Below are 57,671 nucleotides of genomic sequence, written 5' to 3' on the forward strand. Positions count from 1 at the left end.
GGGGGAATCTTTGCGACCCATAACAACCTAAGCTTAGATTGAGTTGCTATCTTTCGCCAGTACACTTACGCTGATAAGTATTATACTGAGGGAACTCTTTATACAACACTAAGTCCTAGTGCATCAGCTAACGCTTGCTTGCGTATATTGTTTGCGGCATTGGTATCACGGTTATGCTGTGTTTGACAGCTAGGACACGTCCAATGCCTGACTGACAACGGCAGACTGTCTAATTTGTGATGACAATGCGAGCAAATTTTAGAACTGGCAAAGAACCGATTTACTTTTAGAATGTTTTTGCCATACTAATTTGCCTTGTAAGTAAGCAAGGTAACAAATTGCCCTAAGCCCACATCATGAATCGCTTTGGCAAGTTTTCGGTTTTTTACCATGTTTTTGACACCCAAATCTTCAAGTGCATAGCTTGTTGCTTGGTTTTCACAGATGAGGCTATGCGTGATTTTGTGGTGTATGTCTAAACGCTGGTTGCGTACTTTTTCATGAATACGAGCGGCGGCTAACTTTTGCTTTTGATGGTTTTTACTTTGTTTTTGTTTGCGAGCAAAGATTTTTTGTTGTATCGCAAGTCTTTGACTGGCTTTGGCTAAATGTTTTGGGTTATCAAATTTGCTGCCGTCTGATAAGTTAAGTAAGTGGCTGATGCCTAAGTCAATACCAACAGTTAGGCTAGGCTCTATTGTGGTGGGTGTTGGTACAACTTCATTGTTTTCTACTAAAATACTTGCATGGTATTTGCCTGTGGCTGTCTTAGTGATGGTAACTGTTTTGATATTGCCAACAAATTCACGGCTAAATACGGTTTTGATGCCTTTGGTTTTGGGTAGGTTGATGATGCCTTGTTTAAAATTTATGGTGCAATGTTGGGGACATTGATAACTTCGCTGTGGGATTTTTTTAGATTTAAAGCGTGGAAACTTGGTACGACTTTTGAAGAAATTGGTAAAGGCGGTATAGACATTTAGCAAGGCATTTAGTAACGATTGGCTATTAACTTCGTTTAGCCATGCAAACTTGCCTGTTTTCTTTTTCTTGACGAGCTGACTTTGGATTTGGGTACGAGATAACGACTTGCCAAACATGGCATAGTAGCGTTGTTGCAATGCCAATGCCCAATTATAAACAAAACGAACACAACCAAAGTGTTGTTCAAACGCTATGGCTTGTTGTTGGTTTGGATAAATTCTGTATTTGTAGGCTTTGAGCATGGCTTGTTAGTTGAGTGAATGTAGTTATAATTTAGCGTAAACCCTACTTAGTGTCAATCTTAGTGTCAATCATGTGCATTTACTGCTTGATATGCACCCCAATATCATGCCAAGTAAGTTTATCAATAATCTAAAAACAGTGACTAGCCGACTAATGAGAAAGGAATTTGCAAAGCATTTAGCTTACTTTTACTGGAAACCTGTACTTTGGACTAGGGCGTATTGTTTGCTAACGACTGGTGGTGCTACCGTTGATACCATTAGACAGTATATCGAAAAACAAGAACGCCCTGATTAGGGCATCAGTGCTTACATCTCCACCTAAATCAAAGATTATGGGTGGAGATGTAAGCACGATAAGTTAAATCATCACTAACAATGGCTCACACTCAAAGCGATCTGTTGGATCTTGGTTAATCTTTCGGGGTGATGACGACAGCTTTGGTGATGGTCGCCACGACTTTTTGATGACCATCGACGATGTCAATGTCGTATTCTCGGATAAGTTCACCAGTTTTGGTCAGCTCAATGATTTCAAGGATTTCGCTGGTGTCTACTCGAATGCGTGCTGTCACTGCTGAGCCTGCTTGCGCAAAAAATTCAATGTGAGCGGATTTGTCTTTGATGGTATAATCCTTACCCAAGCGATGCGCCAAGATCACCTTTATAAATGGTTCAGCCATCATCATCAGACTGCCAGTAAACTGCTTATCATCAAAATAGCGATTCAGGCGAGTCAGTGGCATCACGATGACACAAAGCCCATTATCCAAATCCATCGTCTGCACACGAATGCCCGCCCCAACAAACGGTGCAAAGGCATTCATACGCTTTTTGATGAGATAAGGCAGTAGCTGTGGATAGGTGCTTTTTTTGCCTTGTTTGATAAGTTTATCCAATTTTGATTTGGTATGAGCAAACATAAACACACTCCCCGACTTGAAAAAGCCATTTTGCCACAGATATATTTGAAAAGAAAGTCAAATACATGATATGACACGAGCAATTCATCCAAGAATGACCATAACTATCTTAGAAAACGAAACACCTGCACAAAGACGCCAACGGCTCAAAACCTTGGTACAAACCCTGCCCAATCGACCAGGCGTCTATAAAATGCTCAACAAATCAGGCGAGATTTTGTATGTGGGTAAAGCAAAATCGCTCAAAAATCGCGTGAATAGCTATTTTGCTAAGACCATCGAGCACCCCAGAACTCAAGCCTTGGTGCAGCGTATCCACGATGTCGAAATCATCATCACGCGCGGCGAAACTGAGGCGCTTTTGCTTGAGCAAAATCTCATCAAAAATCATCGACCGCCTTATAATGTCCTGCTCAGAGATGACAAATCCTACCTGTATATCTATGTCAGTACAGATAAATTTCCTAGGCTGTCAATTGGGCGGGGTAAGGGCAAGCACGTCCAAGGGCGGTTTTTTGGTCCTTATCCATCGGCACGTAGTGCCAAAGAGTCGCTGCAGCTGATGCAAAGGCTATTTATGCTCAGAAGCTGTACGAACAGTTTTTTTAAGCTTAGAAAACGCCCTTGCCTAGAATACCAAATCAAACGGTGCAAAGCGCCCTGCGTCGGCATGGTCTCCGCTGAAGAGTATCAGTCCGATGTGCGCGCAGCTTTGGTGTTTTTACAAGGCTATTCTAATGAAGTGCAAGCCATTTTGGTTGAAAAAATGGAGGCAGCGGCGGCTGAGCTCAACTTTGAGCAGGCGGCATTTTATCGCGATAGACTTACTATGATCAGCGAGCTACAAGCCAGACAGGCAGTGTTTCGCCTAAAAGGCGAGGCGGATGTCTTTGCCATCGCGGTACGCTCTGGCGTGGTGGCGGTGTATGTTCTGACAGTGCGTGGCGGTCAAGTCTTGGGCGGTAAAAATTATTTTCCTGATGACATCGAGCCTGATATCAAGACTGACGCTGAGCGTCTCAAAGAATTTTTATTTTCATTTTATTTTCAGGTGAGTGATGATCTGCCTGATGAGATCATCACATCTGTCGCTATCGAGGATGCGCCTGTATTGGCAGATATTTTACAAGCACAGTTTGATAAGCGCACGACGATTAAACACAGGGTGACTACGCATCGTGATGACTGGCTTTCCATCGCCAATTTAAATGCCAGTAACGCTCTGACCACCAAACTCAAAGACGGGCAAGAGCTTGGCTCGCGCTTTGATCGGCTTAAAGAGATTTTAAAGCCCATTACCGAGGATGCCATCGATCGCATCGAGTGTTTTGACATCAGTCACACCATGGGCGAGGCAGCCATCGGCTCTTGTGTTGTCTTTGATCAAGGCGGACCTAGAAAGCGTGACTATCGCCAATACGCCATCCATGACATCACCGCAGGCGATGACTATGCTGCCATGCGCCAAGTTCTAACGCGCCGATATTCTAAGCATCCTTTGCCTGATTTATTATTGATCGACGGCGGCAAAGGGCAGCTGAACATCGCCATAGAAGTACTGACCGAGCTTGGCAAATTAAATGACACCTTGCTTGTCAGTGTCGCCAAAGGTGAGGGACGAAAAGCAGGCTTGGAAGTGCTGCATTTTGTGAATCACGAACCACTGGATTTGCCCGCTGATAGTAAAGCGCTGCATCTTATTATGCAAATCCGCGACGAGGCGCACCGATTCGCCATCACCGCTCACCGTAAAAAAAGGGACAAAAAGCGCTCAGGTTCGGTGCTTGAGGTCATCCCTGGTCTTGGGCAGGTGCGCAGACGCGATTTATTGAATCATTTTGGGGGCATACAGCAGCTACTTGGCGCATCCCAAGATGAAATCGCCCAAGTCAAAGGCATCGGTACGGTGCTTGCTGGCACGATTTATAAGGCGCTGCATGAATAATATATAAATAATAAAAAGCCGCTAAGTCATCAAAGCGGCTTTTTATTAAGTCAAATGAATTCAAATATCAATCAATCGGCGGTGTGTAAGTGCCATTTTTGATGTCATCACCGATTCTATCTGCTTCGGTCAGTACTTGACCCAATAACGCTTTGACATTATCCAATGTGGCAATGGGGCTTAATGTGGTCATCTTTAATGACTGAACATTTTGACGGCTGTCAATGACTCGCGTTACGCCGATATTGGCTTCTCCGCGGGCAAACAGTTCATCGGCAACGTTTTGATTAAGGCTGTCAATAAACTCATCGGGATAATCTGTTGGCACAACACGAAACAGCACAGATGCAAACTGTGGCTCAACTAATAGCTCCAAGCCATCGGTAGCACGAATATACTCCGCCACTTCACGGGTGAGTTTGACACCATGGTCAATCATTGAGCCGTACAGCTCTTCACCCAATGCCTCAACCGTAAACCACAGCTTTAAGGCATCAAAACGGCGAGTGGTTTGTAGGGATTTAGACACCAGATTTGGCACGCCATGCTCTTCATCATAGGCAGAATTTAGATATTCAGCTTCATAGTGCATAAAGCGGTAATTTGTCTCATCTTTTAGCAAGAAAGCCCCACAAGAGATGCTTTGAAAATAATGCTTATGAAAATCAAGCGTGACCGAGTCGGTCAGCTCAATGCCATCAAGCATATCCCGATAGTCGTTAGACAACAGCAAAGCACCGCCCCACGCAGCATCCACGTGTAGCCACGCCCCAAATCTATCACACAGCTTGCGAATGACTTTGATGTCATCAATCGCCCCTGCATCTGTCGTGCCTGCGGTTACCACCACGCACGCCACAAGATTACCCTGATTTTGTAAATCGGTCATGATGTTTTCAAGTGTGGCGGTATCCATTTGGGCATGGTCATTGACAGGTACAGTAACCACGGATTGAAAGCCCATGCCCATCATCGCCATGTTTTTTTGTACGCTAAAATGAGCATTTTCTGAACAAATGACCTTGACCTTTTGCATGGCATCAGGGGGGATACCATCACGCTGTGCCGACCACGGTTTGCCGTCTTTATCGGTATAATGTTTGGCAATGCACCAATCACGAGCCAAAAGCACGCCCATCAGGTTAGACTGCGTACCGCCTGATGTGAACACGCCTGCCTGCCCTGCCCCATAGCCCACTTTTTGGCGTAACCAGTCAATGAGCTGAACTTCCATCAGTGAGCCTGCTGGCGACTGGTCCCATGAGTCCATTGATTGGTTGGTGGCGTTAATGAGTATCTCGGCGATTTGTGATGTTACCATGGTTGGGCAATGCAAATGGGCAAGCGAATGCGGATGATGCACTTTTAGGCTGTTGTTTAAAAACAGATTTATCGCACGCTCTAACGCCCCATCAATGCCTAAGCCGTCTTTGGTTGGGTTAAAAGCAATCTGTGAACGCAGCTCGCTGATGCTGCCACCTGTATACATTTTATCATCTTGTAGCCATGATTTTACCGCTTGGACGGCTTGATTCATTGCACTTTCGTAGTCGGCGATGGACTTATCGTCATTGCAAAATAGGGCTTGACGATGTTTGGATAGATTTGGCATAAGGTGATTTCCTAAAAGTAAAGAATTTTCCTATTTTAACATATTTACATTGTTTAATATTATTTTAGGTTAATTCATTGATCTTTTGTACCACTTGATAATCCACTTCATCATTTATTTCAAAAAATCGTTTTGCACACGCAATTTTAAACCGCTCTTCCCACTTCAATTTATCAACCGCCACCCCATCTTGAATGGATTTATCGCCTGTATTTTTGGTTTCAGCAATAAAATAAACCTGCTCACCATTCTTTTTTATAATCACCGCCCAATCTGGGTTGTAATTACCAATCGGCGTTGGGATTTTAAATTTTTTGGGTAATTTAAAATAAAATGCCACTTGCTCATCATAATTTTCACAATCTGTTGCAAATTGATGTTCGGTGGTTGAATCCAAATCTAGCACGCCATTATAAATGGTTTTATCCTTTTTACTCACATCAAAAGTGTATTGATTGGTATAAATTTGATAAGTCTTAAATAGACTTTGTTCGTACACTTCATCCAATTTTTGATAACAAATACCATTTTTCATCAAATCGTACAATTCATCATTGATAATCTCTGTTACAGTTTCAATAAAGCGTTGTGGATTACTCTTAACTTCATCAATTCTGCCAGATTGCTGTAAAATCTGTGCCAATGTATTGCGAGTTAAACCTGTTTTTTGTTGCAATACTTTTAAAATATCAGGTATCACAAACTTCGTTTGAATATGTTCACTTTGAGAAAAAATCTCTTGTGTTTCTATGCCTGTTTCACTGCTTTGCACCAGCCTTGCTTTTTTAATTTCAATTTTTGGTGTGTCAATTTTTGGCATGACATGGATTTTTTGACTGGCATTGTTAATCAATTCATCGCTATCAAATTGTACACGGTAGCTGGTTTTGTGGCGAATACGCTCCCAAATTCGTAAAAATAATGGGTCGGTAAACGCATCAAAACGATAAGTTACCGTGCGTTCATTTTTGGCATTTTTAAGATGGGATTTTTCAAATTTAATGCCACAATCATCAATATATTCTTGTTGCAAACTGTTAGCAAATTGCTCATAACTTTCATTAGGAATCACGGTCAAAATATTAACCTGTTCATCATAAATTCGTTCGCCTTTTTGATTCACAGGCAAACGAAGTCCACGCCCAATTTCTTGGCGTTTTTTGATTTGTGAAGTTGTTTCATTTAAAGTACAAATCTGAAAAACATTGGGATTATCCCAACCTTCTTTTAATGCCGAATGGCTAAAAATAAATCGCACAGGCTCATCAAAAGATAACAACCGCTCTTTATCTTTCATAATCAGCTCATAGGCATCATTATCATCTTTGGTAGTACCATTGCTGTTTTTAGCATTGCCTTTTTTGTCTTGGCTAAAATAGCCATTATGTACGCCACTAGCTGATTGTTTGGTTTCTAATTCGTACAGTTCTTCAAACCATTTATAAAATTTCCCCAATTCACCTTGTGCATTGGTGCGATAATTTTCTACCTTGTCAATAAAAAACAGTGATAATACTTTTATACCGTCTTTATTTAACTCCTTTTCACGCTTTAAATGCTCTTTAATAGTATAATGAATCTGCTGTTTCATTATTTCATCTCTAAGACAATCCATATTTACACCAGCATCAATTTCTATACCATTAGAGAATTTAATCATTTGATTTTCTAAATCAATACCTGTAATTATAAATCCTTGATAATTGGGGTTTTGCTTTGATTTTTCATATAAATCATCACCCAGTTTAACAGTAATTGCTTTGCGTTTTAATTGCTGTTTTTCGTTAATATCAAGTATTATTTTGGCTTTCAAACCGCTTTTGTTTGTGATTTCTTTTAGTTCAATAAAGGCATTATTTTTATCTTGTGATATCACCGAATTAACGACAATTTGTTTTACCAAATTTTGCTCAAATGCTTGTACAGGATTTAGGCTATATACTTTATTGATAATTTCTTTATGTGTTGCCGAATACCCAACCGTAAATAATGGATTTAAATTATCAATGGCATTTTTGCGTTTATCGCTACTGATGTTTTGTGGCTCATCAATAATAATGATTGGGTTTGTTGCTTGGATTAACTCCATTAACACGCCACTTTCTCGCTGTTGATTGATGATGTTGCTTTCTTTTTCAAAAGATTGAATATTCATCACTAAAATTTCAATATGTGTGCTTGTCGCAAAATGTTTTAATGCATTGGTTTTTTGACCGCTATATTCATCATAATGATAAATTGGCGAATCAAATTCATCTTTAAAATAGTCTTTTGTGCTATTTAAAGTCTGTAATACCCCTTCACGAATGGCGACACTTGGCACAACAATGATAAATTTTCGCCAGCCATAGCGTTGATAAAGCTCAAAAATGGTATTTAAATAAACAAAAGTTTTGCCCGTTCCTGTTTCCATTTCTACACTAAAATACAAATTATCCAATTGATCGGATAAAGAAAGCTGATTTTGTGTTTGGATATTTTTTAAATTATTAAAAATATCATCTTTGGATAAAGATAATTCATTGGCAATCACACGCATACTATCTTTATCGGACAAGCTAAAATCATCTTGATGATGCGTGATTTCGCCTTGAAATAAATCCACGATACTATCAATCGCCTGTTTTTGATAATCCAGATGTTCGTATTTGAGCTGCATTCTTATTTCCCCTGATTAAATACTTTCAAAATTTAGTCCAGCATCTTTAAATTGCAAAATTATATTGGATTTTTCGCTGTCATCTAAAAATGCCTTATCCAATACAACGGTTTTGGCAGGTTTTTTGACAATGATAGCATGAAACTCATCTTGGGATAATGAGTTTAGCACAATGGCGTACGATTTATTTTCACAAGTTAGCCAATAAACGCCATTATCAAATTTAATATCCGCTGTTAATTTTAATCCCATTTTTAATAACAATTCATAGACAATATCCATTTCATTAACATTGTCTTTTAGGGGGTCAATATACATTTCTAATTGCTTGGCAATATCATCATCAATTTGCCACGCTTTAAAATTACTGTCCGTTAATTTAAATACTTTAAATCCTGTATCTATATTTTTATCAGGGTTTTCGGCTTTGATTTTTGCCCCTGCACGGCGAATGCGTTCTTTTGATATTTCGGCGATATTTTTAAATCCTGCTTTGCGGGCTTCGCTTTTTTCATCAGTGAGTTCTGGCAGTTGTACCATAATAAATTGACGATTGCCATTATCTTCCGCATTTAATTGCATTACGGCGTGGGCGGTAGTTGCCGAACCTGCAAAAAAGTCTAGGATTATTGAGTTTTTATCCGAATTTAGGCTAATAATTCTTTTTAATAGTTTTGTTCCCTTTGGATCATTAAATATCCCCTTGCCAATAATTTCTGAAAATTCTTCATTATTTCCGTGAGAGTGTCCAACATCTTCGTAACTCCATAAAGTTCCACAAGTTACTCCCTGCCTTACCTCACTCAAATAAGTTTTTCTATCAACTCCGCCATTTTTATTAAAGTACAAAGCTTCTTGATAATACAGCTCCATTAATTTATCCTTTGAATATCTTGGATACCGTCCTATTGGTGCAGTCCATTTAATACCATTTGGAAATTCTATTTCATAAATGTTATTTAATGATCCACTTCTAGCGTGAATTGGTGTTGGTTTCCACGCTCCGTTTGGGTCATTATCTCTATTCTTATAACTTTTATTTTGCTTTTCTGTTCTTGGCAATAAATTTAATTCAAAAATATCCCTATTTTTGCAAAAACATACAATATGTTCGTGCTGATAAGAAACATCAGTGTCATTTGATACAGTATATTTATTATTCCAAATAAAATCCGCAACAAAATTCTCTCCCCCAAAAATCTCATCACATAATAATTTTAATTGAGCCTGTTCATTATCATCAATACTGATAAATATCACGCCATCATCAGAAAGCAAGGTATGAGCTAAATGCAATCGTGGTAACATCATATTAAGCCAATTAGAATGATAATGCCCATTGTCTTTACTGTTCTTTTTAAAAGATTTTAATAATTGCCCATTCATATCTCTATCGCCTGTGGCAATTTCATAGTCTTTTTTGGATTGACTAAAATCATCATGATAAATAAAATCATTGCCAGTATTATACGGTGGGTCAATGTAAATCATTTTGATTTTACCTGCATAGGATTTTTGTAATATTTTTAGAACTTCTAAATTATCACTTTCAATAAAAATATTTTGTGTGGCATCAAAATCCACGCTCTCGGCAGGACAAGCGGTTAATGTATTGTTTGTGGGGCGTTGTAGGGCTTGATAGGCGGTTGATTTTCCTGCCCAATTTAAGCCATAGCGTTCGTTTTGGGCAGGGTGGTCGCCCAGTAGGGTTTTGAGTTTTTCTAGGTCTAGGGTATTTTCGGAAAATATTTCGGGAAGAATTTGACGAAGTTTGGCTAATTTTTCACCAAAAAAGTCGGTATTATGGGCAGTTTTTAAGCTATTGGTTGGTTGGTTGGTTGGTTGGTTGGTTGGTTGGTTGGTTGGTTGGTTGGTTGGTTGGTTGGTTGGTTGGTTCATTTTGTAAAATTCCATTCAGAGTGTCAAGTAAAATTTTTTTATTTTAACAAATTTTTTGATAAACATAAAACCAGTTTGTCTTATAAAAAAAAGACGCGCTATTGGCACGCCTTTATTTTTATGATAATCAACGATTAGCCACGCACTGCTTTCACCGCTTCGCCCACCGCCTTTTTAAAGCGAGTGATGACTTCAATACACTCCTCTTGAGTGATTGTAATTGGGCAAAGTAGGCGCACGACCGTACCGCCACGACCACCGCGCTCTAAAAGTAGCTTATTATCAAAGCACGCTTTTTGGATGGCGGCAGCAAGCTCGCCATCAGCAGGATAAGAGCCCATGTGATCGGCAGGCTGACGCTCATCCACGATCTCAACGCCCGTCATCAAACCGCGTCCACGCACATGACCGATACAAGGGTACTGTTCCGCTGCTTTTCTCAATTCACCGCGCAAAAACTCACCTTGAATGCGTGCATTGTCCGCCAAGTTGTTTTCGGTGATTTGGGTTAATACATTATAGCCTGCTGCCATGGCAAGCTGATTGCCACGGAATGTGCCTGTGTGTCCTGCTGGCGACCATGCGTCAAACTTTTTGTTAATAGCAAGTACAGCAAGGGGTAGACCGCCGCCCACCGCCTTACTCATCACCACCACATCAGGGATAATCTCAGCATGCTCAAAGGCGAACATCTTACCAGAGCGAGCAAAGCCTGCCTGCACTTCGTCCAAAATCAGCACAATGTCATGCTTGGTGGTGACTTCACGGATTTTTTGAAGCCATTTTTTGGGAGCAGGGACAACACCGCCCTCACCTTGAATGGCTTCTAGGATAACAGCAGCAGGTTTGACCACGCCAGACTCTACATCTTCAATAAAGTTCTCAAAATAATAAGTCAAAGCATCCACGCCAGCTTCACCGCCTAAGCCCAAAGGACAGCGATACTCATGCGGATAAGGCATAAACTGCACGCCCGCCATGAGATTACCGACTTTTTCTTTGGCGGATAAATTACCCGTCATCGCAAGCGACCCATGTGTCATCCCATGATAGCCACCGCTAAAGGCAATCACATTATCGCGACCTGTATAAGTTTTGGCAAGCTTAATCGCCGCCTCGGTGCCATCTGCCCCTGTCGGACCACAAAACTGTAGAACAAAATCTTTGGGGAAAAACGACAGCAGTTTTTCGGTAAAAGCATCTTTGATGGGTGTGGTGATATCAAGAGTATGCAGCGGCAACCCACTGTCTAGCACATCTTTGATGGCGTTAATGGTCGCAGGGTGATTGTGACCCAGTGCCAAAGTACCAGCACCTGCCAAACAGTCAAGATATTCATTACCCTCCACGTCTGTCACCCAGCAGCCTTGAGCTTTGGCGATGGCTAGGGGTAGCTTGCGGGGGTAGCTTCTGACATTAGACTCCATCTCATTTTGGCGAGTTAAGTAGTAGTCATTGGTTGCATTTTGTGGGGGAATTACAGGGGTGTGAACGCTCATATCGGATTACCATCTCAGATAAGGGTTGAAGAAAAAAGCACAGATGCTTAACGAAAAAAACCTATACTGCTTGTATAGGTTCTAAGATTTATCAGACCGCTCCATAAAGAACTGCCTAAATAAAAATGGCAGACAAACTCATGCGCACACCGCGTCATCAGTTTGATATTGGGTTATCTGTTTTTGATAAAACAGCAAACTTACTATCAGATTTGTCTTTGATTTATTATCTTAAAACCTTTTTTGAAATTTACCATGATTTAATGAAAGTTTATTGACAATGGTAAATTAAATTTATTACGCTGTTAAGTTCTTATGAGCCGATCGATAAGATACCTTTCGGCTCAGCAGGTATCATACACGCTTATTGAAAAATGTAAAGACTTTTTGTCTAAAATTTGATCATAACTTTGGTCAAATCAGCCTAAGTTTACAGCACCGATCCATAATCCTGCCAAAAGCTTGATCAAAGCACAAGGATAAATTGAGCCAAGATTCACCGATATATACAAGATAATTCGCCACGCTGAGTGATTGTTTGGTACAATATTGGAATTTTATTAGCCATTTTTGAAAACCAGATACATCGTGAATCAAGCAGACACCCTTAGAAATACCAAAATTCCAACCACCGATCCGCAAGCTGGATTGAAGCTTACGGAGATCTTTTATTCACTTCAAGGTGAAGCGCTGACTGCAGGGCTGCCGACCATTTTTATTCGCTTGACAGGCTGTCCACTACGCTGCACCTATTGTGATACCACTTATTCATTTTCAGGCGGTGAGCGCTGGGGGCTTGATGATATCATGGCGCACATTGCCCAATATCCTTGCAAACGCGTCTGCGTGACAGGCGGTGAACCGCTGGCTCAGCCGAATGCCATCGCGCTGATGCAGCGCCTGCTTGAGGCAGGCTATGAGATCAGTCTTGAGACGGCTGGTGCTTTATCTGTGGCTGAAGTGCCGCGCTCGGTTTCCAAAGTCATGGATCTAAAGACGCCTTCGTCAGGTGAAGCCGATAAAAATCTTTGGGAAAACTTGGCACATCTCACTTCTCATGATCAGATTAAAATTGTCATCGCCGATCGTGCCGACTACGACTGGGCAAAACAAATGATCGAACACCATGCGCTACATGAGCGGGTTGGTACAGTTTGGTTGTCGCCTATGTTTAATATTGATGAAACTACCAGTCAAGCACCCACCATCGCAACCAACCTGGCTGAGTGGATCTTGGCAGACGCTTTGCCAGTGCGACTGGGGCTACAGCTGCACAAGATCATTTGGGCAGACGCCAAAGGCAAATAGCTTATCCATTATCACAGTGGATTCACTCAATGACAAAGGCAGCTTTGATACACCAAAAACTGCCAGCGCATCACAGTGATAACACATCAATCAGGAAACATCCATGCCAAAGCTGATCATTTTAGGTGTGATTGCTGATGCTTTTTTTAGCTCAACATTTGTGCTTAATGAACTGATGGCAAGCCAAGGCGGTCATTGGTTTTGGTCGGCAAGTTTACGCTATGTATTTATTTGTTTGATCATTAGCATCTTGGTGGTGATCACAAGTGGTGTGCGCACTTTGATGGCGCTGTGCCGATTATTTTTAGATCATTGGCGCTTTTTTAGTATCGCAGGCGGTATTGGTTTTGGTGGGTTTTATGCGCTGCTGTGCTTTGGTGCAGATTATGCGCCTGGTTGGGTCCGCCACATTTCAATTCACTGCTGTGGCAAGCTTGATCATCCTTGGATTACTGGGTGAGCGTTTGGGCGCTGCCACCATTGGTACAAGCCTGCTGATTTTTCTTGGTATCATATTAACCAATATCGGCGAGGGGCTGCATTCGCCAAGTAGCACGCCCTTGTCAGTGCTATTATTATATGGAGCATTACCTGCTTTGGCGGCTGGGTTTTGTTTTCCTATCGGCAATCAAATGCTTTGGTACGCCACTAGAACGCCTAGCGATCATGCGTGGCGGCGACACATTCCCCATCTGACGCAGGCGCTGATCGCAAGCCCCTTACATAAAGTGTGGCTTTTGTCGGTGGGCTCGCTGCCGTTTTGGGTAATATTGGCTTTATGGGTGCAGCCACCCACACTAAGCATCTCCCAAGCCTTTAATGCGCTTTTGGTTGCACTGTTTGCTGGCGTGATTGCTACCAGTGTTTTTCTGCTGGCACGCTCCCAAGCGAATAATAGTGGTCAAGTTGCTGCAGTCGATGCCACGCAAGCTACCGAAGTTATTTTTTCACTCATCGGTGGTATGATACTGCTAGGTACGCCGATGCCGCCCATACTAAGCTAGGCTGGGATTTTGATGGTGACAGTAGGACTTGTGTTATTTTCAAGGATGCAGCAGCAATGACATTTTTAGGCAATTTTAATACCGAGATACTGATTTATCTGCTGGATATGATCGGCATCATCGCTTGTGCCATCGCCGCAACCACTTTGGCGATGTATAAGCGTTTTGATTTATTTGGCGGTATTTTGGTGTCAATGGTCAATGCCATCGGCGGCGGCACCATTCGTGATGTCATGCTTGGTCGCCATCCACTGTTTTGGATGACAGATTTGACTTATGTCGTGGTCATCACCATCACATCCATCTTATGCCAGATGTTTTTTCATCGCCATCAGCACATTGATGGCGCACTGAAATTTTTTGATGCCATCGGTCTTGCCGCCTTTAGCGTGATTGGCTTGACGGTGGCGCTGTCGTTTGACGCCCATCCACTGATTGCGGTGATGATGGCGGTGATGACAAGCATCGCAGGCGGCATCATGCGTGATATGATTTGTAATGAAATCCCCTTGGTGCTTCAAAAAGAAATCTACATCAGCGCCAGCATCATAGGCTCTGTATTATATCTGGTTTTGGATCATCTGACGGTAGCGGATTGGATTAAGCAAAGCTTAACACTGGCGACCATTTTTGGGGTGCGCATGATGGCACTAAGATTTGATTGGCATTTGCCATCCATTCAATTAAATAAAGACAAATAACACTTATCCCATCAACGCCGCTGTGCTAATCACCGCCAAATCTTTAATAATCAGCTGCAAACTTTGGCTGCCTTGCCATTCATTAATATCCAAAGTATATAAAATATGCACGCCAAACGCTCGATAATCCCAGTCATCCGCCCGATAATTGAACCAAATCGCATCAATTGGATATTGCACACCTGCCATCTTTAGGGTGAGTTTTAGGTGCTTATCTTTTAAGATGCGCTGATTGATGACTTCAAATTCGCCATCAAATACAGGTGGCACAAAGCCATTACCCCAAACACTGATACTTTTAAGCTTATCTGCAAAATTTAGACTGAACTCTTCAGGCAAAAGCGCGCCATCGGTGAACTTTTCTTCATAAAATAACGCCTCATCAAAGCCTGCCAGCTCATCTTGGAATGCTTGTGCAAAGCGTTCAAAATTTGCTTTTTTGAGCGTCAAGCCTGCCGCCATCGCATGACCACCAAAGTGCTTGATCAAGCCAGGATGAGCGACCGCCACACTTTCGATGACATCGCGAATATGTACGCCAGCGATAGAACGAGCGGAGCCTTTGATGTCATTTTCATCGCCCAAAGCGTCGGGATCTGCGGGCGCAAATACAATGCTTGGACGATACAATTTTTCTTTTAGGCGACCTGCAACAATACCAATCACGCCCTGATGCCAGTCATCTTGATACAGCACAACTCCCCTGGGCGGCGCATCTTCAAAAAGTGGCAAAGATTCTATGATGGCGACCGCATCATCTTTCATGGTCATCTCAACGCTGCGGCGCGCATAATTGAGCTTATTTAGCTCAATCGCCAATCGGTGCGCCTCTCCCCAGTCGTCAGTGAGTAAGCACTCAACGCCGATACGCATATTATCCATGCGCCCAGCAGCATTAATCCTAGGCGCGATGGCAAAGCCAAAGTCTTCACTGGTGATCATCTGAGCCTGCCTGCCTGCCTGCTCTAAAATGGCTAAAATGCCGATCACGCACTGACCTTGACGGATGCGATTGAGCCCATGAGTGACCAAAATGCGATTATTTTTATCCAGCACCCCAAGATCGGCAACGGTGCCAAGCGCGACCAAATCCAGATACTGAGCGACACTTGCGCTCATCTTACCAAGCTGACGCCGATGCTTGGCAAGCCTGCCCATCACATAAAACGCCACACCCACACCAACGAGCCATTTGCTATCAAAGTCGCAGCCCAGCTGATTGGGATTGACCACTGCATCAGCAGGCGGAGAAGGCTTGGTCGTTAAGTGATGATCGGTGATGACAACCTTAATCCCCATCTGATGAGCGGTAGCCACGCCATCATGGCTTGAGATGCCATTATCCACCGTGATGATTAAGTTTGGGCGATACAATGCAGCACCATGCTCAACAATTTGCGGTGTCAGTCCATAGCCGAACTTAAAGCGATCAGGCACCAAAAAATCCACCAAAGCGCCCATTTGGCGTAGCACACGCACCATCAAAGCGGTACTGGTAGCGCCATCACAATCAAAATCACCAATGATCAAAATTTGATCACGCCGATCAATCGCCTCATCGATGAGCGCTATGGCGTCATCAATCCCCATCAGATCTGCCGCCGCAAGCAGCTGAGAGATATCGGTATCCATTTGGCTAAAATCATGCACACCCCTAGCCTGTAGAACGCGTGCAAGCGCCAAAGAGCCAACCTGATGATAAAGCTGCCCATCGACAGGTTCAGTCAGCCTTGGAGTTAAATTAAGATGCGCCATTAGCCTGCCTTGGTCAATGACTTTGGCAAGCTGAAAGTCACATTTTCTTCGATACCCGACAGCTCCGTGGGCGCATCAGCCCCCCACTGCTGTAAGGTGTCAAGCACTTCTTGAATGAGTATCTCAGGTGCTGATGCCCCTGCGGTCACGCCAACTGACCCAACCCCATCAAACCACGATCGATCCATCTGACCGGCATTATCGATCAAATACGCTCGTCTGCCCATGCGTTCGGCAAGCTCGCGCAGACGGTTTGAGTTGGAGGAATTTGGACTGCCCACCACCAACACCACATCGCACTCATTAGAAAGCATCTTGACAGCATCTTGGCGGTTTTGGGTGGCGTAACAAATATCATCTTTTCTGGGGGCATTGATGGCAGGAAATCGGTCTTTGAGTGCATCAATGACATTGGCAGTATCATCCATTGATAGCGTTGTTTGTGTGACAAATGCCAATGACTTATCACGCTCAAAGTCAAGCTTAGCCACATCTTCAACATCTTCAACCAAATGAATGCGTCCACCAAAACTGGTATCAAAACGCCCCATTGTCCCTTCTACCTCGGGGTGTCCTGCATGCCCAATAAGAATGGCGTCCATGCCCCCTTTGGCAAATTTACCCACCTCAATATGCACTTTGGTAACCAAAGGGCAAGTCGCATCAAATACCGTCAAATCACGGCGTTTTGCTTCATCTTCAACCGCCTTTGAAACCCCATGTGCCGAAAAAATGACAATCGCCCCATCAGGTACTTCATCAAGCTCTTCAACAAAAACCGCACCTCGGCGTGCCAAATCCTCAACCACAAATTTATTATGAACAACTTCATGACGGACATAAATGGGCGGATTAAAACGGCGTAACGCTTCATTGACAATCGCAATCGCTCTGTCCACACCTGCACAAAATCCACGAGGATTGGCTAATAATATTTTCATTGTGTTACTCGGTATTTCCCAAAATATCTGCCCATTTTAGCAAATTTTAGCCAATAAACCTAGCCGTTACCCCAAATACATTCGCTGATAAGCTGCCCATCAAAGCGATTATTTTATCCCAAAAATATGCTAAAATAGGGTAATTTATCACTTACAAGGTCATATCATGGCAGGCACACTCTTTATCATCACCGCTGCATCAGGCACAGGCAAAACCTCACTGGTCAAAGAACTGCTCAGCTGCACAGACAACCTAAGCGTCAGTATCTCGCATACCACACGCCATCCCCGTTTGGGCGAAATTAACGGTACACACTATCATTTTATTGATCATGCAAGCTTTCAGTCATTAATTCAAGCATCTGAATTTTTAGAATATGCCCAAGTATTTGACCATTATTATGGCACATCAAAACAAGCCGTCATAGATTTATTAGCCCAAGGGATTGATGTCATCTTGGAAATTGATTGGCAAGGTGCATTACAGGTCAAAGCACAATTTGACCAAGCGGTGATGATTTTTATTCTACCGCCAACCCGCCAAGCATTGGCAGAGCGTCTGTCAAACCGTGGTCAAGACAGCCAAGAGGTCATCAAAAAACGCTTAGCAGGCTCACTGGATGAAATACGCCAATACGATCAATTTGATTATGTGGTGATTAATGATCGCTTTGAGATGGCGTTAGATGATTTACAAACGATTATTAAGAGCCACCGCCTGACGCTACAGGCACAGCAGGCTCGCCATGCTGCTTTGATTGCTGCATTATTTGATGATACGCCAACCTATCCATGAATTGATAAAAATCATCAAAAGACACTTAAAAAACCCAAAAAAACTTGATATAATACAAAATTCACCATTTAGTTTAAGAGAATATCCATGGCACGAGTAACCATCGAAGACTGTCTAGAAAATGTCGATAATCGTTTTGAGTTGATTTTGGTGGCAAGCAAGCGCGCCCGCCAACTTGCCAATGGTAAAGTTGAGCCAACGGTCGCCGTTGATAACGACAAGCCAACCGTACTTGCATTGCGTGAAATCTCAGCAGGCAATGTCGGTCGCGCCATCTTGGATGAGCCTGATGAGGACTTATTCCCAAAGTCAAATCAATCCTACGAAATCACGCCTGAGCAGCTGGGCAATACCCTATAATCTGCTTAAATTCCCAAAGCCATGTTTTATTCATGGCTTTTTTTATTTTATATTTTTTAAACTGATGATCGGTGGTGCCATGCACTGTATTATTGATTAATAAAAATCTTAAAATTAATCAATTCAATGGTAAAGATATTGACAACACCCCTACAAAGTGCTTTATTATAGAGCTGAAATTAAGGGATCAAAACCCAAATAAGCCAAGTTATTTTTTTAGCCATTAATCAAAGTTAATTTGTACGAGCCATCTATGCTAGAAAGCTATCATCTACATAATATTCCTACCACTCTTAGCCACCCGCTTGTGGATGAAGCTCGTGACAGTCTGATGCGCGCCGTCGCCTATCTTAAGCCTGATGAGCGCGCCGATGTTTTGCGTGCCTGCCATTTTGGTGATGTCGCACACATCAATGATAAGCGAAAATCTGGCGAGCCTTATATCACTCATCCGATCGCAGTGGCAGAGATTTTGGCAGGCTTTCGCTTAGACCGCGATACCATTGTCGCTGCCATTTTACACGATACTGTCGAAGATACCGAAGTTACCGATGAGATGGTCTCACAAGAATTTGGTCAAATGGTCGCTCAGCTTGTTGATGGCGTGACTAAGCTTAAATCCTCAGGGATGAGTAAGCAGCAAAGTCAAGCCGCCACTTTTCATAAGATCTTAACAGCCACCTTATCCGATCCGCGCGTTCTCATCATCAAGCTGTCTGACCGTCTGCACAATATGTCCACGCTCGATGCTGTCAGCGAAGAAAAACAAAAAAGAACCGCTCAAGAAACGCTGGATTTTTATATTCCTTTTGCGCGCCTGATGGGACTAAATAACATCGCTGATTATATTGAGCTGTTATGCTATCGCAATTTAAACCCCGATATGTATAACAAATTTACGGATAAATTATTACAGCATGGCTTGGGGCGTAATTTTCAAAAAACCGAAATTAGCACTTATCTACAAAGCTTACTGTCGCACCTCAACCTAGATGGTAATGTCCAAGTGCTCGACAATCGCACCTCAATGTATCGACAGTTTTTCAAAAATCGTAGTCAAATCAGCCGACTGATTCGTCAGTATGATTTTGAAGTCATCTTAAAAGATATTGAAGCTTGCGACACACTGGCCACTTATCTGATCCAAAAATACCAAATTGGCAATCGCCAAATCCATGATAATATCCGCAAACCTTTAGCAGGTGGCAATCAGTCTTTGACCTTATTTTATGACCGTGATTATAATCACATTAAAATCACGCTGATGACTCGCCGTATGCAAGAGGCTGCTCGGCTGGGTATCATCAGTAATGACCGAACTGGCGTCAGTCAGTCAGTCATTCAAGCCAGTCTGCGCAATATGCAGGATCTGGCAAATGCCAGCGAGACCGAAGGTGATGATTCGCACATCGCCATCATCGAAGAGCTGATCAGCTATCTGCACGAGCGAAAAATTGTCTGCTACAGCCCCAAAGGGCGCGCCTACGAACTGCCACGTGGCTCAACGGCGCTAGATTTTGCTTATGCAGTCGGACCTGCCATCGGAAACATTGCTACGGGTGCTGATATTAATCATAAGCATGGCAAGCTTGGTCTGGTGCTCGCCGATGGAGATACCGTCAGTATCGACACCGACAAAAACGCCACCCCGCGCGCCGAATGGCTCGGCTTTGTCGCAACCAACAAAGCCCGCACAGAAATTTTAAAATTCTTAAAGCGACTACCTGAAGATCAAAAGATCCATTATGGTAAGCAGGCGCTTGATCGCGCTTTGAACACTTACGGCAAAAGCATCACCGATTTGAACGATGATGACTGGGCTGACATTCTAAAATGGCGTGGTATCAATACGCCTGATGAGCTATTTATGCAATTATCAACAGGCGTGCTATTACCACAGCTTGTGGTTTCTCGTTTATTTAGTGAAGAGATTGATACTGCCGATGACCATGAAATTACTCGCTCTAAGCATCTCTTGGCAGGCATCAAGGGCGTGGAGGTGGATTTTGCACGCTGCTGCAATCCGATTTATGGCGATACCATTGTTGGGCATTTATCTCGCCAAGGTTTGGTTGTACATCGTCATAAGTGCTATTCTTTACAAGCAATACGCACCGATACACCTTACCAAATCATTCACCTAGATTGGAAGTCTGACCAGTCTTTACAAAATCAACCTGATGCACTGCGATTCCCTGCCATGCTGCGTATTTATGCCAGTTTAAACGAAGAGCAAATCAGCCAAGTCATTTATGAAATGCGTGCGCTAAATATCGGTGTTGAGCAAACACACATCAAAACAGATACCAAGTCAGACCAAAGCAGTAAAGTCGGTACAACAACGCTGCACATTGTGGTACGCTCACGCTCTCATTTGGCAGAGGGCATCGAAAAATTACGCACATTGCTTGGCTATCCAAATATCATGCGACTGTATCAGTGATGATTGTGCCACCTAAAACGCTTGAATTTTGATGGCAAAATGGTCTATTATAATAGACATAATATATAATAGACATAATAATAGTCACTTCAGTCAAAATAAGGATATCTTATGTGCTGTAAAATCGACCTTAATAGCCAAAAAGACGCTGCACATTTTCTTGGTAAAGTTGAACCGACCCTATTACCAAAAACGGTGGACAATATCGCACCTTCGAACACCGTCTATACTGGCGAAGCGATGAGCCTATTTGATAAACTTGTTGCCTATTTTCGCACCAAACACATCTAATTTGTATTTATTTTGGGATGTTTAAATATCATGAGCAAACAAATCATTCATACAGACGACGCACCTGCCGCTGTTGGCACCTATTCTCAAGCGGTCAGGGTTGGCGATACCGTCTATATCTCTGGACAATTGGGTCTTGACCCAAAAACCATGACACTCAAAGAAGGCTTTAAAGCACAAGCCGAGCAGGCGATGGATAATTTACAAGCCATCGCTGAAGCGGCAGGTGGCAGCTTGGCTGATGCGGTCAAATTTAATGTCTCGCTGACAGATTTGTCGGATTTTGCGACACTCAACGAGGTATTTAATGCTCGCTTGAGCGCACCTTATCCTGCTCGTGCTGCTGTTCAAGTTGCCGCACTGCCTAAAGGTGGCGTGGTTGAGATTGAAGCCATCTTATATTTGTCATAAGCGGTATGTCAGTCTTTGGTCAACAAGCCTTTGGATATCCAAGGGCTTTGTATTTTAGCACCCAAAAGTGCCGTCCCATCTGAAATAAGCACCAAATTTTATATTCAGTATTAATTCAGTATTAATTCATTCATAATTAATTTACTTAAAAAATGAATTAAATTGTTTAAAAATTCATTGATATTATATAAGGTCATCTATGTCTAAAACGCCACAATCTGCCATCATTCCCGACCATTGCCGTGCTGGCATCTTTATGGAGGGTGATTTTATCACCAATAACACAGCAACCATCGCAGACGCCTGCCGCCAAGCTTTGCACGCTTTAAATGAGCTACAAGCCAAATTTACGGGCGAATCTTTAGGTCTGACCATTGGTTTTGGTGCGCAGGCTTGGCAACGCTTTGGCTACACCAAAGAAGGCGGCCAAATCAAACCATTTCGCCCATTGGGTAATGGTCTGGCACCTGCCACGCAGCATGATGTAATGTTTCATATTCAGTCAATGCGTCATGATATCAATTTTAGCCTAGCAAAAGAATTGGTAGCGATATTTAAGGATATCATCCAAATTCAATCAGAAACACATGGCTTTCGCTGGGTAGAAAATCGTGGCTTAGAAGGCTTTGTAGATGGCACTGAAAACCCCCAAGATGATGCCGTAAGTGGCGTGGCTGCCATCGCTGATGGTGATGATGCTGGCGGCAGCTATGTGCTTTTACAAAAATACCGCCACGACTTGAATAAATGGGATAAGTTGCCTGTGTGCGACCAAGAAAATTCTATTGGTCGCTCAAAAGTTGATAATATTGAATTTGATAAAGCCAAACGCTTATCAGATTCTCATTTGGGCCGCACCAATCTTAAGGAAGATGGTAAGACTTTGGAGGTGGTACGCAGAAGTCTGCCTTTTGGTACAGTGACTGGCGAGCATGGCTTAATGTATATCGCTTATGCAGCACGGCTATGGAATATTGAAGCTCAGCTACTTAGTATGTTTGGTGAGACCGATGGCAAGATTGATTTGCTGCTTAAACATGTCAGTACGGCGGTTTCGGGTGCTTATTATTACGCACCTTCGGTTGAGCGCTTAGAAAATCTATAATTTGCCAATCATGACTAAAGACCCACAGCAGACGCCAAAATTAGTTGCCCAAGTGGCACTGGCAGTACCTGTGGCTGATTTTTTTGATTATACTTGTCCCAGTGATTTACTTCTGCCAGAGATTGGTGCTAGGGTATTGGTGCCGTTTGGTCGTAGGTCAATGGTAGGGGTGGTGGTTGGGCTGATTTTGGCAAGCCAAAGTCAAGTTCCACCCAATAAACTCAAGCCCATCAAGCAAGTCCTGGACGAGCGCGCCATCCTTGACGATGAATTATTAAAACTCGCTCGCTGGCTGTCTTCTTATTATCATCACCCCTTGGGCGATGTCTATTGTGTGATGCTGCCGACACTCATCAACCAAGGCAAGCCCATACACGCCAAGCAGCGATATTACAAAGCCATCTGTGATGATACCGCCATCGATAAGTTGCCAAAAACTGCCAAAAAACAACGACAAATTTTAACACATCTGATGGCATATCCAGCAGGTCTTGAGACCGACACACTCAGCCAAATCGGTGCAACACGCTCTGCACTTGATGGTCTTATCAATAAAGGTCTTATCATCACTGATGAGCATATACCGCCTAACAAACAGCCGCCACCAGTACAACTCAAAGAACCTAAGCTTGATGCCAATGACGAACAACAGATTGCCTTGGATGCCATTAAGACTGCCAGTGATTTGGGGCAGTATCAAGGGTTTTTGTTGGATGGCGTAACAGGTTCGGGTAAAACGGAAGTCTATCTACAAGCCATGCACCATGTGCTAGACCAAAGCAAACAGGTGCTGATACTCGTGCCTGAAATTGGGCTAACGCCCCAAACCAAGGGCAGATTTGCCTCACGGTTTTCTGCCAATATCTGTGTATTGCACTCCAAGATGAATGACACCGAACGCCTTCAAGGTTGGCAAGCGTGCCGTTTGGGTCACGCACAAATCATCATCGGTACACGCTCAAGCATCTTATATCCTTTTGCAAATCTTGGTATGATCATCATTGATGAAGCACACGATGCGTCATATAAGCAACAAGACCATCTTCGCTATCATGCCTGCGATGTGGCGATGATGCGTGCTTTATTTGCCAAGATTCCAATCATTTTAGGAACTGCCACACCAAGTCTTGAACAGCTCAAACTCATCCAAGATGGCAAATTAACACCGCTCACCCTAAAAAATCGTGCAGGCGACGCTCAGGCGGTCTGCATGCATTTGGTGGATATGCGATTGGGTCGCTATCATGCTCAGCATCTCGATGGGACAATCAGCGACACTGCCTTTGTACCCGCGACAATTCAGGCAATGCGTCATTGCTTAGCCAAAGGTGAACAGGTGCTTGTGTTCTTAAATCGCCGAGGCTATGCACCGATCTTGATTTGCCGAAGTTGTGGTCATCAAGCCAATTGCCCCAATTGCGATGCACATTTGACCGTTCACAAAAAAAGCGTACAGCCCATGCATGGTGAACTACGCTGCCATCACTGTGGCTATCGTACGCCCATACCAATGGCCTGCCCTGAATGCCACAGCCCTAATATGGACAGTTTTGGTGCAGGCACAACCCGCCTAGTCGAGCAGCTGCACGCATTATTTGCCAATCCACAAGTCAGCCGCACAACTTATCCGATTTATCAGATCGATAAAGATACCATGCAAAAAAAAGATGCATGGACTCAGATGACAAAAAACATCAATACTGGCAACCCTGCGATCTTAGTGGGGACACAAATGATTGCCAAAGGTCATCATTTTGAAAATGTTACGCTTGTGGTCATTGCCAATGCTGATTTGGGATTTTTATCGGCTGATTTTCGCTCACCTGAGCATACCGCACAGCGTATCATACAGGTAGCAGGTCGAGCAGGTCGTGCCAAAAAGCCAGGCAAAGTCCTAATCCAAACCTTACAGCCTGATAACGCCCTGCTCATTCAGCTTGTGCGTCAAGGTTATCACGCCTTTGCCCACGAGCTATTACACGAACGATCACAGTTGGGGCTGCCGCCTTTTAGCCATGCCGTACTCATTCGTGCCGAAAGTTTGCACCATCAGCGAGCCAAAGACGCCATCATTGCTGCCAAAGGATTGATACCAGCCAATCATCCGTTTGCCATCAATGCACCCATCGACGCACCCATGACCAAAAAAAATAATCGCTATCAGGTGCATATGCTCATCTTGGCAAAAACTCGCCCACCATTGCATGAATTTTTACAGACATGGTGGCCATCAGTACAGTCACTACCAAGCAGTAAAGCGGTACGCATGAGTATTGACATTGATCCAATGGGTTGGTGATTGCAAACTTTTGTACAATCAAACGACCCAAGCCAAGCAAACAATCGCCAATAAATGCAAAGGATAAAAAAGATAGAAAAAATATCGGCCGCCCAGCCTGCGCCCCTGCTGACCTGTATGATAATAAATCAGCGGTAACGCAAAAAACATACCCACATTCATCCACCCAAGACCGACCGTCAACGCCCACCCATAAATCAGATAATGTGCCAAAGGGACGCTTAGGGCATAAGCGATCAGTTGTAAGATTTTGTCATGTTTAAAAATCTCAAACACCATCACCCACATCACCATCGCCGCCCCATACTCCCCAATCTCTGCAATCATCGCCATCACCAGCACACCAATCACCCTAAGCGTCACAGGTATACTCATATGCCAGATCATTAATGCCGCCAAGCTGGCAGCTAAGCTAAACAGTACATTACCCCAAAGCACTTGTGTCAATGAATCGACACTACCAATGGTATATTGAAACGCCATAAAAATCGGCTGCGAGAGAACAGCAAAAGCCAAAAGACGCCCCAAGTACGCCCATTGATTGTGTGTATGATACAGCCCCATCACCAAAAAATACGCCATCATCGGTGCAACCAAACGCCCCACCGTGTGCATTATCTCAGCGGTCATACTGTAAGTTGCCACAAACACCCAACCGATGTGGTCAATGAGCATGGCAATCAGCGTGATGAGTTTTAGGTGAAAAGTTGTCAGCTGCAGCTGATTGGTAACAGTATCATCTGCCATATTCGGTTCATTGTTCACTGATTTGATATTGGTCATACAAGGTTAATGATTAGCCAATGCAGCGTTTTGGGGTTTGTTTTTTTGATAAAGAAGTTTGGCATCGCCATACCAATCCATGTTGGGTAGGCGTACTATATATTGTCAAAGTTCGCCCTTTTAGATAGCTAAGTGGATAAGATGCCTTTAAAACGGTCGCAACGACAGCACATTTGGTATTAATACCGTCTGCTTGTGTCACCACTTGGATATCAGCACGATGATGCGTGCTGGTCACAGGTAAATTGACTGGGCATTGACCTGTGTTCGCCATAATTACATCCACACGCTTAACCACCGCATTGGCTTCGCTATAGACATCAAACAAAAGCTTTTGCTCAGCTTGTTTGATATACATCGGTACAAACTGCCCGACGATGATTGATAAAATCATCCAAAACATCGCAAATGCCACCGACAAACCAAGCAAGCTTACGCCACCTTCACGCCTAAGATGCTGTTTTTGTGCAGCTTCATCTCGAGGGTATAGCTCTAGAGCATCTGCAATCTCTCGGCGAGCCGTACGATAATAATACGCATCCGCCCAGCGTGCCACCATGCTCGACCAAAACAGCCAAACCCCCAAGCCAATCAAAATACGCACAGGCCACTGCATGCCATCTGCCAAAAATCCAATCAATGTATATTCTGCCACTGCTAAGATGATGACAATATTAACCTTAATAAATGACCAGCCTGCCACACAATACACCACGCAATCTAAGTAACGCTTACGATACAGCAGCCAGCCAAATGTCATAAAAAATGCCGCCCAATGCCATTTTGCGTGTAACCGACCCACTCGATCAAACTCAGCAAATCGTCTCAAATAGTACGCTTGGGAGCGATGACCAATAAACCATCGATCCAATCGGGTGCGTTCATCATCACTCAAATGACTTTGATAAAATGGTGGTGGCGTTGTATCTTCTAAAAAAGGTAGGCGAAACATGGCAACTCTTTGGCTAAATGCGATGAACAGCGACTAAAAAACCAAGCTGTTAGCTTGTGGTTGGGTCAGTTATTCTTTATAATGACCGTTTTTAATATTAGCTATTGTACGCCCTTTTATGACAAATTCAACACCCCAAGATGCCCAAAATGTCTTGGCAGACGCTCAATCTTTACAAGCCATTGACAAAGAAGAAATCAGCACCCGCCTCACCAAATTGGCACAAACACCCGAGCAGTTTCGTAAAATTAATACCTTTATGAAGCGTCGTTCACACATGAGCCAATATCATGAACACGCCTTATTAGACGCTCATTTTCGGTATCTTTATGTCAATCCAACCGATGAGCTTGGCAAGCTTGGCGATGTCTCAGCAATCAGAGATTTACGAGTTTTATTTACAGATACGCCCAATGGCAGTGATGCGTCTTTGGTGCTTGAAATTGGCTTTGGCATGGGCGATAGCTTATTTGAGATGGCTAAAAATGCCCCTGAAACCAATTTTGTTGGCGTTGAAGTTCATGAACCTGGTATTGGGCGTTTGGTGGCGTTGGCAGATGAAGCAAAACTTCACAACCTAAAAATCATCAATGGCGATGCTGTGGCGTTACTTGATAATCTACCCCCGCAACATTTGGACACCGTTCAGTTGTATTTTCCTGACCCTTGGCAAAAAAAACGACATTATAAACGCCGCTTTGTGACGCATGACCGTATGGCAAAAGTCGCTCGTGTGCTAAAATCTGGGGGTAAGTTTCATGCGGCAACCGACTGGGAGCATTATGCGTTTTGGATGCTTGAGGTGTTGGATGGTATGCCTGAATTTATCAACAGTTGTGAAAAGGGTAACTTTACGCCACGCCCTGACTTTCGCCCTTTGACCAAATTTGAAAAGCGTGGCATCACTCATGGTCATGGCGTTTGGGATTTGATTTATCTAAAAGCCTAAAAAGTGGGGCAATCAAACGATCGTAATTTGGTGGCTAAGTTTTGGCTGTTTTATGCTGATAACTGTGGCGGTATTGGGGTGCGTTATTCCATGTGTTTTATTCAATCGCATTTTATTCAATCACATGAGTATCCTTGATCATCTCGCCACGCAAGCAAAGCCGCCACATCGTTGGTAATGCCTGTCTTTAGGGCATCAACACCATCATAATGCCGTTCACCATGCAAAAAATGCGTAAACACCACCCAAAGCGTCACGCCATATAATTCACCGTTAAAATCAGGTAAGTGCACCTCAAGTCGCCACTGTTTGCCGCCCACACTGGGGCGTAATCCAATGCTAACGGCACCAAATAAACTGTCCTGTTTTAGACCCATCACACCGCCTTGACCCAGCGATGCCCAATCCAAACGCACGCCATTTTGATAGGCGATGACATCGGCAGCAAAAATGCCATGCAGTGCAGGCTTTAGACGCCCCAAAGACACATTTGCTGTTGGGAAATCCAATGTTCGCCCAATCTTATCACCATGCTCGACCACGCCAGTTATGCCATAAGAGCGACCCAACATAGATTTGGCAGCGTTTAAATCACCGACCGCCAAAGCTTGACGCACCAAAGATGAGCTGATGCGTACGCCATTTTGGGTGATGCTGGGCAAATTATCTACGCTAAATCCTGCAGCTTGCAAAAATGCTTTGTCGCCAACACGATCTTGACCAAAACGAAAATCATCACCAAGCACAAGATGGCTCACATTCAAGCTGCGTAAAAGATCGACAAACGCCGCCGCTGATAATGAACGAAACGCATCATCAAAACTTGCCACAATCAGATATTGAACGCCCAATTGCATAATTTGCTCTGCTTTTTCGGTCAAATTGGTCAATCGAGCTGGTGGATTATCAGGCGAAAAATATTCTCTAGGCTGTGGCTCAAATACCATCACCGCTGATGACAGACCCATCGCTTTGGCATCATCAGCCAGTGCTGATAATAACGCTTGATGACCCAAATGAACGCCGTCATAATTACCGATGGTCAAGGCAAGTGGTGGCAGTGTCGGTAAATGATGACTGTCTAAAAAAATGATTTGCATGAAAAATATATCGCCTATTGCTTGCTTGCCATCGCATCAATGACTGGTACAGCCAACTTTTCTGCTGCAAGCTCATTTGCTGTCTTCGCTTCAGGCGACAGACCTTTTAATAACGCCAAGTTTTTGACATCTTGACGCTGACGAACAGCTAAGCTGACAGGCACCATGCGAGCAAACTCAAATAACTGTAGCCACATCTCCTCACCGCCCTCTAGACTTTCTTCGTCATCCAAGCGAATGGCGGCAATCTCCATCAAAGTACCAATCAGCTCGTTTTCATCTGCACTCAATGTCACGCCCGCCACACCAATACCAGTAATATAACCGCCCGCCCAGTCTTTGAGTGCCAAAACACGCTCATACAACTCATGCTCATCATCAGGTACTAAGGGTTCATAGCCATATGCGTCATCTTTATCTTTGAGTGCAAAGCTGACATCTTCGGCATAGTCAGTCAATAGCTCAAGTGCCGATTCACTAGGTATCCCAAAGCTCATTTCTTCTAATAAGCGTACCCAACCATCGGTATCAGGTGCATGACACACAGTCATGATACCAGTCATGATGCCGTGCAACTCGCTGATCGATATGTCTGTCCAGTCGCCAAATGCTGACGCCCAATCATCCCAACCTGATAAATAATCTGTTGCCATAGTTTGCCTTTATTCGTGTGTTTTTGACATCAGTTAACCCTTAAGGATCATCAAACCTTTGTCAAAAATTGTTAAAATTTACCTTTAAATAATCGCTCAAAAAAACAGAGTATTATAGCACAGACATGCCAGTTTATGTGCTTGTTTTGATTAAACCATGATGTTATCTAAAAACTTTTTAATATCACAATGACCAACTTTTATGTAATTTTTACAAAAAATTTGACAACACAATCCAAAGCCATGCTAAGATAAGCTCAGCTAAATTTTGTTTGATCAACTTAGGATATCTTATGTTAGCTCAATTACAAGCCTTAGAGCAGACGATCATCGCCATGAAAAAGCAATATGCGGTCACTGCGACAGAACTTGCCAATCTCAAACAACGCATCGCCAATGACGACAGCGCCAAACAAATCGAAACACTACAAGACAAGCTCAATCAAGCACTGACTGATATTGAGAATTATAATGACCGCGTGGATGATCTACAACAAACCCAAAATGCGCTAGAGCAGCAAGTTGATGAGCTTTATCAAGCCAATCAAGCGTTAATCACCCAAAATCAAGATCTAAAAGATAAAAACGCCTTAGCCATCTCACGCGCTGAAGTGATTCGTGATTGGCTGTCAAAAATCGATCGCTCCAACTAAAGACGCGCCATTCAACAGTTTTGCTAAGGAATCATTATGAGTCAAGACACCCAAAATTCACCATCATCGGCCATCATCGCCAAAGAAGAATTTCGCCCAATTGATATCAGTATCGCCGGCACGCCGCATCGGATTGTCTGCCCAGTGGACGAAATTAAAAACCTAGAACATGGGGCTGAATACATCAACCACAAAATCCGTGATCTGCGCCGTGAAATCAAGCACAAAACACCGACCAATGAAGAGTTTTTGGTGCTGGTTTGCTTGGAGCTTTATGATGAAGTCCAAGCCCTAAAAACCCAAATCGCTGATGCTGATGACGAAAAAGCCAAAGTCGCTGCCATGATAGAAAAAATCAATCAACAAGCACGCTCGATGCTTTGAGTCAAACACATCAAAAACGGTAGCATAAAAACTACCGTTTTTTATGCTACCTTAAAAGCTATCAATCGTTAATCATTGGTAGATTTTCTTTTGGATGAGTATCGGCATAAGATTTGAGATGGTCAGCATTACAAAAAAACCGTTCATTAGGCTGCTTTTTGTTCAATAAAATACCACGATAGGTTGCCAACACATGCCCACAGTAGTGGCAATGTCGCACGCTTGTATCATCACCTTCTTTGGGGAAGAACGCTTTGGGTGGCTTAGGGTACATGAATTTCAAAAACAGCCACATGACCACACTGATGATGATAATATTTAAAATAAAAGCAAACATAAACTCTCGATTCATCGCAAATTTTTAGAAACCTAAGATTACTATACCACAAAGTTTAGGGGTTTATGCTATACTATTTGCAGGTTTGTCAACGATTTTGATAAGCCAGAATGTTTGGCGTATTTGCCACTTTTACAAAATTTGTTTATGAAATTTGCGACGACAGTGAGGTCATTGCATTTTTTATGACATCAATTTAAACGCACTTGGTATGATGCCCAATGCTCACAAATTTCAAGGATATTACAAATGTCAAAAGCTAAAACCGATGCCGTCAACGGCACACAAACCAGTTTTCATACCGCAGATGCCACGACAGGTCAAATGACTTTTGCGATCATTCAGACCAATTTTTGGGTGGGGGATATCGCAGGTAATGTCAAAAAAATGCACGCTTTAACCCTAGACGCCAAAGCTCGCGGTGCGGATATTGTCATCTTTCCTGAGCTTGCTTTGGTGGGTTATCCGCCTGAAGATTTGCTTTTGCGCCCAACCTTAGGTGAGCGCGTCCGTGAAGCGATGGCAAAACTTGCCGAAATTGAAGGCATTGTGGTGATTTTGGGCTATCCACACATTGATCATCATGGCACATTCAATTCAGCCGCCATCTTGCAAGGCGGCAGCCAAAAAGGCTTTTATCATAAGCAGCGCCTACCAAACTACGGCATCTTTGATGAGCGTCGCTATTTCCAAAAAGGTCGCAATCAAGTCTTGTTTGATTATAAAGGCGCGACGATTGGTCTTTTGATTTGTGAAGATATTTGGCATGATGAGCCCATTCAAGCGCTAAAACAAGAAGGCGCTGATTTGGTGGTGGTGATCAATGCTTCGCCATTTGAAATCGGTAAGCAAACCGCCCGAAAAGAGCTTTTAACCAAACAGTCTTCCGCCCATAATCTGCCCATCATTTATGTCAATACCGTCGGTGCCCAAGATGATATCGTCTTTGATGGCGGTTCTTTGATCATGCAATCAGACGGCAGTGTCGCACATGAAGGCGTCAGATTCTTAAATCAGCTGATGATGGCGCAGTTTGATACCCAAACTAAGACTTTTGATACACAAACCAAAGCACCGCTTGTGCTGTCTGAAGAGTCTGAGATGTATCAAGCGCTTGTGGTGGGTCTGCGCGATTATGTCAATCGCTCAGGCTTTAAAGGGGTGATTGTTGGCCTATCAGGTGGTATTGATAGCGCGCTCACGCTTTGTATTGCGGTTGATGCGTTGGGTTCTGATCGGGTGTATGCCGTGATGATGCCCTATGAATATACCGCTCAAATCAGCCTAGAAGATGCCGAAGCCCAAGCCGCTCGCTTAAATGTGTCTTATACCGTCTGCCCCATTCATGATGCTGTGGCAGGCTTACGCTCAGCCTTAGCGCCACTGCTTGCCAATAGCGAGCCTGATGTGACCGAAGAAAACTTACAAGCGCGCGCCCGTGGCACTATCTTGATGGCACTGTCTAATAAATTTGGGCATATGGTCATCTCAACAGGTAATAAGTCTGAAAATGCTGTCGGCTACTCAACGCTTTACGGCGATATGGTGGGCGGATTTGATGTCTTAAAAGATGTGTATAAAACCGATGTCTATCGCTTGGCAAATTATCGCAATCGCTTGGAGGATAATCCTGTTATCCCTGAACGAGTGATTACTCGCCCGCCCAGTGCTGAGCTGCGTCCTGACCAAAAAGATCAAGACAGCTTAGGCGATTATGAAACGCTTGATAACATCCTAAGAATGTATATTGATGAAGATTTGGGCTATAAAGCCATTGTGGCAGCAGGTTTTGAACCCCAAATGGTCGAAAAAATCTTAGGCATGGTGGATCGCTCTGAATATAAACGCCGCCAAGGTGCCATCGGTACCAAGATCACCAAAAAATCATTTGGTCGCGAACGCCGATACCCACTGGTCAATGGTTGGTCAATCAAAGGCTAATCAGCACTTTTAAAACGCTCACACCAGTGGGCGTTTTTTAATGGCGCTACATTTACTGATATGATCGCTCACCAAAAATCGCCGTCCCAACACGCACCATCGTCGATCCATGCGCCACAGCTTCTGCCATATCACCGCTCATGCCCATGCTGATGCTATCCCAGTTTGGCAAGTCAAAACGCCTTGCCATCGCATCAAATAGTGCTTTTGTGCGGGTAAACGCATCTACGGTTTGCTGACTTGGAATGACCATCACGCCACGCAAGTTTAGGTTTTTGTAGTTGATGATTTGTTCTATGAGCGTGGGCAGTTCAGTTGGTTTACAGCCTGATTTACTGCTTTCATCATCAATATTGACTTGGATCAAGACATTGAGCGGCTTCATACCTGCGCGCTGCTCATTGAGACGCTTGGCGATGACCTCGCGCTCCAAGGTGTGCACCCAGTCAAAATACTTGGCAATGTCTCGCGTTTTATTTCTTTGGATGCTGCCAATATAGTGCCATGTGATCGGCAAATCAGGCAGCGCCGTGATTTTACCAAGCGCCTCTTGCAGATAATTTTCACCAAAATCTTCTTGACCTGCACGGTACAGCGCCTCAATCATCGAAGCAGGCTTTGTCTTTGACACCGCAAGTAGTGCCGCTGAACGGTGTTCGTCGTTTGTTTCGGCAGCCTTGGCATTAGCCACAGCTAGCGCATCACTCACTGCTTGATAATTAGCCAATAATTGCGCTTCATCAAAATCGGTCACGGTCTGCATAATCTACCCTTTATCATATGGCTGTATTTCATCAAATTATTGTAACACTAAGAAGATCACTTGTGAAATCCGCCTGAATTTGATTTAATGTGGCAAATGTTTGGAGTCAAGATCCCCATGCTCAATCTTAAAGATCTGTTGGTTTTTGCACACAATCAAGGCGCATCAGATTTACATTTATCCGCCCAACAGCCCGTTATGCTGCGTATTGATGGCAATCTTTTGCCCATGGACATCACGCCCATTGATACAGATAGTATCATGCAGATGCTACGCCTTGTGATGGATGACACAGATTATCGCCAATGGCAACACAATCTTGAACATGATTTTGTACTTTCACTTGATGGCATCGCTCGCTTTCGGGTGAATGTATTTTTTCAGGCACACGGTGCGGCGGCTGTTTTTCGGGTGATTCAAGCCAAAGTGCCCACACTTAGGCGGTTAATTGATGATGATCGAATTTATGACAGCCTGCGACAAATCACGACACTGCGCGCAGGCTTAGTGCTTGTTACAGGCGCGACAGGCTCGGGTAAATCAACGACACTTGCCAGTTTCATCGACCACATCAACCAACACCAAAAAAAGCACATTATCACCATTGAAGACCCCATTGAATATGAGCATGTCTCCAAGCTTTCTCTGATTAATCAAAGGCAAGTCGGTAAAGATACCCGAAGCTTTCAAAATGCCCTACGCTCAGCATTGCGTGAAGATCCTGATGTGATCTTGGTCGGTGAGCTGCGCGATCTTGAGACCATTCGCTTGGCGCTGACAGCTGCCGAAACTGGGCATTTGGTACTAGCAACCTTGCACACGGTCAACGCCCCAAAGAGTATTGATCGTATCATTGAGGTTTTTGATGCTGCTGAAAAGCACATGATTCGCACGATGCTCGCTGACTCACTAAAGGCAGTGATCGCCCAACGGCTATTGCCTGCCCAAGGTGGCGGTCGTGTGGCAGCGTTTGAGATTCTCACTCACACGCCTGCGGTTGCCAATCTTATTCGCGAAAATAAAATCTCGCAGCTGCCTTCTGTCATCCAGACCAGCTCAGCCCAAGGCATGATCAGTCTGAGTCATCATCTATCACGCCTGGTCTCATCTGGTAAAATCAGCCCAGATACCGCCAATCATCATGCCCAAGAGCGGCTATTTTAAGCCTTGATTTAAAAAATGCCCAATATCATCTATTGGGCATTTTGGATCACACCGCATACGGGGCTTGGCTTATTTATTTTCGCTGTTTGCCTTTAGGCACTCTGGACTGTCACAGACGCCATACAGCACCAAAGAATGACCTGATAGCTTAAAATTATGCGCCTGAGCCACCTTAAACTGCTCTTCTTCGATGACCGAATTATGAAATTCAACAATTTTACCACACACATCACAGACCAAATGATCGTGATGTTCATCTTGGACAATCTCAAAGACTGATAAATTATTCTCAAAATTATGTCGCTTAACGATGCCTGCTTGCTCAAACTGGGTCAAAACACGATACACTGTTGCCAAACCCACATCTTCGCCCTGCGCTGCTAACGCACGATAGACATCTTCAGCACTCATATGATGATGTTCAGCATTTTCAAGCAGCTCTAAGATTTTGATACGAGGCAAAGTAACCTTTAAGCCAGCTTTACGCAAATCTTTATTTGTAAAAGCCATATATTATCCATCCTAACTTGATGATATTAAATCATATAAATTAATTAATAATGTATCATAAAATCGCCCTGCTTGCACCCCAAAATCATCACCATACGCCAAAAGCTTATGATTTATTTATCCAATCATCAAAACTTATCATCATCATAAAAACCGCCCAAATAGCAAAAGATACTTGCATAATGATAAGCCTTTGGTTTAATATGATCACACTTCATCACCATATGGGAATCATAATGCAAAAGATGACTTACAAAGCTGTCAGCTTAGGTTTGGTTGCGGTGCTTGCTCTGACTGGCTGCAGTGCCTTTCGGGTCTATACGATCGATCTACCCCAAGGCACGCCGCTATCTGCCGCCCAAGCCAATCAAATACAAGTGGGCATGAATGCCAACCAAGTGCTATATTTACTTGGCTCGCCTGCCTTGCGTGATACGCTGGCACCAAACCGCTGGGATTATATTTATGACTATACCGCAGGCACTGATGGCAAACGCCAAAAAAAATCTGACATTAAAAACGCATCGCAATACTTGAGCATTCATTTTAATAACCAAGGCATCGTTACACGCATTGACGGTCGTGACAGCTTACCTGATACTCGCCATTGATGCTGGTGTGGTCGTAACCAATTCATAAGCCGCTTATACATCCACTAAGCGGCTTTATTAAGTTTTTGTTTAATAAAACTAAAAATAACTGGCAAGATGCTAAAAATAATAATACCAAAAATCACATAAGTGAAATTATCTTTAATGGCAGGCTGATTCCCAAAAAAATAACCCAGCAGCACAAATGACACAATCCATAAAAATCCACCGATGATATTATAGCTTAAAAAATAGCGATAATTCATGCTGCCCGCTCCTGCCACAAATGGCGCAAAGGTACGAGCAAACGGGATAAAGCGTGCAAGAATAATCGTCTTTTTACCATGTGTTGCAAAAAATTTTTGTGTATTAACCAAGTGCTGATGATTGATCCAGCGGGAATTTGTGACAAATACTTTAGGTCCGATATATTTACCGATATGATAATTGAGCGTATCACCCAACACCGCAGCCAAAGACAGCAGTATGATCAATAAGATCGGATTTATCGCACCTGTCACAGCGGCCAACGCACCTGTAGCAAATAACAGGCTATCTCCAGGTAAAAACGGCATCACCACAAGCCCAGTTTCAACAAAAATAATCAAAAATAAGATGCCATAAATCCACATGCCATAATCTTGTAAAAATACTGCCAAATGCTGATCGATGGTCAAAATAAAGTCCATCAGCTGCATAATCATATTCATAATTCCCTACTTTTTATTCAAACTTTTTACTCAAAACAGTGCCTATATTATCAAAAAAAATAATCTTTATAAAAATTTTGTATTGCTTAAATGTTTGATACACAGACATAGATGAGATATCCAAAAAACCAAAGTCATCACATTGGTCATTTAGACAACATGAATGTTGTTTGATATTATGATAAAATGTTACTCATATAAAATTTCAAATTTCATGTCAATGTAAACGATATAAACAAATGGCTTTATTATGCTAGAGATTCGCCACCTACAGATGATGCACGCCCTAAAACGCCATGGGTCGCTTGCCACTACCGCCGATGAGATGAACCTAACGGCCTCAGCCATCAGTCATCAGCTCAAAGAGCTTGAAAACTATTATGACATTACGATGGTCAATCGGCGTACTCGCCCCATCAGCTTCACGCCAGCAGGCTTGATGGTGCTTGAGTTGGCAGAGAGTATTTTACCACAGGTAGCACGCACCCAATCCGATATTAAACGCCTCGCACATGGTCAAGCAGGTAGGCTGCGTTTGGCGAGCGAATGCCATAGCTGTTTTGATTGGCTGATGCCGATTTTAAACACCTATCGTGGGCAATATGCTGATGTTGAGCTTGATTTTTCAACAGGATTTGACCCTGAGCCACACCAAATGCTGGTAGATGGTGAGATTGATTTACTCATCACCTCAAGCGATTTACCCATTGATGGTATCAGCTATTTACCGCTATTTACTTATGAAAGCCGATTGGTGGTCGCACCAACTCACCCTTTGGCAAGCCAAGCAGTCATTGCCCCCCAAGATTTGTGCGACCAAACACTGATTGCCTATCCTGTTGAAGAAAGCCATTTGGACATCATCGCCCAATTTTTGACGCCCAATGGGGTAGCACCTGCCAATATCCGCACAACTGAGCTGACCGCCATGCTCATTCAGCTGGTCGCCTCCGAACACGGCGTTGCCGCTCTGCCTGATTGGGTAATTTTAGAATACGAACGCAAAGGCTGGGTGGTCTCACGCCCTCTAGGCGTCGGTGTGCATTGCCAGCTGTATGCCGCTACTCGTAGCTCCGATGCCCAGCTTCATTTTATGCAGGGGTTTTTAAACTTATTAAAAGATATCCAAAAACCCTAAACCGCTTATTGACATTTGTCAATCACTTGACAAGCTTTTATCCATCACTCACAACCAAAAGCCACAAAAACCCATAAAAAAGCAGCCAGTAAACTGACTGCTTTTTTTTGGTGATGATAGACAATTAGAACTCGTAATTTACACCGATGTTATAAGAGCCTTTTTATCGCCACTGGTATTAATTGCCGCACCAGCTTTAAACGCCAGATTTGGATTAACACGATAGCCAGCACCGATAGCAACCGCAGATTTTGAACCATAGCCACCAAGTGCAGCGGTAGCGTTAAACTTACCAACGCTATAAGGCTGGAATAGACCACTTAGGGCAGCTTGGGCAGCCATACCGTTTTCAACTTTGCTATCTAAAGCCGTGATACGACCATCAAAAGCATTTACCTTAGTATCCAAGGCACTGATACGACCGTCAAAACCATTGACTTTGGTGTCTAATTCAGTTACACGACCGTCAAAACCATTGACTTTATCGTTTAAGCTATTCAGTGCTTGGGCATCTGCCTTACCACCCAATTTTGCTTCGATGGCTTGTTGATTTTCATCGATTTTTTTGGTGTTCTGGGCAAGTGTGGTTTTGTTATTTGCAATGTCTAATTGCACACCTTGAAGCTTAGCATCAGCATCGGCTTTGTTTTTAGCGATTAATGTGTCTTGTGCTTTATCTTTTTCAATCAAAGTGTTTTGATTTTCGGTGAGCGTTTTAAAGCTTGCATCAGCATCGGCTTTGTTTTTGGTGATGTCAGCTTGATTTTTATCAACGCTTGTTTTTAACTCTGATAATTTTTGCAAATCTGCCTTGCCACCCAATTTTTCTTCGATGGCTTGTTTATTGTCATCGATTTTTTTGGTGTGCTCGGCAAGTGTGGTTTTGTTATTTGCAATGTCTGTTTGCACACTTTGAAACTTAGTATCAGCATCAGCTTTGTTCTTAACAATAGCATCTTTATTCGTTTTGATATTACTTTCGTTATCTTCTATCGATCCTGCATGGGCTTGGAAAAGTGTTCCTAAATTGGTGATTTTGCTACTGTTTGCCTCAATCTTAACTTTATTTTCTTCGACATCAGCTTTGTTTTTGGCAATATTATCAGTATTCTTAGTACTGTTTGTGATCAAGTTTTCAAGAGTTTCATTTTGCTGTTTATTATGATCATGTATCTCGTCTATAATGTTTGTAACTTCTTGATCATATTTATAAAGATCATCAATATCCTTTTGAATGCCTTGTGCATACGCACTTTTTTCAACATCTTCTTCGGTGGCGATTCTAGTAGTCACAGAGCGAACTTTTTTAGTTTGACCATTACTATCTATTACATTATCTACTTGAGTAATAGGATTACCATTGTCATCAACAGGAATAAATGGCTGACCTGCTTTAAAGCCTTTGAGTCGTTGGTTTGTCATGAACTGATCAAATAACATACTGCTAGGTAGTGTCTTATCCGAGTCAGAATAAAACTTCATAGAGATATCATTGGTGGTCTGATTTTCAACAAAAAAAGTATCACCGAAGACCATCTTACCTTGGTTAGCTTCACCAATACTTGAAATATCGTACTCAACTGTTTGTGCATTCGCAGTAGATGCTGCACCCAAGCCAACAATCATGGCACTGGTTACAGCGATTTTTAGGGGGAGAAGTTTCATGGTTTTCATTTGGCACTCTCTTTTGGTAGTTAAGTCTCATATCAGTCATCACGGTGAAACAACTGATGCCTAAAAAAGCAGATAAATGATGTCATCGGGGCAGGTAGAAAGTATCAGCGGATAGATGAAAATATAGATAAAAACCCAAACAAAATTTTATCTATCTATCTATCTATCTATCTATCGCTTTTGCTGGTATAAATGGAAAATCCCTATCATATCCATTTATAGGTTATAGTATAGCAAGGCTTTATCAAAGTATCAACACCAAATTAACCAAATTACATAAACAATACTTAAGCCTTATTTTAATCACCACCCTGATATGGCATTTTGGCATATACCAATAGATAGTTGATATGATTGATTTGGCTATCTATGACCAGATACGCCAAGCGTCGTCATATCCCAGCGGGGAATACAGCGAACCGCCAAGTCATCCGACTGCCCAAAGCTTAGCCGACAAAAGCCTGCATAAGCGATCATCGCACCATTATCCGTGCATAGCTCGGTAGGGGCATAATACACCGACGCATCGATTTGGCGGAGCGTCTTGGTCAGCGTGCGGCGTAGTGTCTGATTGGCAGAGACGCCCCCTGCGACCACCAGCTGGCGAATACCAGTCATCTGTAGTGCTTTGGTGCATTTTTTGACCAAAGTATCCACCACCGCATACTCAAAGCTTGCGGCGATGTCTGCTCGTGTGGCGGGGTCGCTTTGGGCGTTTGGCGTGTCTTTGATGAGATTATGAATGGCGGTTTTCATGCCACTGAACGAAAAATCCAGCCCCTTATGCTGCATGGGTCTTGGCAGTTCATAGGCGTGTGGGTTACCGTTTTTGGCTAATTTTTCGATATTTGGGCCACCGGGATAGGGCAGTTTGAGCATTTTGGCCGTTTTATCAAAGCATTCACCCACCGCATCATCGATAGACTCGCCCAATATCTGATACATGCCCACACCATCAGCACGCACCAGCATGGTATGACCGCCCGACACCAGCAGGCACACAAATGGAAAGCTTGGGGGGTTATCACTGGCTAATAACGGTGCTAACAGATGCCCCTCCATATGATGCACCCCAACCGCTGGCACGCCCAGCCCATACGCCAGTGTCCGCCCAAATAGTGCCCCCGTCATCAACGCCCCAATCAGCCCTGGGCCTTTGGTATACGCCACCGCATCAATGTCGGATTTGGTGATATTTGCCTGATCCAACATCTCATTAAATAACGGCACAAGCTTACGAATGTGGTCTCGACTGGCAAGCTCAGGCACGACACCGCCATAGGTGGCATGTAGATTAATTTGGCTATACAAAACCTGAGACAACACGCCGCCCCTGCCGCCATTCATCGTACTATCATAGATGGCAAGCCCTGTTTCATCACAAGATGTCTCCAATCCCAATACTTTCATTACGCATTCTCGATGATCATTATGTTGCTTACTATTTTATGTTGCTTACTATTATAGCACAGATCCGCCCAAATATCGGCAGATGCCATCAAGGCAAAGCTTCGGCTACGTTGATAGACGCCCGTTATTTTTCATCACGCCAAACCCTTGAAAAGCTGCCAAAAAGTGAAAGTATTATTAATGAGTTTATTTTAGGAATATCGTATGATTTTTGGCATTACTGCCGCCAAATATTAGCTTTTGTGATTGATTTTTATGATTATTTTTTTAATTTATGGAAAATTACATTCCATCATGATTTGATATTTGAGTTTGTGCCTATAAAGTAGTACATTTGTAGTCTATTAGAAGTGTTTATCAGACCAAATGGCGCGCAAATTGCATTTTAGATATCTCTCTTAAAATGTGTGTCCGCCATGAAAAACAAGGCTTTGAGCATTTTAACCAAAATATTCTTGTTATAATCTGGGATTGAGCGCTCAAACAAACTTTATGCACAAAACAGCATTTTTATTCAAAATATTAAAATTATCTGATGATCTAATAATTTTTTATGATGAATAGGCTGCTGCAGCCACTTTTGCAAGTAGGCAAAACAAGGAAAGTATGGCATAATACCGCCGATTTTAACCAAACCCGACATTGACAACCAGGAGTCTATATGAGCAAATCTACCATTGTCTATACTCACACCGATGAAGCCCCAGCATTAGCCACCTATTCTTTACTTCCTATCGTTCGTGCTTTTGGTGCAACCGCTGGCGTGGATTTTGTGACCAGTGATATTTCTTTGGCAGGTCGTATTTTGGCAAGCTTTCCAGAGTATTTGACCGAAGAACAGCGAATTACTGACGCATTGGCTGAGCTGGCTGAGCTGGTGACCAAGCCTGAAGCCAACATTATCAAACTGCCTAACATTTCAGCATCCATGCCCCAACTGCTTGCCGCCATCCAAGAGCTTCAAGACCAAGGCTACAAGCTACCAGACTACCCAACCAATCCACAGACCGACGAAGAAAAAGACATCCAAAAGCGCTACGATAAAATCAAAGGCAGTGCGGTCAATCCTGTGCTGCGAGAAGGTAACTCTGACCGCCGCGCACCCAAAGCCGTTAAAAACTTTGCCAAAAAATATCCACACAGCATGGGCGCATGGAGCAAGGATAGTAAATCACACGTCGCGACGATGGACGGCGGTGATTTCTTTGCTAATGAGCAATCCAAAACTGTGGCGGATGCCACGACAGTCTCTTTTGTGTTTACAGACACCCAAGGCAACCAAAGTCAGCTGCGCAAACCATTGGCACTAAAAGCAGGTGAAATCATCGACGCCACTATGATGAGCAAAAAAGCCTTGCTTGCATTCTTAGAAGAACAAATCAAAGATGCCAAAGACAAAGAAGTGCTCTTTTCGCTACACATGAAAGCCACGATGATGAAAGTCTCTGACCCCATCATCTTTGGTCATGCGGTGCGTGCATTCTTTGCACCTGTGTTCGAACAATACGGCGATAAGCTGGCAGCTGCTGGCGTCGATGTCAATAACGGCTTTGGCAATCTGCTAGCCAATCTTGACAAGCTTGATGCCGAAACACGCGCAGGTGTTGAAGAAGCCATTTCACAAGCTTACGCCGCCAATCCAGACATCGCCATGGTCGACAGCGACAAAGGTATCACCAATTTACATGTGCCAAGTGATGTGATTGTCGACGCCTCTATGCCAGCGATGATTCGTAACTCAGGTCGCATGTGGGATAAAAATGGCAACGCCAAAGACACCAAAGCAGTCATTCCTGATAGCAGCTATGCCCATGTATATCAAGCGGTGATTGATTTTTGTCGTGAAAATGGCGCATTTGACCCAACCACGATGGGCAGCGTGCCGAATGTCGGATTGATGGCTCAAAAAGCTGAAGAATACGGCTCACATGATAAGACTTTTGAAATCAAAAATGATGGTAAAGTGGAAATCATTGACGAAAATGGCAATGTGCTTAGCTCTCATACAGTAGAAGCTGGCGATATTTGGCGCGCTTGCCAAACCAAAGACGCCCCTGTCAAAGACTGGGTGGGCTTAGCCGTCAATCGTGCTCGCTTGAGTAGCACGCCTGCGATTTTTTGGCTGGATAAAAACCGTGCCCACGATGCTGAACTGATCAAAAAGGTCAATCAATACCTTGGCGATCTAGACACCGAAGGCTTGGACATCCAAATCCTTGCACCTGCCGATGCTTGCTTGGCAAGTCTTAAGCGCATGAAAGAAGGCTTGGATACCATTTCTGTGACAGGTAATGTGCTGCGTGACTATAACACAGACTTATTCCCAATCTTAGAGCTGGGTACTTCTGCTAAGATGCTATCAATTGTGCCTTTGATGAATGGCGGCGGCATGTTTGAAACAGGCGCAGGCGGTTCAGCACCAAAACATGTACAGCAGTTTATTGAAGAAAATCATTTGCGTTGGGACAGCTTGGGCGAGTTCTTGGCGTTGGCGGTGTCATTTGAGCATTTGGCGCAGACCACTGACAATGCCAAAGCACAAGTACTTGCCGAAGCGCTTGATCGCGCGACCGAAAAACTACTACTCAATGACAAATCACCAAAACGCAAAGTCGGTGAGCTTGACAATCGTGGCAGTCATTTTTATTTAGCGATGTATTGGGCGCAAGAATTGGCATCACAAGACAGCGACGCCATGATTGCAGAGAAATTTGCACCTGTGGCAAAAGCCCTAAGCGAAAATGAAGCAAAAATCCTTGATGAACTGAATCAAGTTCAAGGGCAATCTGTTGATATCGGTGGCTATTATGCACCTGACTTTGATCAGGCTTCAGCGGCAATGCGTCCAAGCCAAACGCTCAATCAAGCACTTGAGCTACTTAAATAAAAGTAAGCCTAAAAAATATCCCAAACCTTTGGGATATTTTTTTGGGTTCATCAGGTTAATAGTCATAGATTAAATAGATTAAATAGATTGTGATGGCATTAAAAAATCCCCATATTGCATGGGGATTTTTAGGCGTTTGGCAACTTAGCCAATCGGCAATCCGATTAGTAACGAGTAATCAAAGCAATAGGCTCTTTTTCGTTCATTTGCTCACGAGGTACAAAGACGACCTCACCACCATTATGATCAACCAATTCAATGATTTCTGCCACCGCATCATCATTTACGCCATCATCAGTTGCATCTTCGGCAACCAGTAAGGTTGCATTTTGTTCATCGATGGTTGCAGGTACGCTATAACCTTGGCGAACAAGTAAGGTAACCGCATTACCCTCAACGGCAGAACGATAGATTTGTTGTAGATCTGTACGAACCATTTTTTCGTTACGAGCTTTTTCAAGTTCACCTTGGGCAGTTTCGTAACGAGTTTTACGCTGATTTTCAACCAACTCTTGAACGCCATCGATAATCTCTTGAGCATTGCCATCTTTAAGATGTGCTAAGTTATCAACCTTGCCCAAAATGATTGATGGGTTATCGCACACTTGCTCATAAAAGCCCAAAGTGCGTGAATCACCCACCAAAATGACAGGTAATGGCGATGCGTTGTAGATACGCTGTAAGCTTTTATCCACACGATTCATAAACTCTTTTAGATAGCTGTGGTCATCTGATGAGCCTGTACGGTCTGATTTACTGCCTGTTGGTAATGTGGTATTTTTGATGGGGAATGCCAACTCATCATGGACTTCTTGGCGTGGACTGTCGCCCACCACTTCTTTAATCAAAGTGCCGTTCGTGCCAACCAATAGGCGAGCGTTTTCGCTGGTAACAACCAGCACATAATAATTCACCGCCTCTGACAAATCACGCATCAAATCACGAGTAGCGAACTTATTCCCCAAAATCACACGCTCTTTGGCATCAAAAGGCAGACGAAGTACAGTCGCTTCTGACTCAGTTGCAAAAATTGCCAGCGTATCTAGATTATAGTTGTGATCAAGCTCATCTGTCTGAGCGGTAATATTCGCCAAGATGGCATCAGCGGTGCGTTTGTCATGCTCTTCACTGATACGGTCTTCGGCAACTTTGAGCTGATTTTTTAGAGCAATGGTATCTTGTTCATTTTCAGGGTGAGTGCGATGTGTTTTTACAAAAATACTTACCGCAGGATTGGCTTGGGTTTGTTTGAGCTGTTTTAGTGTTGCTTTCATTGTGATGTTCTCCTATTTGATAAAAGCTTAAATTAAACAAATTAAACTAAATATATCCATAAAATATCTTAATATCAGATGATTTTTAGTATAACAACTTTTTAAAATCAATTCAAAGTCAAGCCTGCTTGATTTTGTGAGATTTTTACCATCGGTGCGTTATTTTATGTTATTTTATGTTATCTAATCCTCTAATCTAATCTTTAGCCCAGCCCAACAGGCGTTACCGTCAATCGCCCAAGCCCAGTCTGATAGATACTTGATATATTGAGATGCTTTATATATATTGTTTGACAAGTTCCGCCATCATTTGAATATGCAGCTCATCGGTGTTTAGTGCTGGAATATAGTCATACGCTCGCCCTCCTGCCTCTAAAAAATTATCCCTATTTTCAACCGCAAGCTCCTCAAGTGTCTCAAGACAATCAGCAGAAAATGCTGGGCTGATGACTTGTACCGAAAACCTAGCCGCCCCCCATTCAGCAAGCAGCTCATCGGTATAAGGTTTTAGCCACTCTTGGGCGCCAAAACGAGACTGAAAACTCATCGCCCAATCATTGATGGACAGCCCCAAGCGATCCGCCAAAAGAACGGCGGTTGTACGGCATTGTTCAGGGTACGGATCGCCCTTATCGGCATAAGGCTTGGGGATACCATGAAAACTCATCAAAAGCTTATCAGCGCGCCCATGCTCCGCCCAATAGCGCTCGACAGACTGCGCCAATGCTTCGATATAATCAGGATGATCGTGGTAGTCCTTGATAAAGTTTAGCTCAGGTACATTTCTGGTGTTTAATAGTAGCTTGGCAATTTTATCAAAGGCGGCAGCCGTTGAAGTGGCTGAATACTGCGGAAAAAGCGGCAAAACAATAAAAGACTCCACGCCCTGCGACATCAAATCCGTCATCACCGATTTGGCAGAAGGATTGCCATAAGTGGTTGCAGGATAAACAGGTATATCAATGCCTTGCTGGGCAAGAATATCCTGCAGGTCTTTAGCTTGATTTTTGAGTATCACCAATAACGGTGAGCCGCCGTCCATCCACACACTTTGATACGCATGGGCGACACGCTTAGGTCTGGTCGTCAGCACAAAGCAATTTAAAATCACCTGCCAAATCACTTTGGGGATTTCGATCACGCGCGTATCGCTCAAAAATTCACGCAAATAACGACGCACCGCGTCTGGCGTTGGGGCATCTGGCGTACCCAAATTAACCAGAAGTATGGCTGTTTTTTTCATAAGGTAAAACAAATTAAACAAAGTTTGATTTTATCATTTTTTTAATAAAAAATCTCAGCCAAACTTAGGATTTATCATTAACTTTATCGATCATAGCTTTTGGATGTTTTGGTTTGTGCGCTTGTCTGATCGGGTTATGCTGTCTTTGTGATTGGGTTTTTACCAGCTTTATGATGACGCACAAGCTGTCTAATCAGTTGGTTGTTTTGCTCAAATGTCCGACACTTTTTTCAAATCATCAAATGTGTCTTAACCGCCAATTTTTCTGAGGTACTCAATGATTCTTCATATGAGCGGCTAATGAGCGGCTAATGAGCGGCTAATGAGCGGCTAATCAGCTCTGTTGTTTTTTGGCAATTTGCCATAAATTTTATCATAAATTTAAGCACTTTATTAAAATCTTGGAGCAACTAACAGTCTAGCCATTTGATCGACAAACAGGTCTGCAGTCTCAATCTAGCACGATGCATGAGCACATAATAATATAATTCTGACGGCTGATGTTTAATTCTTGGCAGATAACCTCTGTGTCAAGCTCAATATACTCTTTCAGCAAAAACGCGCGAGCCTACTCTTTGGGCAAATTATCCAAACACAACTCAAGCACCGCCCAAAAATCATCTTGCTCTACACAGTCAGCAGGATTTACCAAGGTTTGGCTTAGTGCTTGAATTCGGCTATCAGCGTGCCAATGCCCATTGACATCAAACAAATATTCAAGCAATGAAGCATCATCTTGCTCATCATTTGAAAAGTCGCACAAAGGTATGTATTTTTGGGTTTGGCGAATATGATCACTGATCTTATTTTTTAAGATGGCAAACATCCAACTTTTTAATGCCGATCTGCCCTGAAAGCTGTCGGCGTATTTTAAAGCATTCATCAAAGCTTCTTGCACCACATCTCGTGCGCACTGCTCATCGCCCAATTGATTATAGGCAAACCGATACATGGGTATATAAAGCTTAGCAATGACATCGTCATCAATTATCGTATTGACATCAGTCATGATTTATCTTTTCTTAATAAAAATCAGACGATAAAACCAATCATCCACGCTCAAATAACGCCCTGCGCCAAACACCAATAACACCAGTAGCATGATCAAATAAGTAACACCAAATTCTACGCCATTATTGAGTATTACAAAATTCCCTGTTTGAGTCAGCCACTCAAAATCACCCTGAGATTGTAAAATTTCATTGGCTTTTGCCAGTCGTTCGCCAGCAGCAAGCGAATTTTGTAAACTTGCTTAACCTTCAGGCAGGTAAGAAAACAGCTGAGAGATGTTCGTTGCAGGGTCTGTGGGCGTAATGGCGTACCATCCGTTTTTCAAATGCACCTTAACAATTGCAACCATCATGGTCACAAATCATACCGGCTCCACCTTAAAGCCAAATGACTATCTGTTTAATAGGGGTACAGGTGATGAACATGAAAAAATATTTTGGGATGCTGCAACACAACGCAATATAAACAAGCAGGTTAGTGATGTTGCATCTTTGGGTGGCGATGCTGTATTTGCAGCTCCTGGAAAGGTAATGAATGTTGTTCGCATTGCCACAGGTAGCACCATGATAGCAAGCGGCATTCAGAGTGTTAAACAGGGAAAAACAGGACAAGGCTCTTTTCAGGTTGTGGCTGGAACTTTAATGTTTGTGCCGATTGGCAAGAAAGCAGTCTCCACCAATCAACTAAGTTTATCTGGCACTATTAGCCATGTAAATGGGTATGCCACTAGCTCTTATAATGGCATGAGGCTAAATTTGGATCTTAGAACTACTGAAGCAGCAAACTCTCTTATTGAGAGCTTGCGTTCAAATGGAAGGTTGCCTAGTCATTACATTACAAAAATTGAGGCAGGGAAAAATGGATGGCAAGCAGGAAAGGCTTTAAATAGCACAAACCCAGGTAAGCAAATTGGAGGAGATATTTTTTGGAATACTCTCAGTGTTGTACCTAATGCACCTAGGAGAATCTGGTATGAGGCGGATGTTGGTCTTAAAAATACCATATCCAGATCAAAACAACCAGGTACAAGACTCTTGTATTCAAACGATGGCTTGTTATACATTATAACAGACCATTATCAATCTGTAACTTTTATAGGGAGATGGAAATGAATCAAATTATGATTGATGGTAATATTGTTAAAACTGAAAAAGATTTTCATAGAACCTTAGCAATTCAATGTGATGTAACAGAATTTTATGGGCATAATCTTAATGCTCTTTGGGATTTACTTTCCTGGGGGGGGTGGAAAGACCAGTTTGTATTATTTGGAATAACTCTGAAAATTCAAAAAAATTCATGGGCGCGTCAGCATTCTACCAAATCATTAATGTCTTACAAAGAGTTAAGGAGCAAGATGAGAGTTTTGGCTGGGTAGATCGTTTTGATTATATAATAAAATAGCACGGGCGGTCACAAAATGCTGATGCTGCTATCGCCGCAGATCACCCTGCCATCAAAAGCCGCTTAACCGAATTTGACAACGGCGTCTATCAGCTCTCCACCGTACACCTGCCCCTGCCAAATGAGTGGCAAAATCACACAATCACCCATCTCACCATCACGACCGACGGGAACAAAATTGAAGTTCGCAGTGTGGATTTTTATTGATACTAAAAACTGCCTGACATTGAGCCAGGCTTTTATAGGATAAATGTGACAAATGTTGATTGGCATGTCGATGCAGCTATCCCAATCCACAGAGTGTGGACGATTTAGAAAATTTATTTATCAAGCATACACTTTCTGCGGTTAGGGCGTCGGTGAGCATTTAGAACGTGTTTATGTTTACCGCCCAGCGTCTGTATGGTAAGGCGGCAGCTTTTCGTCGTGTGATTGGATATCAAAGCTTTGAATCAAATATTTTTATTTTCATTCACTGATGCCATCATCCAAGCCAATTAACATAACAATTCATCACTGATGCCAAAAACCGATACTTTATCAGTGATGTAAGCGATCTTGTCAGTGACTTGTATTTTATTTATGCATCCCAAGATAAGCATATCTGTATTTTGTTATTTATGCCAATTTGGCGTATAATAAGATGATTTTTGCAGAATTTTTATGATATTTAGGATAAGCCATGACTGTCCAAACCTTTACCCCCGATACTCGTCCTGCACCCAAAAAAGCAGTGCAAGGCGAGAAACTGCGCGGCTATGATAAAGTCGCTCGCATTCCCATCAAGGTCATTCCCACTGTTGAGACCCCCAAAAAACCCGACTGGATTCGCGTGAAGCTCTCAAGTCCCGCCGAAGTTGAGCGCATCAAATCCACGCTACGCAAACAAAAGCTCTACACCGTTTGCGAAGAAGCCGCCTGCCCAAACCTGCCACAGTGCTTCGGTGATGGTACAGCGACTTTTATGATTATGGGCGATATCTGTACTCGTCGCTGCCCGTTTTGTGAAGTGGCGCACGGTCGACCAAATCCTTTGGATAAAGATGAGCCGCGCCATACCGCTGAGACCATTTTAGGTTTGGGGCTAAAATATGCCGTCATCACTTCGGTGGATAGAGATGATCTCAAAGACGGCGGTGCAGGTCACTTTGTGGAAGTGATTAATGAATCCAAAGCACTGAGCCCTAACTGCTTGATTGAAATTTTGGTGCCTGACTTCCGCGGGCGCGAGCAGGTTGCGCTTGATTTATTGACCGAAACTGCACCAGATGTATTTAATCACAATATCGAAACCGTGCCGCGTCTTTATAAAGCGTTTCGACCTGGCTCTGACTATCAGCACTCACTGAATCTACTCAAAGACTACAAAGCGCGCCGTCCTGATGTCGCGACCAAATGCGGCTTTATGGTGGGGCTTGGCGAAACTGAAGAAGAAGTGTATGCACTGCTTGACGACCTAAAAGCACATGATGTTGACATCATCACCATCGGTCAATATCTTGCCCCAAGTAAAAACCATGCCCCCGTAGACAGATATGTGCATCCTGATGAGTTTGCGCGCTACACCGAATACGGTAAGAAATTGGGCTTTTTTAACATCTGGGCAAACCCAATGGTGCGCTCAAGCTACTTTGCCGACCGTCAATATTATGGTGAAGATTGCCCACCGCCAGCTCGCAGTGCCAAAGCACTTGCCGAAGAAAAACTGGCAAAGGCAGAGCGTGGCGAAAAGGTTGGGTGTTTTTGATTTAGCTAGCCATAAAATAACAAGCAACAAACCCAGAACACTTGTTGCAACGGCTTAATATATGGAATTATTTATATGCCTAAAATTTTAGCATTAACTGTCTTTGGGCTAAATAATAGATTTTATATAAAATATTTTATTTATGGAGTATTACTAGCAGCATTTTTATGGTTAAGTATCGATTACATTCATAAAAACGCAATTGAGCAAGGCAAAGCTGGGCTTGATACTACCTATATTTGGTTTAACCGAATTTGGGTTGGTCTCTCCGCCCTGCTCTACCCCTATGCTCGCTATCTATATGCCAAAATTTGGGGTTTTTTCTTTGGTGAATCAGAATGGTATTTAGGTGGCATCTTATTATTATTGGTTTATTACTTTAAGCTTATGGTAAGAGTATGTCTATTCTTATTTGCTGTTTTTATTGCTCCAATTGCATGGCTAGTTTTATATTTTGATAATCGCAAATTTTATTAACCACTTTAAAGCCAATACCTAAAAATGACCCAAATTATCCTATCATCCAACGGCATCCACCGCCTGCACCATACTTTTTTTGTACCAAAAGGCAAGATCAAATCCACCCTGCTTATCGTACATGGCATGACCGAGCATGGCGGCCGATATGCGAGATTTGCCCAATTTTTGGCAGATCATGGCGTACTGGTGGCGACGTATGATCAGCTTGGGCATGGTCAGACCGTCAAAGATAAGTATGAGCTTGGGTATTTTGATGACAAGCATCCTGTGCAAGCGCTGTCAAAAGATGTCATCATCATGGCAGATAAGCTCAAAGAGCACGCGCCATCAGTGCCGCATTTTATCATGGGTCATTCGATGGGCTCGTTTATCGTGCGTTCGGTGCTCATTCATCACAGCACGCGATTTGATGGCGTGATTTTGATGGGTACAGCGGATAATTTTGGTCTTTTAAGCCGTACCACTTATGCAGCGCTTAGCCTACTCAACAAACTCTCCCCCAAGCAGGTCAATCAACGTGCCGCTGAGCTGATGAATCATGTGTTATTAAATCAGCTTCGCTCGCCCATCAGCGCTTCTGCATTTGCTTGGCTGTCTGAAAATCCTGAGGCGATTCAAGCGTTTGAAGCAGATCCGCTGACAGGGTTTGCTTTTACCAATAATGGGTTTATGACCTTATTTGCCTTGATGCAGCGCGCCATGCGTCCTGATTGGTATGTGAATATGCCCAAAGATTATCCGATTTTATTGGTCAGCGGCAAAGATGATCCTGTCGGTAATATGGGGCAAGATATCATTCAGCTTCAAGACAAGCTTTTGCGCGCCAATCGTGATGTTAGCGTGCATCTTTACCCCAATATGCGTCATGAACCACTACATGAAAAACAAGCACAAAAAGTCTTTGCCGACATCTTGGCTTGGATCGAACGCCACTGTAACGCTGATAAAATGTGATGATATTGGATGACTGATTTTAGTGAATAAATTGTTGGCTTAGGCGATTTTTGCTCTTTAAATATGCTAAAATTATCAAACAATCTATGATGACTTTTTAAGGATTTATTATGTCAAATCTTGCAACGATTATTGAAGCGGCTTTTGAAGACCGTGCAAATTTCACCGCCGAAACTGTTTCGCCAGAAATTCGTGCGGCTGTTGATGAAGCGATTGAAGCTTTGGATAATGGCTCTTTGCGCGTTGCCGAAAAAATTGACGGTGAATGGGTGGTGCATCAATGGCTCAAAAAAGCAGTGCTGCTGTCATTCAAACTCAATGACAATAAGCCCATTGAATCATGCGATTTGCGCTTTTATGATAAGGTGGATACTAAGCATGCCAACTGGAGCGAGGCACAATTCAAAGCAGCTGGCGTGCGTGTCGTACCACCTGCGGTTGCGCGCCGTGGCAGCTTCTTGGCAAAAAATGTCGTGCTCATGCCGTCTTATGTCAATATTGGCGCCTTTGTCGATGAAGGAACCATGGTGGATACCTGGGCAACTGTCGGCAGCTGCGCTCAGATCGGCAAAAATGTACACTTGTCAGGCGGCGTTGGCATCGGCGGTGTACTTGAGCCATTACAGGCCAACCCAACGATCATCGAAGATAACTGCTTTATCGGTGCTCGCTCTGAGATTGTTGAAGGTGTAATCATTGAAGAAGGCTCGGTCATCTCAATGGGTGTCTATATCGGTCAGTCCACACGCATCTATGACCGCGAGACAGGCGAGATTCATTATGGTCGCGTGCCAGCAGGCTCGGTGGTAGTACCAGGTAACCTGCCTAGCAAAGATGGCACTCACAGCTTATATGCTGCCATCATCGTCAAAAAAGTAGACGCCCAAACTCGCGCCAAAACTAGCCTAAACGATTTGCTACGCGCTGAATAATACCAGCTTTAGTCAAACCAAATAAAAACGACCGCTCATTGACTTGGCGGTCGTTTTTTATCTAGCATCTTTATGGTGATTGATGATTAAGACATTTGAGATAAATTAAGGGTATGAATGATCCAGTGATTAGTTGCGGCTGATCATTTTTAATGCTTCGCTGACCATCACCATGCCCATCGTCGCTGTCACCACCACAGTAGAACCAAAGCCGCCACAGTTTAGACCAGTTTGACACGCCTTGGCTACCTTTGGCGGCTCGTCTGAATAGACACATTTCAGATCAAATTTTGTCTTACCGCCTTTTGCGATGCCTTTTTCACGCAATTTTGAGCGCAGCTTGGCAAGCAGCGGATCTTGAGTGGTGTCTTTTAGGTCGGCAACGCGGATCTTTGTCGGATCGATCTTCGCGCCTGCACCGCCAGCGACCACACATTTGATTTTATTAAATCGGCAATGTAGCGCAATGGCAAGCTTGGCAGACATATCATCCACACAGTCAAGCACGATCACCGTTTTACCTTCATCTTGCATCTGTGCGACATACTCACGAGTCGGCAGAAGCTCTTTGACATTTTGCGCCGTCAAAAAATCATCCACACATACCACATCCGCCTTAGGATTGATACTGCCAATGCGCGCTGCCATCACATCGATTTTAGTCTCGCCAAGCGTTTCGCTCAAAGCAGGCAACTGCCGATTGATGTTACTTTCGACAAGCACATCCATATCAATCAAAACAATACGCCCTATCGCTGTACGCGCCAAACTCTCCGCCGCCCATGATCCGACGCCGCCCACGCCAATCACATACACTTCAGCATCAGCAAATCTATCAAGGCTTTGCTCGCCATACAGCGCACTCACGCCCATAAAGCGGCGGTCATAATCCATCTGTGTCGTATCAGTCATATTTCCAATCCACACGCAGCGCATCACAGCTATTTTTCCAAAGCTGATTTGCTAATACTTGTTTATCATAATTAAATAATTTAGACAGCTCATCTAGCACAAAATGTAAGTGTGCAGGTTCATTTAGCTGTCCTAAATGCTGACAAGGCAGCGGCATCATGTCAGGGCAATCTGTCTCAATCACAAAAGCCCCAATGCCATATTCATCAAAAACCGCCTTAACAGACCGACGCAGTTTTTTGGCATTAGGATTGGTGATCTGCCCTGTAATGCCAAGCTTAAAGCCACGTTTGACAAAGGCAAGCGCTTCTTGTTCTCCACCGCTGAAGCTGTGAGCGATACCACCTCTGTCATCAGCAAGATAGTTTTGTTCAGCCAAAATCTTCAAAACATCGCCATGATTTTTACGGATATGTAATAAAATGGGTAAGTCATACGCTTTGGCAAGCTCAATTTGTTCCACAAAAAATCGCTTTTGTTTTTGAAAAATGGTGGATTCTTTGAGTGCTTTTGGGTAAGTATCCAGCCCAATTTCACCGATCGCAATCGACGAATGCGTTTTAAGATATTCTTCTAAAATATTCAAATCTGTGTCAGACTGCTCATCAATGTATAATGGGTGTAGCCCAAACGCCAAATGCGATCTTGGTGAGTCTGCCAACTGATTGGTGGCTGTATTTGCCAACACCATGCGCTCAAAATATCGAGCCAAATAGCCAATGATCAATAAATGCCGCACGCCTTGCTCATACGCACGACTGGCAAATGCCGCGCGCTGATCATCATACTCAGGCAAATCAAAGTGGGTGTGTGTATCAATCAGAGTTATCATGATGCTTTGGCGAAACTGTCTTATTGGCGGCAGGCTTAGAACTGCGTCTTAGTAAGGCTGTCATCGCAGCGATGACAGCAAGCTTTATCAAAAAATGCTGATGCGATTTTCTCATGATGGCGTCTTGGATTTTTTTGGTTTGACAGGGGTAAATGCCTGATCTTCCATATCAGGGATCGCTTGAGGCGCCAAGATATTGAGCTGAGATTCGGAGTGATAAGGCACGAGCGCCGATGGCACCACGGAGCGTGCAGCATCAATGTGCTTGATTGAGTCATCAAAAAAGATGTGCGGCGCAAATGTTTTTAGGACATTTGTCTTATCAAGACCTCCCAAAAAGAACGCCACATCCACCGTCACACCCCACTCCCTTAGGGTTTTGATGGCGCGCATATCTGCAGGCGCATTACGCGCCGTCACCAGTGCGATGCGAATCGGATTGTGCGGCGCGTCGGTCGATTGGTTGGGTAATTTGTCTTGCAGTTTGGATAATTTGATCAAAAAATCGGCATAAGGACCTTTTTCAATCGGCAAATCTGCCATTTCGTTTTCACGCGCATGAAAAGCATACAGCCCTTCTTGCTTAAAAACCAACTCCCCCGAATCATCAAACAACACCGCATCGCCATCAAACGCAATGCGAAGTTGATCACTGTCAAGTTGATCGACACTGACTGGCGTAGCATCCAAAACCGCACAGGCACAAATTTGACCATCGGTGACCTGCTGAGCATCCTCATGATTTGTCGTCAAAAACAAATCGACATTAAAATCCTTAATATAATTTGCAACCGAATCCCCAGAAATAAACGCTGAGCGAGTAATGCCCAGACCATGCGCACGAATTGAGTTGAGCACCTGGATGCCGATATCTGGCGAGGATTTGGAGACGATCACCACTTCCACATAGGGCGATTCAATGTGATATTCCATCGGTGGCTGATGTTTGTTGAGATTAAGCAAGGCTTCTATCAAAGGATAGCCCGATCCTTTATTTAAGATCTCATTTTCGCGCGCCTGCTGATACGCTTGAAATTTGCGCGCGGCAGTATCTTTATCTTTGGCAACCAATTCAGTCAGCTTGGCTTCATTTTTTGCCAAATCAAATAAAGCTGTCGCCGAAATTGCGACAATTAGGGTATTTGAAAAATCGACCGCCATAAATTGCCTTATTGGTTGCAGTTTCTTTGTTATTTTAGCACAGTTTTGCTCAGGATTTGGCGAATGATTACATGTCCTAAGCTAGCAGCTTAGCTTGATGACATCGCCATGTTCGATTCTGCTCAAACCATGCATATTAATTGTCGTTTGGTGGCTTAATGCAGCATCGCCATTAAGGGTGCAATAACGCACATTACCCATGTATCCACGGGGCTTTGCGTTATCGCCCATGAACTTAATATAATGCCGATGTAGTGCCACAGTCATTGATAACATGCCATAGTTTAGCTCAAATGATTCTTTGAGCACCAAAGGATCACTGTCGTCTTTGCGATTGTTTTTATTTTTGTCAATGAACACCATCAAACCAGACTGCCCAAATCTATCACACACACCCAAGGTGTTAATGGGGCAGATGATGACATCTTTTTGGTGCAAGGCCGCCTCGATCTTGGCTCGTCGAAGTGCTTCTTGCACATGTCGCCCCACCATTTGAGACTCATATCGGCGCATGAGCGAATCATAGGCTGGCACAGCGATCATACCGATGAGCGCCAATATGGCAAGAACAACCATCACCTCAATCAGTGTAAAGCCTTGCTGAGTGTTAGGTCTTTGATTCATTGGTAGATGTAGCATTATCGCCAAGGTCAAACCAAATCTTACCAGGATTCATGATACCACGAGGATCAATGGCTTGCTTAATCGCCTGCATGACACCGATGGCAGTACCGTGTTCTTTTTGCATATATTTACGCTTGCCTTGTCCGATACCATGCTCACCTGTACAAGTGCCACCCATTTCAATTGCACGCACCGCCAAACGCTCAAGGATTTCTTCAGCCTTTTTTAGCTCTTCATCATTGTTTGTATCAACAAGTAGTAGCACATGAAAATTACCATCACCCACATGACCGACAATTGGTGCAAGCATGTCTGACTTTTGGATATCGGCTTGGGTTTGTGTCACACATTCCGCCAGTCGAGAAATCGGCACACATGCATCGGTTGACAGTCCTCGTGCTGTAGGTCTAAGTGCACAGGCAGCATAATACGCATGATGGCGAGCACTCCACAGTTTTTTGCGCACCGCTTCATCACTACCCCACTCAAAATCACTGCCGCCAAAGTCTTCAATGATTTGCTCAAATAAATTCGCCTGCTCTGCCACGCTCTGTTTAGTACCATGAAATTCTACAAATAAGGTGGCTTTTTCGGGCAATGATAAGCCTGAATACTGATTACATGCACGAATCTGAATCGGGTCAAGCAACTCAATACGAGCAATCGGCAAACACATCTGAATGGTAGCAATGGTCGCCTGACACGCCATATCAATGCTTGGAAAATGACAAGTACCACTGCCAATCACTTCAGGTTGCCCAAATAGCTTGACTGTCACCTCTGTGACAATACCAAGCGTCCCTTCAGAACCAACAATCAGACGCGTCAAATCATAACCAGCCGATGACTTTTTGGCACGTGTGCCGGTTTTGATGATTTCACCAGTTGGCAGCACCACTTCCAGCGATAAAACCACATCTTTCATCGTCCCATAGCGAACAGCATTTGTGCCTGATGCTCGGGTAGCAACCATACCACCGATGGTCGCATTCGCCCCTGGATCAAGCGGGAAAAATAATCCCGTCGCACGCAAATAGTGATTGAGCGATTCTCTGGTCACGCCTGCTTGCACGGTCGCCGTCAGATCCTCTTCATTAATCGCAACAACTTCATCCATCTGCGACATATCAATACAAAGTCCGCCATACGGTGCATTTAGCTGACCCTCCAGTGATGAGCCGATACCAAATGCGATGACAGGCATATGATGCTCATAACAAATCTTAACGGCATCTGCCACATCGTACTTATGCTTGGCGGTCAAGACCGCATCAGCAGGCTGATTAAGCAGCCAAGTCGTCGTATGTGCGTGCTGCTCACGC

General features: G+C 43.5%; 54 protein-coding genes and 3 pseudogenes (1 of these 57 running past the window's edge). 27 read left to right on the top strand and 30 right to left on the bottom strand.

What is annotated here, in order from left to right:
* Positions 1-98: 98 nt before the first annotated feature.
* Positions 99-293, bottom strand: a complete 195-nt coding sequence (locus AO382_RS11060; RefSeq protein WP_081261310.1) for a zinc ribbon domain-containing protein — start codon at positions 291-293, stop codon at positions 99-101.
* A gap of 12 nt (positions 294-305) precedes the next feature.
* Positions 306-1,226, bottom strand: a complete 921-nt coding sequence (locus AO382_RS06945) for a transposase (protein WP_227513622.1) — start codon at positions 1,224-1,226, stop codon at positions 306-308.
* Positions 1,227-1,281: 55 nt separating this feature from the next.
* Here AO382_RS06945 and tnpA point away from each other — a divergent pair.
* A pseudogene (gene tnpA / locus AO382_RS11465) lies at positions 1,282-1,524 on the top strand (IS200/IS605 family transposase); the annotation flags it as partial.
* A 115-nt stretch (positions 1,525-1,639) separates the two neighbouring features.
* Here tnpA and AO382_RS06950 read toward each other — a convergent pair.
* Positions 1,640-2,149, bottom strand: coding sequence for a DUF4442 domain-containing protein (locus tag AO382_RS06950; RefSeq protein WP_064619416.1), 510 nt, complete (start codon positions 2,147-2,149; stop codon positions 1,640-1,642).
* Positions 2,150-2,243: 94 nt separating this feature from the next.
* On the opposite strand from AO382_RS06950, the gene uvrC reads away from it, so the two are divergent.
* Positions 2,244-4,094, top strand: a complete 1,851-nt coding sequence (gene uvrC, locus AO382_RS06955) for an excinuclease ABC subunit UvrC (protein WP_064619419.1) — start codon at positions 2,244-2,246, stop codon at positions 4,092-4,094.
* 67 nt (positions 4,095-4,161) lie between these two features.
* Here uvrC and AO382_RS06960 read toward each other — a convergent pair whose 3' ends face one another.
* From AO382_RS06960 to AO382_RS06975, 4 genes are all read right to left on the bottom strand, one after another.
* Complete coding sequence (locus AO382_RS06960; protein ID WP_064619422.1) at positions 4,162-5,706, bottom strand: pyridoxal phosphate-dependent decarboxylase family protein; 1,545 nt, start codon at positions 5,704-5,706, stop codon at positions 4,162-4,164.
* Between the two features lie 64 nt (positions 5,707-5,770).
* Positions 5,771-8,365 (bottom strand): DEAD/DEAH box helicase family protein, encoded by a 2,595-nt coding sequence (locus AO382_RS06965; protein ID WP_064619426.1) that lies wholly within the window; start codon positions 8,363-8,365, stop codon positions 5,771-5,773.
* A gap of 15 nt (positions 8,366-8,380) precedes the next feature.
* Positions 8,381-9,949, bottom strand: coding sequence for a site-specific DNA-methyltransferase (locus AO382_RS06970; RefSeq protein ID WP_064619567.1), 1,569 nt, complete (start codon positions 9,947-9,949; stop codon positions 8,381-8,383).
* Between the two features lie 449 nt (positions 9,950-10,398).
* The gene (locus AO382_RS06975) at positions 10,399-11,763 is read right to left on the bottom strand and encodes a diaminobutyrate--2-oxoglutarate transaminase (protein WP_064619433.1); all 1,365 of its coding nucleotides are present in this window, start codon (positions 11,761-11,763) and stop codon (positions 10,399-10,401) included.
* A gap of 588 nt (positions 11,764-12,351) precedes the next feature.
* Between AO382_RS06975 and queE the strand changes: the two genes are divergently transcribed.
* From queE to AO382_RS06990, 3 genes and pseudogenes are all read left to right on the top strand, one after another.
* A complete protein-coding gene (gene queE, locus AO382_RS06980) occupies positions 12,352-13,071 on the top strand; it encodes a 7-carboxy-7-deazaguanine synthase QueE (protein ID WP_064619436.1) in 720 nt (239 codons plus the stop codon).
* A 175-nt stretch (positions 13,072-13,246) separates the two neighbouring features.
* Positions 13,247-14,075 (top strand): annotated as a pseudogene (locus tag AO382_RS06985) (multidrug resistance efflux transporter family protein).
* A 56-nt stretch (positions 14,076-14,131) separates the two neighbouring features.
* Positions 14,132-14,776, top strand: coding sequence for a trimeric intracellular cation channel family protein (locus AO382_RS06990; protein WP_064619439.1), 645 nt, complete (start codon positions 14,132-14,134; stop codon positions 14,774-14,776).
* Between the two features lie 3 nt (positions 14,777-14,779).
* On the opposite strand, the gene recJ is transcribed toward AO382_RS06990, so the two are convergent.
* A complete protein-coding gene (gene recJ, locus AO382_RS06995; protein ID WP_064619442.1) occupies positions 14,780-16,531 on the bottom strand; it encodes a single-stranded-DNA-specific exonuclease RecJ in 1,752 nt (583 codons plus the stop codon).
* Positions 16,531-17,472 carry a 4-hydroxy-3-methylbut-2-enyl diphosphate reductase gene (gene ispH / locus AO382_RS07000; RefSeq protein WP_064619445.1) on the bottom strand — a complete coding sequence of 314 codons (942 nt, stop codon included), beginning with the start codon at positions 17,470-17,472 and terminating at the stop codon, positions 16,531-16,533. The genes recJ and ispH overlap by 1 nt, the downstream gene beginning before the upstream one ends.
* A 166-nt stretch (positions 17,473-17,638) precedes the next feature.
* Here ispH and gmk point away from each other — a divergent pair, with 166 nt between their 5' ends.
* The 7 genes from gmk to AO382_RS07035 all read left to right on the top strand — a co-directional run bounded on the left by gmk (position 17,639) and on the right by AO382_RS07035 (position 25,177).
* Positions 17,639-18,268: a guanylate kinase gene (gmk, locus tag AO382_RS07005; protein ID WP_064619448.1), complete on the top strand. Its 630-nt coding sequence runs from the start codon at positions 17,639-17,641 to the stop codon at positions 18,266-18,268.
* An 87-nt stretch (positions 18,269-18,355) separates the two neighbouring features.
* Positions 18,356-18,628: a DNA-directed RNA polymerase subunit omega gene (gene rpoZ / locus AO382_RS07010; protein ID WP_064619451.1), complete on the top strand. Its 273-nt coding sequence runs from the start codon at positions 18,356-18,358 to the stop codon at positions 18,626-18,628.
* Between the two features lie 253 nt (positions 18,629-18,881).
* Entirely contained in the window at positions 18,882-21,071 is a 2,190-nt protein-coding gene (locus AO382_RS07015) for a RelA/SpoT family protein (RefSeq protein WP_064619454.1), read from the top strand.
* Between the two features lie 111 nt (positions 21,072-21,182).
* Positions 21,183-21,362 carry a hypothetical protein gene (locus AO382_RS07020; RefSeq protein WP_064619457.1) on the top strand — a complete coding sequence of 60 codons (180 nt, stop codon included), beginning with the start codon at positions 21,183-21,185 and terminating at the stop codon, positions 21,360-21,362.
* 30 nt (positions 21,363-21,392) lie between these two features.
* Positions 21,393-21,773 (top strand): RidA family protein, encoded by a 381-nt coding sequence (locus AO382_RS07025; RefSeq protein ID WP_064619460.1) that lies wholly within the window; start codon positions 21,393-21,395, stop codon positions 21,771-21,773.
* Between the two features lie 199 nt (positions 21,774-21,972).
* Positions 21,973-22,878, top strand: a complete 906-nt coding sequence (locus AO382_RS07030) for a Dyp-type peroxidase (RefSeq protein ID WP_064619463.1) — start codon at positions 21,973-21,975, stop codon at positions 22,876-22,878.
* Positions 22,879-22,888: 10 nt separating this feature from the next.
* Positions 22,889-25,177 carry a primosomal protein N' gene (locus AO382_RS07035; RefSeq protein WP_064619466.1) on the top strand — a complete coding sequence of 763 codons (2,289 nt, stop codon included), beginning with the start codon at positions 22,889-22,891 and terminating at the stop codon, positions 25,175-25,177.
* Between the two features lie 18 nt (positions 25,178-25,195).
* Here AO382_RS07035 and AO382_RS07040 read toward each other — a convergent pair whose 3' ends face one another.
* Together AO382_RS07040 and AO382_RS07045 are read right to left on the bottom strand one after the other, a co-directional pair.
* Positions 25,196-25,924, bottom strand: a complete 729-nt coding sequence (locus AO382_RS07040) for a TraX family protein (protein WP_064619469.1) — start codon at positions 25,922-25,924, stop codon at positions 25,196-25,198.
* A gap of 49 nt (positions 25,925-25,973) precedes the next feature.
* A complete protein-coding gene (locus AO382_RS07045; RefSeq protein ID WP_064619471.1) occupies positions 25,974-26,912 on the bottom strand; it encodes a DUF2628 domain-containing protein in 939 nt (312 codons plus the stop codon).
* Positions 26,913-27,030: 118 nt separating this feature from the next.
* Here AO382_RS07045 and trmB point away from each other — a divergent pair, with 118 nt between their 5' ends.
* Positions 27,031-27,861, top strand: a complete 831-nt coding sequence (gene trmB / locus AO382_RS07050) for a tRNA (guanosine(46)-N7)-methyltransferase TrmB (protein WP_064619474.1) — start codon at positions 27,031-27,033, stop codon at positions 27,859-27,861.
* A 116-nt stretch (positions 27,862-27,977) separates the two neighbouring features.
* Here the strand turns inward: trmB and ribF are convergent, their stop codons facing one another.
* Both ribF and AO382_RS07060 read right to left on the bottom strand, forming a co-directional pair.
* The gene (ribF, locus tag AO382_RS07055) at positions 27,978-28,961 is read right to left on the bottom strand and encodes a riboflavin biosynthesis protein RibF (RefSeq protein WP_064619477.1); all 984 of its coding nucleotides are present in this window, start codon (positions 28,959-28,961) and stop codon (positions 27,978-27,980) included.
* Between the two features lie 14 nt (positions 28,962-28,975).
* On the bottom strand, positions 28,976-29,614 hold the full coding sequence (locus AO382_RS07060) for a UPF0149 family protein (RefSeq protein WP_064619480.1): 639 nt from the start codon (positions 29,612-29,614) through the stop codon (positions 28,976-28,978).
* A 293-nt stretch (positions 29,615-29,907) separates the two neighbouring features.
* On the opposite strand from AO382_RS07060, the gene AO382_RS07065 reads away from it, so the two are divergent.
* Positions 29,908-30,267, top strand: coding sequence for a hypothetical protein (locus tag AO382_RS07065; RefSeq protein WP_064607976.1), 360 nt, complete (start codon positions 29,908-29,910; stop codon positions 30,265-30,267).
* Positions 30,268-30,303: 36 nt separating this feature from the next.
* On the top strand, positions 30,304-30,651 hold the full coding sequence (locus AO382_RS07070) for a cell division protein ZapA (protein ID WP_064619483.1): 348 nt from the start codon (positions 30,304-30,306) through the stop codon (positions 30,649-30,651).
* 61 nt (positions 30,652-30,712) lie between these two features.
* Here AO382_RS07070 and AO382_RS07075 read toward each other — a convergent pair whose 3' ends face one another.
* Positions 30,713-30,988 carry a hypothetical protein gene (locus AO382_RS07075; RefSeq protein ID WP_064619486.1) on the bottom strand — a complete coding sequence of 92 codons (276 nt, stop codon included), beginning with the start codon at positions 30,986-30,988 and terminating at the stop codon, positions 30,713-30,715.
* A 249-nt stretch (positions 30,989-31,237) separates the two neighbouring features.
* Between AO382_RS07075 and AO382_RS07080 the strand changes: the two genes are divergently transcribed.
* Positions 31,238-32,929: an NAD+ synthase gene (locus AO382_RS07080; protein WP_064619489.1), complete on the top strand. Its 1,692-nt coding sequence runs from the start codon at positions 31,238-31,240 to the stop codon at positions 32,927-32,929.
* Between the two features lie 52 nt (positions 32,930-32,981).
* On the opposite strand, the gene AO382_RS07085 is transcribed toward AO382_RS07080, so the two are convergent.
* Positions 32,982-33,692, bottom strand: a complete 711-nt coding sequence (locus tag AO382_RS07085; protein WP_064619492.1) for a YggS family pyridoxal phosphate-dependent enzyme — start codon at positions 33,690-33,692, stop codon at positions 32,982-32,984.
* A 117-nt stretch (positions 33,693-33,809) separates the two neighbouring features.
* Between AO382_RS07085 and AO382_RS07090 the strand changes: the two genes are divergently transcribed.
* On the top strand, positions 33,810-34,856 hold the full coding sequence (locus tag AO382_RS07090) for a type IV pilus twitching motility protein PilT (protein ID WP_064619570.1): 1,047 nt from the start codon (positions 33,810-33,812) through the stop codon (positions 34,854-34,856).
* Positions 34,857-34,925: 69 nt separating this feature from the next.
* Here AO382_RS07090 and fur read toward each other — a convergent pair whose 3' ends face one another.
* Complete coding sequence (gene fur / locus AO382_RS07095) at positions 34,926-35,366, bottom strand: ferric iron uptake transcriptional regulator (protein WP_064619495.1); 441 nt, start codon at positions 35,364-35,366, stop codon at positions 34,926-34,928.
* A gap of 236 nt (positions 35,367-35,602) precedes the next feature.
* On the opposite strand from fur, the gene AO382_RS07100 reads away from it, so the two are divergent.
* The gene (locus AO382_RS07100) at positions 35,603-35,977 is read left to right on the top strand and encodes an outer membrane protein assembly factor BamE (protein ID WP_064619573.1); all 375 of its coding nucleotides are present in this window, start codon (positions 35,603-35,605) and stop codon (positions 35,975-35,977) included.
* 44 nt (positions 35,978-36,021) lie between these two features.
* On the opposite strand, the gene AO382_RS07105 is transcribed toward AO382_RS07100, so the two are convergent.
* Complete coding sequence (locus tag AO382_RS07105) at positions 36,022-36,654, bottom strand: DedA family protein (protein WP_064619496.1); 633 nt, start codon at positions 36,652-36,654, stop codon at positions 36,022-36,024.
* Positions 36,655-36,916: 262 nt separating this feature from the next.
* Here AO382_RS07105 and AO382_RS07110 point away from each other — a divergent pair, with 262 nt between their 5' ends.
* Positions 36,917-37,804 carry a LysR family transcriptional regulator gene (locus AO382_RS07110; protein ID WP_064604207.1) on the top strand — a complete coding sequence of 296 codons (888 nt, stop codon included), beginning with the start codon at positions 36,917-36,919 and terminating at the stop codon, positions 37,802-37,804.
* Between the two features lie 138 nt (positions 37,805-37,942).
* Here the strand turns inward: AO382_RS07110 and AO382_RS07115 are convergent, their stop codons facing one another.
* Entirely contained in the window at positions 37,943-39,478 is a 1,536-nt protein-coding gene (locus AO382_RS07115) for a YadA-like family protein (RefSeq protein ID WP_064619499.1), read from the bottom strand.
* Between the two features lie 363 nt (positions 39,479-39,841).
* Positions 39,842-40,888 (bottom strand): tRNA (adenosine(37)-N6)-threonylcarbamoyltransferase complex transferase subunit TsaD, encoded by a 1,047-nt coding sequence (gene tsaD / locus AO382_RS07120; RefSeq protein WP_064619504.1) that lies wholly within the window; start codon positions 40,886-40,888, stop codon positions 39,842-39,844.
* On the opposite strand from tsaD, the gene AO382_RS07125 reads away from it, so the two are divergent.
* Positions 40,864-41,217 (top strand): hypothetical protein, encoded by a 354-nt coding sequence (locus tag AO382_RS07125; RefSeq protein ID WP_115346491.1) that lies wholly within the window; start codon positions 40,864-40,866, stop codon positions 41,215-41,217. The genes tsaD and AO382_RS07125 overlap by 25 nt on opposite strands.
* 332 nt (positions 41,218-41,549) lie before the next feature.
* Complete coding sequence (locus tag AO382_RS07130; RefSeq protein WP_064619509.1) at positions 41,550-43,775, top strand: NADP-dependent isocitrate dehydrogenase; 2,226 nt, start codon at positions 41,550-41,552, stop codon at positions 43,773-43,775.
* 164 nt (positions 43,776-43,939) lie between these two features.
* On the opposite strand, the gene AO382_RS07135 is transcribed toward AO382_RS07130, so the two are convergent.
* The 4 genes and pseudogenes from AO382_RS07135 to AO382_RS11470 form a co-directional block, all read right to left on the bottom strand.
* A complete protein-coding gene (locus AO382_RS07135; protein WP_064619513.1) occupies positions 43,940-45,049 on the bottom strand; it encodes a hypothetical protein in 1,110 nt (369 codons plus the stop codon).
* A 277-nt stretch (positions 45,050-45,326) separates the two neighbouring features.
* A complete protein-coding gene (hemH, locus tag AO382_RS07140; protein WP_064619516.1) occupies positions 45,327-46,292 on the bottom strand; it encodes a ferrochelatase in 966 nt (321 codons plus the stop codon).
* Between the two features lie 568 nt (positions 46,293-46,860).
* The gene (locus AO382_RS07145; protein WP_227513649.1) at positions 46,861-47,301 is read right to left on the bottom strand and encodes a sigma-70 family RNA polymerase sigma factor; all 441 of its coding nucleotides are present in this window, start codon (positions 47,299-47,301) and stop codon (positions 46,861-46,863) included.
* Positions 47,302-47,304: 3 nt separating this feature from the next.
* Positions 47,305-47,526 (bottom strand): annotated as a pseudogene (locus AO382_RS11470) (AraC family transcriptional regulator); the annotation flags it as partial.
* Positions 47,527-47,653: 127 nt separating this feature from the next.
* On the opposite strand from AO382_RS11470, the gene AO382_RS10695 reads away from it, so the two are divergent.
* Complete coding sequence (locus AO382_RS10695; RefSeq protein WP_227513650.1) at positions 47,654-48,415, top strand: ribonuclease domain-containing protein; 762 nt, start codon at positions 47,654-47,656, stop codon at positions 48,413-48,415.
* Entirely contained in the window at positions 48,412-48,681 is a 270-nt protein-coding gene (locus AO382_RS07155; RefSeq protein WP_227513651.1) for a barstar family protein, read from the top strand. The genes AO382_RS10695 and AO382_RS07155 overlap by 4 nt, the downstream gene beginning before the upstream one ends.
* 89 nt (positions 48,682-48,770) lie before the next feature.
* On the opposite strand, the gene AO382_RS07160 is transcribed toward AO382_RS07155, so the two are convergent.
* A complete protein-coding gene (locus tag AO382_RS07160; protein ID WP_064619518.1) occupies positions 48,771-48,980 on the bottom strand; it encodes a hypothetical protein in 210 nt (69 codons plus the stop codon).
* A 409-nt stretch (positions 48,981-49,389) separates the two neighbouring features.
* On the opposite strand from AO382_RS07160, the gene lipA reads away from it, so the two are divergent.
* From lipA to dapD, 4 genes are all read left to right on the top strand, one after another.
* Complete coding sequence (lipA, locus tag AO382_RS07165) at positions 49,390-50,454, top strand: lipoyl synthase (protein WP_064619521.1); 1,065 nt, start codon at positions 49,390-49,392, stop codon at positions 50,452-50,454.
* Between the two features lie 75 nt (positions 50,455-50,529).
* On the top strand, positions 50,530-50,931 hold the full coding sequence (locus AO382_RS07170; protein ID WP_064619524.1) for a hypothetical protein: 402 nt from the start codon (positions 50,530-50,532) through the stop codon (positions 50,929-50,931).
* 24 nt (positions 50,932-50,955) lie between these two features.
* Positions 50,956-51,888 (top strand): alpha/beta fold hydrolase, encoded by a 933-nt coding sequence (locus tag AO382_RS07175; protein WP_064619527.1) that lies wholly within the window; start codon positions 50,956-50,958, stop codon positions 51,886-51,888.
* Between the two features lie 110 nt (positions 51,889-51,998).
* Positions 51,999-52,820: a 2,3,4,5-tetrahydropyridine-2,6-dicarboxylate N-succinyltransferase gene (gene dapD, locus AO382_RS07180; RefSeq protein ID WP_064619530.1), complete on the top strand. Its 822-nt coding sequence runs from the start codon at positions 51,999-52,001 to the stop codon at positions 52,818-52,820.
* Positions 52,821-52,949: 129 nt separating this feature from the next.
* Here dapD and AO382_RS07185 read toward each other — a convergent pair whose 3' ends face one another.
* From AO382_RS07185 to AO382_RS07205, 6 genes are all read right to left on the bottom strand, one after another.
* Positions 52,950-53,732 (bottom strand): ThiF family adenylyltransferase, encoded by a 783-nt coding sequence (locus tag AO382_RS07185; RefSeq protein WP_064619533.1) that lies wholly within the window; start codon positions 53,730-53,732, stop codon positions 52,950-52,952.
* Positions 53,725-54,564, bottom strand: coding sequence for a TatD family hydrolase (locus AO382_RS07190; RefSeq protein WP_064619536.1), 840 nt, complete (start codon positions 54,562-54,564; stop codon positions 53,725-53,727). The genes AO382_RS07185 and AO382_RS07190 overlap by 8 nt, the downstream gene beginning before the upstream one ends.
* Positions 54,548-54,679 carry a hypothetical protein gene (locus AO382_RS11300; protein WP_258865195.1) on the bottom strand — a complete coding sequence of 44 codons (132 nt, stop codon included), beginning with the start codon at positions 54,677-54,679 and terminating at the stop codon, positions 54,548-54,550. The genes AO382_RS07190 and AO382_RS11300 overlap by 17 nt, the downstream gene beginning before the upstream one ends.
* Positions 54,676-55,725 carry a 5'-nucleotidase gene (locus tag AO382_RS07195; protein ID WP_064619540.1) on the bottom strand — a complete coding sequence of 350 codons (1,050 nt, stop codon included), beginning with the start codon at positions 55,723-55,725 and terminating at the stop codon, positions 54,676-54,678. Before AO382_RS07195 ends, AO382_RS11300 begins: the two co-directional genes overlap by 4 nt.
* Positions 55,726-55,806: 81 nt before the next feature.
* On the bottom strand, positions 55,807-56,364 hold the full coding sequence (locus AO382_RS07200; protein ID WP_227513652.1) for a GspH/FimT family pseudopilin: 558 nt from the start codon (positions 56,362-56,364) through the stop codon (positions 55,807-55,809).
* On the bottom strand, positions 56,333-57,671 hold the 3' portion of the coding sequence (locus AO382_RS07205) for an FAD-binding oxidoreductase (RefSeq protein WP_064619546.1). The gene runs 80 nt beyond the window's last position; 1,339 of the gene's 1,419 nt are visible here — the last part of the coding sequence; its start codon lies off the right edge, out of view — the gene reads right to left on this strand; its stop codon occupies positions 56,333-56,335. The genes AO382_RS07200 and AO382_RS07205 overlap by 32 nt, the downstream gene beginning before the upstream one ends.

This window comes from Moraxella catarrhalis (assembly GCF_001656295.1).
Lineage (GTDB): Bacteria > Pseudomonadota > Gammaproteobacteria > Pseudomonadales > Moraxellaceae > Moraxella > Moraxella veridica.

Excerpts from the sequence above, each read along its gene's own strand:
- AO382_RS07170 (WP_064619524.1), top strand. The coding sequence starts at position 50,530 with ATGCCTAAAATTTTAGCATTAACTGTCTTTGGGCTAAATAATAGATTT.
- AO382_RS07185 (WP_064619533.1), bottom strand. The coding sequence starts at position 53,732 with ATGACTGATACGACACAGATGGATTATGACCGCCGCTTTATGGGCGTG.
- AO382_RS07075 (WP_064619486.1), bottom strand. The coding sequence starts at position 30,988 with ATGTTTGCTTTTATTTTAAATATTATCATCATCAGTGTGGTCATGTGG.
- ribF (WP_064619477.1), bottom strand. The coding sequence starts at position 28,961 with ATGCAAATCATTTTTTTAGACAGTCATCATTTACCGACACTGCCACCA.
- AO382_RS07040 (WP_064619469.1), bottom strand. The coding sequence starts at position 25,924 with ATGGCAGATGATACTGTTACCAATCAGCTGCAGCTGACAACTTTTCAC.
- trmB (WP_064619474.1), top strand. The coding sequence starts at position 27,031 with ATGACAAATTCAACACCCCAAGATGCCCAAAATGTCTTGGCAGACGCT.
- AO382_RS06975 (WP_064619433.1), bottom strand. The coding sequence starts at position 11,763 with ATGAGCGTTCACACCCCTGTAATTCCCCCACAAAATGCAACCAATGAC.
- AO382_RS07130 (WP_064619509.1), top strand. The coding sequence starts at position 41,550 with ATGAGCAAATCTACCATTGTCTATACTCACACCGATGAAGCCCCAGCA.
- AO382_RS07135 (WP_064619513.1), bottom strand. The coding sequence starts at position 45,049 with ATGAAAGCAACACTAAAACAGCTCAAACAAACCCAAGCCAATCCTGCG.
- AO382_RS07015 (WP_064619454.1), top strand. The coding sequence starts at position 18,882 with ATGCTAGAAAGCTATCATCTACATAATATTCCTACCACTCTTAGCCAC.
- AO382_RS07110 (WP_064604207.1), top strand. The coding sequence starts at position 36,917 with ATGCTAGAGATTCGCCACCTACAGATGATGCACGCCCTAAAACGCCAT.
- AO382_RS07060 (WP_064619480.1), bottom strand. The coding sequence starts at position 29,614 with ATGGCAACAGATTATTTATCAGGTTGGGATGATTGGGCGTCAGCATTT.
- AO382_RS07090 (WP_064619570.1), top strand. The coding sequence starts at position 33,810 with ATGCTCAATCTTAAAGATCTGTTGGTTTTTGCACACAATCAAGGCGCA.
- AO382_RS07175 (WP_064619527.1), top strand. The coding sequence starts at position 50,956 with ATGACCCAAATTATCCTATCATCCAACGGCATCCACCGCCTGCACCAT.
- AO382_RS07160 (WP_064619518.1), bottom strand. The coding sequence starts at position 48,980 with ATGCCAATCAACATTTGTCACATTTATCCTATAAAAGCCTGGCTCAAT.
- gmk (WP_064619448.1), top strand. The coding sequence starts at position 17,639 with ATGGCAGGCACACTCTTTATCATCACCGCTGCATCAGGCACAGGCAAA.
- fur (WP_064619495.1), bottom strand. The coding sequence starts at position 35,366 with ATGGCTTTTACAAATAAAGATTTGCGTAAAGCTGGCTTAAAGGTTACT.
- AO382_RS06950 (WP_064619416.1), bottom strand. The coding sequence starts at position 2,149 with ATGTTTGCTCATACCAAATCAAAATTGGATAAACTTATCAAACAAGGC.
- ispH (WP_064619445.1), bottom strand. The coding sequence starts at position 17,472 with ATGAAAATATTATTAGCCAATCCTCGTGGATTTTGTGCAGGTGTGGAC.
- AO382_RS07020 (WP_064619457.1), top strand. The coding sequence starts at position 21,183 with ATGTGCTGTAAAATCGACCTTAATAGCCAAAAAGACGCTGCACATTTT.
- AO382_RS07155 (WP_227513651.1), top strand. The coding sequence starts at position 48,412 with ATGAATCAAATTATGATTGATGGTAATATTGTTAAAACTGAAAAAGAT.
- AO382_RS07125 (WP_115346491.1), top strand. The coding sequence starts at position 40,864 with ATGTCTCCAATCCCAATACTTTCATTACGCATTCTCGATGATCATTAT.
- AO382_RS07065 (WP_064607976.1), top strand. The coding sequence starts at position 29,908 with ATGTTAGCTCAATTACAAGCCTTAGAGCAGACGATCATCGCCATGAAA.
- AO382_RS07115 (WP_064619499.1), bottom strand. The coding sequence starts at position 39,478 with ATGAAAACCATGAAACTTCTCCCCCTAAAAATCGCTGTAACCAGTGCC.
- AO382_RS06960 (WP_064619422.1), bottom strand. The coding sequence starts at position 5,706 with ATGCCAAATCTATCCAAACATCGTCAAGCCCTATTTTGCAATGACGAT.
- rpoZ (WP_064619451.1), top strand. The coding sequence starts at position 18,356 with ATGGCACGAGTAACCATCGAAGACTGTCTAGAAAATGTCGATAATCGT.
- hemH (WP_064619516.1), bottom strand. The coding sequence starts at position 46,292 with ATGAAAAAAACAGCCATACTTCTGGTTAATTTGGGTACGCCAGATGCC.
- AO382_RS11300 (WP_258865195.1), bottom strand. The coding sequence starts at position 54,679 with ATGAGAAAATCGCATCAGCATTTTTTGATAAAGCTTGCTGTCATCGCT.
- tsaD (WP_064619504.1), bottom strand. The coding sequence starts at position 40,888 with ATGAAAGTATTGGGATTGGAGACATCTTGTGATGAAACAGGGCTTGCC.
- AO382_RS07035 (WP_064619466.1), top strand. The coding sequence starts at position 22,889 with ATGACTAAAGACCCACAGCAGACGCCAAAATTAGTTGCCCAAGTGGCA.
- AO382_RS06990 (WP_064619439.1), top strand. The coding sequence starts at position 14,132 with ATGACATTTTTAGGCAATTTTAATACCGAGATACTGATTTATCTGCTG.
- AO382_RS07025 (WP_064619460.1), top strand. The coding sequence starts at position 21,393 with ATGAGCAAACAAATCATTCATACAGACGACGCACCTGCCGCTGTTGGC.
- AO382_RS10695 (WP_227513650.1), top strand. The coding sequence starts at position 47,654 with ATGGTCACAAATCATACCGGCTCCACCTTAAAGCCAAATGACTATCTG.
- AO382_RS07070 (WP_064619483.1), top strand. The coding sequence starts at position 30,304 with ATGAGTCAAGACACCCAAAATTCACCATCATCGGCCATCATCGCCAAA.
- AO382_RS07045 (WP_064619471.1), bottom strand. The coding sequence starts at position 26,912 with ATGTTTCGCCTACCTTTTTTAGAAGATACAACGCCACCACCATTTTAT.
- AO382_RS07190 (WP_064619536.1), bottom strand. The coding sequence starts at position 54,564 with ATGATAACTCTGATTGATACACACACCCACTTTGATTTGCCTGAGTAT.
- AO382_RS07145 (WP_227513649.1), bottom strand. The coding sequence starts at position 47,301 with ATGACTGATGTCAATACGATAATTGATGACGATGTCATTGCTAAGCTT.
- lipA (WP_064619521.1), top strand. The coding sequence starts at position 49,390 with ATGACTGTCCAAACCTTTACCCCCGATACTCGTCCTGCACCCAAAAAA.
- AO382_RS06945 (WP_227513622.1), bottom strand. The coding sequence starts at position 1,226 with ATGCTCAAAGCCTACAAATACAGAATTTATCCAAACCAACAACAAGCC.
- AO382_RS07085 (WP_064619492.1), bottom strand. The coding sequence starts at position 33,692 with ATGCAGACCGTGACCGATTTTGATGAAGCGCAATTATTGGCTAATTAT.
- AO382_RS06965 (WP_064619426.1), bottom strand. The coding sequence starts at position 8,365 with ATGCAGCTCAAATACGAACATCTGGATTATCAAAAACAGGCGATTGAT.
- AO382_RS07100 (WP_064619573.1), top strand. The coding sequence starts at position 35,603 with ATGCAAAAGATGACTTACAAAGCTGTCAGCTTAGGTTTGGTTGCGGTG.
- recJ (WP_064619442.1), bottom strand. The coding sequence starts at position 16,531 with ATGGCGCATCTTAATTTAACTCCAAGGCTGACTGAACCTGTCGATGGG.
- dapD (WP_064619530.1), top strand. The coding sequence starts at position 51,999 with ATGTCAAATCTTGCAACGATTATTGAAGCGGCTTTTGAAGACCGTGCA.
- AO382_RS07195 (WP_064619540.1), bottom strand. The coding sequence starts at position 55,725 with ATGGCGGTCGATTTTTCAAATACCCTAATTGTCGCAATTTCGGCGACA.
- uvrC (WP_064619419.1), top strand. The coding sequence starts at position 2,244 with ATGACCATAACTATCTTAGAAAACGAAACACCTGCACAAAGACGCCAA.
- AO382_RS07080 (WP_064619489.1), top strand. The coding sequence starts at position 31,238 with ATGTCAAAAGCTAAAACCGATGCCGTCAACGGCACACAAACCAGTTTT.
- AO382_RS07200 (WP_227513652.1), bottom strand. The coding sequence starts at position 56,364 with ATGCTACATCTACCAATGAATCAAAGACCTAACACTCAGCAAGGCTTT.
- AO382_RS07105 (WP_064619496.1), bottom strand. The coding sequence starts at position 36,654 with ATGCAGCTGATGGACTTTATTTTGACCATCGATCAGCATTTGGCAGTA.
- AO382_RS07030 (WP_064619463.1), top strand. The coding sequence starts at position 21,973 with ATGTCTAAAACGCCACAATCTGCCATCATTCCCGACCATTGCCGTGCT.